Origin of the sequence: Bradyrhizobium sp. 164, assembly GCF_023073715.1 — a bacterium.
GTDB lineage: Bacteria > Pseudomonadota > Alphaproteobacteria > Rhizobiales > Xanthobacteraceae > Bradyrhizobium.
This window is the reverse complement of sequence record NZ_JADPKA010000046.1, coordinates 54,243-109,223: the sequence shown is the minus strand read 5'-3', so window position 1 is coordinate 109,223 and position 54,981 is coordinate 54,243. Positions and strand designations below refer to the sequence as shown.

Sequence of the window (54,981 nt, the reverse complement as noted above, 5' to 3'; positions counted from 1 at the left end):
CGCCGCCATCAGCCGCTCCACCACCTGCGGCGAGACGTGTTGGCCGAACAGATTGGTCACCCGGTCGCGCGCGGTCGCCGCCGCGATGCTCGCGGCAAATTGCCGCCGCAGCTGCGCGCCGACGGCGCCGGCGAGCACGCCGCAGATCAGGATGACAATGCTGCGCACCGCGTGAAAATAGATCTGGGGCTCGCCGGCTTCGCTCGCCGAATTGTAATACAGCGCGACGGCCAGAAGTCCGGCGGCGGCCACGAAACCCGTGAAGGTGGAGAGCCAGAAATCGAGCCGCAGGGTCGAGAGGATGACAAAAATGAAGTACATCAGCGGCACGGCGAAGCCGAGCGCCTGGCTCGCGCCCATGGTCCGGATTTGCAGGATGAGAATCACCGTGGGCAGCGAGGTCTCGATCAGCGTGCCGATATAGCGCCTGATCACCGGCAGGTCGCGATCGAGGCGGAGGTTCTTCCTGATCTGGGTGTGGACCCAGACTTCGAACAGGATGAAACCGACCAGAAGGCCATAGACCTCGATCAGCCCTTCCGTTCCGCGCCAGACCCGGTTCACGACAGCGGGCTCGATCAGATAGATCGCGGTGAGGAACAACACCATGACGCAGCCCGTCATGATCAGCGCGCGCACCCGCAACAGTTCGGTGCGCAGCACCTCCCGCGTCAGCTCACGCTCGAAATCGTCCGATAGCACGGCATGCTGCCGCGTCTTCCTGCTCGCAAATTTCGCCATTCCGCCCCTCGATTCCGGGGGCATCTTGCCTCAATCCAGCGTGCGGCGGAAGCGCGTCACTGCGATGGTCATGGCAAGCAGCATCAGGGCCGCCAGCGCCAGCGTGTCGAAGCGCAGGTTCTGCATGGTCGCGCCCTTCAGCATGATGGCGCGGACGATACGCAGATAATGGGTCAGCGGCAGGCCCTCGCCGAGATATTGCGCCCAGGCCGGCATCCCCGCGAACGGGAACATGAAGCCGGAGAGCAGGATGCTCGGCAGAAAGAACATCATCGACATCTGCATGGCCTGAAGTTGGTTCTGCACCAGCGTGGAGATCGTGTAGCCGATCGACAGATTCGTGGTGATGAACAGCGTCGAGAGCAGCGCCAGGAGGAACAGATTGCCAAGCAGGGGCACGCCGAACAGGCCGACACCAATGCCAATGATGAGGAAGGCCTGGAGGAAGCCGACCAGGACGTAAGGCACGATCTTGCCGAACATCACCTCGACCGGCTTGATCGGCATCGACAACAGGCTCTCCATGGTGCCGCGCTCGACCTCGCGCGTGACCGACAGCGCGGTGAAGATCAGCATGGTCATGGTGAGGATGGTGCCGACGAGGCCCGGCACGATGTTGAGGCTGGAGGCCGCGGCCGGATTGTAGCGGGCATGGGCGCGGATCTCGAACGGCATCTCCGGGGGATCGCCGATGTAGAGATCGTGCTTGAGCGCGGTCTGCACCACCATGCCGAGCGAACCGATCGCCGAGCTTGCCGCAACCGGATCGGTGGCGTCGGCCGCGACCAGCAGCGCCGGCCTGTCGCCGCGCCGCACCGCCCGCTCGAAGCCGCGCGGGATCTCGACGCCGAACAGCACCTTGCCGGATTTCAGCAGATTGTCGAAATCATCGACATCGTGCACTTCATAGAGGAAGCGGAAATAGGCGGTGTTCTCCAGCGCCTTCAGGATCGAGCGGGCGAGATCGGAGTCCTCCTGGAGCAGCACCGCGCTTGGCAGGTTACGCGGTGTGGTGTTGATGGCATAGCCGAACAGCATGAGCTGCATCACCGGCAGCATCACGATCATGGCGAACGAGACGCGGTCGCGCCTCAGCTGGATGAACTCCTTGACCAGCATCGCATAGGAGCGTTTCCAGAAGCCGAAGCGCTCCCGGATTTCGTGGGCCGGCGCGGGATGATCGACAGCGCTCATGGGAAATTGTCCTTACTGGAAATTGTCCTTTGAGCGGCTCATCAGCTCGATGAACACGTCTTCGAGCGATGGCGACGATTTCTGCCAGTGCAGGCCGCTTCTCTCGCGCCACGGCCCGATGCTGGCCTCGAGCGCAGCGACGTCGCGCCCCGAAACGTGCAGCGAGGTGCCGAACGGCGCCACCATATCGATGCCGGGCTTGCCCGTGAGCGCGGCCGCGATCTCATTGAGGTCTTCGCCCGTGACCGTGTAGGTGGTGAGCGCGGATTTGGCGATCACCTGCTCCACCGTGCCATGCGTCAGGAGATGACCATAAGCGATATAGGCGATCTCGTGACAGCGCTCGGCCTCGTCCATGTAATGGGTCGAGACCAGCACGGTGAGGCCGTCGGCGGCGAGCGCGTGGATCTCGTTCCAGAAGTCGCGCCGCGCCTTGGGATCAACGCCGGCGGTCGGCTCGTCGAGCAGCAGGAGTTGCGGATTGGGCAGCGTGCAGGCACCTAATGCCAGGCGCTGCTTCCAGCCGCCGGAGAGCTCGCCGGCCAGCTGCTCCTCGCGGCCCGACAGTCCGAGCCGCTTGATCATGTCGCGCGCAGCGCCGCGCGCGTCAGTGAGGCCATAGAGGCGCGCGACAAATTCGAGGTTCTCGCGCACCGAGAGATCCTGATACAGGCTGAAGCGCTGGGTCATGTAGCCGACCTGGCGCTTGATCTTTTCGGCATCGCGGCGGATGTCGTAGCCGAGGCAGGTGCCCTCGCCGCTGTCGGGCGTGAGCAGGCCGCAGAGGATGCGAATGGTGGTGGTCTTGCCCGAGCCGTTCGGCCCGAGGAAGCCGTAGATCGAGCCGCGCCTCACCTGCATCGACAGATCGTGCACGACCTCGCGGCCCCCGAACGACTTGGTCAGGCCCTTGACGTCGATCGCGATGCCGTTGCCGCCGCTCATCGCCTATCCGCCACCGGTGTCTTCGGATCGAGATAGACGTTGATCGGCTGTCCGACGCGCAAGGCGTCGGGGCGCGAGGGCCGCGCCTGGATCAGATAGACCAGCTTGTTCCGCTCATCGAGACTGTAGATGACGGGCGGGGTGTATTCGGCCGAGGTCGCGATGAAATAGATCTTTGCGGTGAGATCGGCCGCGCAATTGTCGCAGGCGATGCGCACTGTGTCCCCGATGGCGAGCTTCGGCAGCTCGGTCTCCGGCACGAAGAAGCGCAGCTTCATGTTGCCGGGCGGCATGATCGAGAGCACCGGCCGCTGCGCCGCCACCATCTCGCCCTCGCGGAAATAGATCTGCTGGATGGTGCCTGCGACCGGCGCAAAGCCCTTGCGACGCGCTAGCCGCGTCTCCGACGTCGCCACCCGCGCTTGCGCCACCCGTAAAGCCGAAACAGCAGAATCGAGATTGGCCTGCGTGCCGGAGCCGGTCTTGCTCAGCGAGGCCGCCCGGTCATAGGTCTGCTGCGCATTCGCCAGCGTCGCCTTCTGCTGGTTGAGATCGGCAAGCTGGAGGTCGTCATCGACGGAATAGAGGTGATCGCCTACCTTGACCTCGTCGCCCTCGCGGACATTGAGCTTGGTCACCCGGCCGGCTTCGTCCGGGCTGACGAAGATCATGTCGGCCTCGACCCAGCCCTGGAAGCCGGGATCGCGCTTCTCCTTGCAGCCGCCAAGCGAGGTTACGATCGCCAGAACCACGATCGAGCAAAGGCGCGACAGCTGTCGCCCCCTGACCCTGAGGAGCCGCCAACGGGTCCGCGCGGAGCGCGGCCCGATGACAGGCTCCGCGGCCTCTCGAAGGGCGAGGAGCCACAGCCGGGCCTGCATCCTTCGAGACGCGCGTTCCGCGCTCCTCAGGATGAGGTCAGACATGATTTGCGACGACCTCATGTCGTCCTCCGTTCGCCAAAAATCAAATCGAGATGGACGCGCAGCATCTCCTGCGCGTCGAGCGGCGCGTGCCGTGCGAACAAGCTCTGCCAAATCACCGCGATCATCGCGGGCGCAACCAGGATCTGGGGAAACCGCGCGAGATTTTTCTCGCGGATCTCGCCACGGGCGATGCCGAGCTCGATCAGCGCGCGCATGCCCGCGATTCCGCGCGAGACGACCTCGCGGTAGTAGAAATCGGCAACGGACGGAAAGCGCGGCCCCTCCGCCACGATCAGGCGCACGAGGTCGCCGCGCCTGGTGCCGATGACCTCCTTCAGAAAGTTGCTGGCGAAGGTCTCGACAAGGTCGCGGACCGTTCCGGTCGGCGGCGGCAGCGTCGTAAGGCGCGTGACCACCGGCACGATCACGGTGCGCACCAGCTCCTCGAACATCGATTCCTTGTCCTTAAAGTGCAGGTAGATCGTGCCTTTGGCGACGCCGGCTCGTTTGGCGATTTCGTCGAGCCGGGTCGCGGCAAAGCCGCGCGCGATGAACTCGTCCATCGCCGCCTCCACGATCGCGGCGCGCCGCTCCGCCGCGCGGGCGGCCCGATTTGAAACGCGGGCCTCGGCCTCAGCGCCGGCTTCGGGTGCCTGGCTTGCGGCTTGAGCCGCGGATGCGATCGTTCTGGCTGGCTTCTTCGTCATGCATAATTCATGACTGACTAGTCAGTCATCGTCAATAGGTGACGGAATCGCACTAGACGCGACGAATTAGCATTTACTAATGAATTAGTGTATGCTAATGCGTCTCTCATGATGGAAGCCACCCCCAACCCCGTAACGGCCGTGATGCGCGCCCTCGCCGATCCGACCCGCCGCGCCGTATTTGAACGCGTCTTCGACAGCCGGGAAATCAGCGTCGCCGAGCTGACACGCGGCAGCGGCGTGACCCAGGGCGCGATCTCGCAGCACCTGAAATCCCTCAAGCAGGCCGGCCTCGTCGCCGAGCGCGCCGAGGGCCGCAATGTCTACTACCGCGCCGCGCCGCAAGGGCTCGAGCCCCTGGTCACCTGGATGGACCATTACGGCGTGTTCTGGCGCGAGCGCTTCCAGAACCTGCGTGACCTCTTGAAGGAGATCGATCCGTGAGTGCAGCCGAGTTGAAAGCCGAGACCCAAGATATCGTCCGGGACATCGTCGTTGACGAAGTGCTCCCTCATGCGCCGGAGACGATCTGGAAGGCGCTGACCAGTGCCGAGTTGATCGGGCGTTGGCTGATGAAGCCGACTGGCTTCGAGCCGGTTGAAGGCAACACCTTCACATTCCAGACCACCCCGGGCGGCGCCTGGGACGGCGTCATTCATTGCCGGGTTCTCGAGGTGGTGGCCAACAGGCGTCTTGTCTACGCCTGGAAAGGCGGCGATGAGCGCAACACCGGTTACGGCGCGCCGCTCGACACCGTTGTGACCTGGTCCCTCGCTCCGGTCGAAGCCGGCACCCGGATCCGCCTGATCCATGCGGGCTTCGTCATGCCGAGGAACGAGTCGGCCTACAACGTGATGAGCGGCGGCTGGAAAAAGGTCGTCAGACAGCTCGACGAGATCAGCGGCGAGAAGTGAGGAGATATCGCGATGGACAAACCCTATACCGGTGGCTGCGCCTGCGGCGCGATCCGCTATTCGATTGCCGGCAAGCCGCTGTTCAGCAACCACTGCCAATGCCGCGACTGCCAGCGGGAAAGCGGCAGTGGGCATGGCTCGTACGCGACGTTCGCACGCGCCGGCGTCACGGTGACCGGCGAGGCTAAGCATTGGGACATGGTCGCCGACAGCGGCAACGTCAAGACGCGTGGTTTCTGCACGCAATGCGGCGTGCCTGTGTACATGACCTTCGCGGCACAGCCCGACGTCTTCACGATCCGCGCCGCAAGCCTCGACGAGCCCGCCCGCTACAAGCCGCAGGCGGTCACTTTCGCCGCGCGCGGCCATGACTGGGACCGCCTCGACCCCAGCCTGCTAAAGTTCGATGGCATGCCGCCGGGGTGAGGTGCGTTCCCTCTCCCGCTTGCAAGCGGGAGAGGTGAAACACCAGCGCTTGCAAGCGGGAGAGGTGAAACACCAGCAGCTAAATTCAACTGTGAAACTTCAGACCGTCGACGATCTTGTCGATCACCTTGCGCTCGGCACGCATCGCGATGCCGACGAGATTGAGCTCGGCGCGCGCCACGCCCCTCACCGCCTCGCGATTGGCGGCATCGTGCGTGGTCTTGAACATGTCCTCGGTATAGACCGCCGGTTTGACGTTGCGTGTCAGTGCCCGGTCGAGCGCGCGTGATAATGCCGGACCATCCGCGCCATAGATCAGGATCGGTTGGCCGATCAGCGCGTGATATTTCGTGCCCGAGGCGTCCTCATAGGCTTCGCCGATACATTCCGGAAAGGCCGCGGCGATGCCGCTGGTGAGGAAAGACGCGATGTTGAGCTTCTGCCAGGCCTGAAGATCGGTGCGGATCACGATGGCGATCTTGGTGTCGAACTGCATGTGTATTCCTAACTGTCATTCCACGCGCGATGCTACGCATCGCCCCGGAATGACGGCAAGAAGATTCAGCGCTCGAGGGATCAACCCTTGGCGTCGCAGGCCCAGGCGCGGATCACGCATTCCTTGCCGCCGTATTTGTAGCATTCGCGCGTCGCCGCATTCAGCGACGCCGAGATCTTCGGTTTGACGGCATAGCCATAGGCGCCGCACGGGTTGACGAGATCGACCGACATCGCAGCACAGGCGCGCTTCATCGTGACGGTGGTGCAATCACCCTTGCACTGCTTCTGTGCCACGGCGCGGGCCTCGTGCTCGGCGCCGTAATCATAGGCTTGGCCATAGGCGCCGCACTTGCCAACCGCAATGGCACCGGCGGCGTGAGCTTCTGTGATGTGACGGGCGCCGGAGACACAAACCGAGAGAGCAAAGAAAAACATCGCGCAACGGCGCGCGACGACGTTCGAAGCCATGGAAAAACCCCTCCCCCCAAGGCAGGCGAAGGCGACTCTAAGCGGCGGTCGTTTCCAGATGGTGAACGGGCGGTTGAAATGGGCGACTTGCGAGGGTTGCTACGACACTGTCATCCGCGCCGTGCCGCTTCCAGTGCCTGCGGGGTGTCGATGTCGAGGAAGGCGCTCTCGCCGTCGACGGGCACTTCGGCCACCGCTTCGGTGTGCTTGGCGATCAAGTGTCGCGCGCCAACGTCGCCGTCGAGCGTCATCAACTCCTTAAAGAAGCGACGCGACCATAGCACCGGGTTGCCGCGGCGGCCCTCGCTGACGGGCACGACAATGAGGTTGCCGCGGTCCGGCGCAAAGCCGTAGATGAGGCGGTCGATCAGGCCGGCGTCGATCAGCGGCATGTCGCCGAGACAAACCACGGCGCCATCGCAGGTCTCGGGCACGGCCGCGATACCGGCCTTGACCGAGCTCGCGATGCCGCCGGCGAAATCCGGGTTACGGACGAATTTGACCTTCAGGCCTTGCAGCGCCTGCTCGACCAGCTCGGCCTGGTGGCCGGTGACGACGATCACCTCGGATGCCCGGGAGGCCAGTGCCCGCTCGGTGGCGATCCGCACCAGCTTCTTGCCTTCGAACTCCGCGAGCAGCTTGTTCGGTCCGCCCATCCGGGTGGAGCGGCCCGCCGCCAGCACGATGGCGGCGACCTGACTGTTGCCCTCGGTCTCGGGTTTTGCGCGCGGCTGCGGCCGCGTCACGATCTCCATCAGGAGGCCGCCGACGCCCATGCCCATCAGCTCGGACCGCGTCACCTTGATGCCGGCGAGCAGCCGCATCAGCACCCAGTCAAAACCGTTCTCGACCGGCGAGCGCGCGCAGCCGGGCGCGCCCAGCACCGGGACGTCGCCAGCGCGGGCGATCAGCAGCAGATTGCCGGGATCGACCGGCATGCCGAAATGCTCGATCTCACCACCGATGCCGGTGACGGCTGCCGGAATCACGTCGCGGCGATCAGCGATCGCGGACGCGCCGAACACGATCACGAGCTCAGCCCCCAGCTCGAGCAACTCCTTGATCGCCGCCGACAGCGCCTGCTCCTCATGCGGGACCCGCCGCTCGGCGACGATGCCGGCGCCGGCCGGTGCAAGGCGCTCGGCAGTGACGCGCAGCGTCTTGTCGATCACCTTGGAAGACAGGCCCGGCAGCAGCGTTGAGACCACGCCGACGCGCTTGACGACGTAAGGGGCGATTCTGAGAACGTCCTTGCCGGCGGCCTTCACCGCGGCATCGCGCAAACTCTCCCCGATGCCAAACGGGATTATCTTGACGGTGCCGACCATCTCGCCCTCGACCACCGGCTTGAACGCCTGCAGCGTGGCAAAGGTGATGGCCTCGTCGACATTGTTGATGCGGTCGACTGCGGCGCGGTCGATCACCAGCACGCCCGCCCGCGCGGCGAACAAATTGGCGCGGCCGGTGAAGGCGCGCTCGACATGGATGCCCTCGCCGCCGACGGCAAGCGCGATGCTGGCGGCCGCAACGTCCTCGGAGACGTCGCCCGCCTCCATGCGTACCACGACAATCTGCTTGATGCCGGCGCGCTCCAGCGTCTCGACCTCGGTGGGGCCGATCGTCGTGCCTTTCTTGAGCACCAGCGGTCCCTGGCGCAGGGTGTGGACGGTCACCCCGCCGATCGCATCCCTCGGACTCGCCGGGCCGAACTTCATGCCGCTTCTTCTCTTTCTTTCGGAGGCAGGCGCAGCACCGCCGTGATCTCGGCCATGATCGCCACCGCGATCTCGGCCGGCGAGACCGCGCCGATCGCAAGGCCAATGGGCGCATGGATGCGCGCGATGTCGCTTTCTTTCGCGCCCTGCGCCCGCAGCCGGTCGCCCCGCTTGGCGTGCGTCTTGCGCGAGCCGAGCGCACCGATGTAGAAGCAATTGCGCTCGAAGGCGTGCAGCAGCGCGGGATCGTCGATCTTGGGATCGTGCGTTACCGCGACGAAGCCGGTGTAGGCATCGACATTGAGCGGCGGCAGCGCAGTGTCGGGCCATTCGGCGATCAGCGGAATATCGGGGAAGCGCTCAGGGCTTGCAAACGCCGTGCGTGGATCGATCACAGTGACGTCGTAGCCGAGCGAGCGCGCCAGCGGCGCCAAGGCCTGGCTGATATGCACCGCGCCGATGATGACGAGCTTGGCAGTCGGCGCATAGACGTTGAGGAACAGCTTCTTGCCGCCGGCCTCGACATTGGCGCTCTTGCCGGCGCGAAGCTGCTTTTCCAGCTCTGCGCGCAGCGGATCTTTGGCAAAGTCCTTCGCCTTCACCAGGCGCTGCTCGCCGCTTTCGGTGTCCGTCACCAGAATGACCGGCCGGCGCGCGGCGCGCTCGGCGTTGAGTTCGTGCAGGATCGCGAGCTTCACGGCTAGCCGACCTTCTCGACGAAGACGCGGATGGTGCCGCCGCAGGACAGCCCGACATTCCAGGCGGTCTCGTCGGCCACGCCAAACTCCAGCATCTTGGGCTTGCCACTCTCGATCACGTCCATGGCTTCGGTGACCACGGCGCCCTCGACGCAGCCGCCGGAGACGGAGCCCAAGAACGTGCCCTCGTCATTGATGACGAGACTCGAGCCCGCCGGACGCGGCGCCGAGCCCCAGGTCTCCACGACGGTGGCGAGCGCAACCCCACGGCCCGCCTTCTGCCAGTCCTCCGCCGCCTTCATAATATCCTCGTCGCGATCGAGCATGGGTGGCCTCTCAAGCTGCGGAGCGGATCAGGCTGCGGTGATGCGGCGGCAGCGGCTGGGAGAGCGTGGTGATCAGCTCCTGGATCGAACTCAAATTATGTACCGGGCGGAATTCGTCAACGTGGGGGAGCATCATTTTGATGCCCTGCGCCTTGGCCTCGAAACCGCCGAACCGGAGCAGCGGGTTCAGCCAGATCAGCCGCCGGCAGGATCGGTGCAGCCGGTCCATCTCGAAGGCCAGCTTGGAATCGGCCTCTCGCTCCAGCCCGTCGGAGATGAGCAGCACAATGGCACCCTGGCTCAGCACGCGCCGCGCCCACAATTTGTTGAAGTTGTGCAGCGAGGCAGAGATCCGCGTGCCACCGGCCCAATCCTCGACCGACGCCGAGCAGCTCGCCAGCGCCTCATCAGGGTCGCGCTGGCGCAGCGCGCGGGTGACGTTGGTCAGCCGGGTGCCGAACAGGAACACCGAGACGCGCTTGCGCGCATCGGTGATGGCATGGAGGAAATGCAGGAATAGGCGGGTGTATTCGTTCATCGAGCCCGAGATATCGAGCAGCGCAACGATCGGCGCGGGCTTCTCGATCCGTCCAAGGCGATGGATGTCGATGATGTCGCCGCCAGTGCGTAAAGATGCTCGGAGCGTGCGGCGCAGGTCGAGGCGTAGCCCGCGTGGATCGGGCCGGCGCCGGCGCGTCAGGAGCTCGGCTTGCGGCAGCCGCATCCGCTCGACGGCGCGAAGCGCCTCGGCGATCTCGGCCGCGCTCATCTGCGCAAAGTCCTTCTTCTGGAGGATCTCCTTGTCGGAGACCGACAGGCGCAGATCCTGCTCCTGGTGCTGCGGCGTCTCCGTCATGCGCGGCTGCGACATCGCCTCCTGCACGCGGCGGGAGCCTGCCTGCGGCTTCTTCCTGGCCTGCTCCGGCAGCGGCACCGAATCCAGCATATGCTTCCACTCTTCAGAGGCGCGGAAGAACAGGTTGAAAGCCTGCTTGAAGATCAGCGCATGCTCGTGGCGCTTGACGAAGATGGCCTCAAGCGTGGCGAAGACATCGGTGCGGCTGCCGATGTCGATCACCTGGAGCGCGCTCATCGCATCGATGACGGCGCCTGGGCCCACCGGCATCCCCGCCGCACGCAGCGCGCGGGCAAAGCCGACGATGTTGTCGGCGAACTGCTCGGTCTGCTCCGGGGCAAGATGGTTGATAGCCATGGTCTAATCCCTCTCTCCGTCATTCCGGGGTGCCGCTCAAGCGGCGAACCCGGAATCCAGAGATTGCGGCGCGAGATTCCGGGTTCGCGACTGCGTCGCGCCCCGGAACGACGGACCTACGACTCGCTCGTGGCGTCCTTCAGCACCTTCTGCAAGGCATCGCCCTGCATCCGGGTGATGTCGTCCTGGTATTTGAGCAGCGCGCCCAGCGTATCGCCGACCACTTGCGGGGTCAGCGAACGGGCGTCGAGCTCCGACAAAGCGGTGGCCCAATCGATGGTCTCGGCGACACCCGGCGACTTGTAGAAGTCCTGGTTGCGCAGCGCCTGGACGAAGCGCACGACCTGCTCCGAAAGTTTCGCCGATATGCCGGGCACGCGCGTCTTGACGATCGCGAGCTCGCGCTCGGCGGCGGGATAATCCACCCAGTGATAGAGACAGCGCCGCTTCAGCGCGTCGTGGATCTCGCGGGTGCGGTTAGAGGTGATGATGACGATCGGCGGGTGCGGCGCCCTCACGGTACCAAATTCGGGGATCGTCACCTGGAAGTCGCTGAGGATTTCGAGCAGGTACGCCTCGAACGCCTCGTCGGCGCGGTCGAGTTCATCGATCAGCAGCACCGGCGGACCGGCGACGTCGGGCTCCAGCGCCTGGAGGAGCGGCCGCTTGATCATGTAACGGTCCGCGAAGATGTCGCTCGAGAGCTGGTCGCGATCAGTGTCGCCGGCCGCTTCCGCCATCCGGATCGCGATCATCTGCGCGGCGCTGTTCCACTCATAGACCGCGGAGGAGACGTCAAGGCCCTCGTAGCACTGAAGGCGGATCAATTTCCGCCGCAGCGCCGCCGAAAGCACCTTGGCGATCTCGGTCTTGCCGACGCCGGCCTCGCCTTCCAGGAACAGCGGCCGGCCCATGCGCAGCGAGAGATAGGTCACCGTGGCCAGCGACCGCTCGGCGAGGTAGCCACACGAGGTCAGGAGTTCGAGCATCGCATCGACCGATGCCGGCAAAGCACCGGAAGAATTGGCCGCTGAAGTCATGAAAAAGCCAGTCTCGCTACGCCCTCACCGGGGACAGTTTGGGCCGCGGAATGAGGTCAGCTCATTCCTTGGCATTGGCGGCATCGACGGCGCGGCGCGTCAGCACGCCGATGAGATGCGCACGGTACTCGGCGCTGCCGTGGATGTCGCTGTTGAGGCCTTCGGCCGGCATCACGATGCCGTCAAGCGCCTTCGACGAGAAGCGCTTCTTCAGGGCCTCCTCGAACGCGGTGACGCGGAACACGCCTTCGGAGCCGGCACCGGTGACGGCGACGCGCACGTCCGACGGACGCCGCGCCACGAACACGCCGACCAGCGCGTAGCGCGAAGCCTGGTTGCGGAATTTGACATAGGCCGCCTTCTTCGGCAGCGGAAACATCACCTTGGTGATGATCTCGTCGGCTTCAAGCGCGGTCGAGAACAGGCCCTGGAAATACTCTTCCGCCTTCAGGCGGCGCTTGTTGGTGACGATGGTCGCCCCTAACGCGAGGACGGCGGCCGGATAATCCGCGGTCGGATCGTTGTTGGCGAGCGAGCCGCCGATCGTGCCCTTGTGACGCACGGCGGGATCGCCGATTCCACCCGCAAGGCTGGCGAGCGCCGGGATCGCCTCGCCGACGATCGGGGAGCTTGCGACCTCGGCATGCTTGGCGGTGGCTCCGATCACCAGCGAGCGACCCTTCATCTCGATCGTGTCGAGCCCCTCGATGTGAGAGAGGTCGACCAGATGCGGCGGGCTGGCGAGGCGCTGCTTCATGACGGGAATCAGCGTGTGGCCGCCGGCGATCACCTTGGCGTCTTCGTTCTTCACCAGGAGATTGGCCGCCTGGCGCACGGTGCCGGGGCGATGATATTTGAATTCATACATGGGTGTGTCCTGATCGCGGAATGCGCGCGCGGTCTACGCGAGATCGGATTTGGCCATCGCCTTCGCACCGGCGGTGATCGAGGCGACGATGTTCTGATAGCCGGTGCAGCGGCAGAGATTGCCTTCCAGCTCTTCGCGGATAGTGTGGTCGTCGAGCTCATGGCCCTTGCGATGCACGATGTCGATCGCGGTCATGATCATGCCGGGCGTGCAGAAGCCGCACTGCAGGCCATGATGCTCGCGGAAGGCCTCCTGCATCGGATGCAACGGCGCGCCATCCGCGGCGAGCCCCTCGATCGTCTTGACCTCGTGGCCATCGGCCATCACCGCCAGCGTGGTGCAGGACTTCACGGCCTTGCCATCGAGATGCACGACGCAGGCGCCGCACTGCGAGGTGTCGCAGCCGACATGGGTCCCGGTCAGCCGCAGATTCTCGCGCAGGAACTGCACCAGGAGGGTGCGGGGATCGACATTGGCCGTGACTGGATTGCCGTTCACGATGAGGGAGATTTTTGCCATAAGCACTCTCTATCAGCGCCCCGACGGGTCCCATCGAAGCGGTTCTTATAATTATTCCGACCCATCATATGGGCCATTATGCCCGGGAGCAACATCGCCCCGGACGCAAGGCGCCATGTCCAAAGGCGATAGCCTTTAGCCCTGTACCGCCTTGGCGAAGTTCGCGAAAAATTCGTCGGCCAGCTTCTTGGCGGCGCCGTTGATCAGGCGCTGGCCGAGCTGCGCCAACTTGCCGCCGATCTGCGCCTCGACGTCGTAGGAGAGCAGTGTGCCGCCGTCCTTCTCCGCGAGCCTGACGGCCGCGCCGCCCTTAGCGAAGCCGGCCACCCCACCCTCACCCTCACCGGAGATCTTGTAGCCGTTGGGCGGGTCGAGATCGGAGAGCATGACTTTGCCCTTGAAGCGCGCGGACACCGGGCCAACCTTCATTTTCGCCGTTGCGCGAAAGCCGCCGTCGTCGGTCTTCTCCAGCTCCTCGCAGCCGGGGATGCAGGCCTTCAGCACCTCGGGGTCGTTGAGCTTGTCCCACACGGCCTCGCGCGGCGCCGCAAGCTGAACTTCGCCGTTCATCGTCATGGCCATGGGTGCCTCCCGGATCGCACAACTATAATGCTGCTCAAGTAACGCACGGAGGCCGTAAAGGAAAGGGCGGCCCCCGGTCACGTGCAATGCATATTCGCAACTGCAAAAAGCTTGCGCCGATGGTTTGGGATTGGCACAGGCGGGCCATGGTGGTTAGGTCCCGCACAATATGAGCACATCCCTCTCCCCCCTGCTCGCGCCGATGCTGTCAAGCGCAGCCATGCGCGCGGTCTGCGACGATCGGTCGACCCTCCAGAACATGCTCGATTTCGAGGCAGCTCTGGCACGGGCCGAAGCCGCCACAGGTGTGATTCCCCCATCCGCGGTGGAGTCGATCGCGTCCGCCTGCAAGGCTGATGCCTTTGATATGGCAGCCCTGGCCGAGGCCGCGACGCGATCAGGCAATCTCGCGATTCCCCTGGTCAAGGCGCTGACCGCCAATGTCGGCAGGGCCGATGCGGAGGCCGCGCGTTACGTGCATTGGGGCGCGACCAGCCAGGACGTCATCGACACCGCGACCATGCTCACGCTGCGCGCGGGCATCGGTGCGTTGGACGCCGACCTCAGCCGCGCCATCAAGGGTCTTGCCGCATTGGCGCGCGCCCATCGCGCCACCGCGATGGTCGCGCGCACCTGGCTCCAGCACGCGCTGCCGATGCCGTTCGGGCTGAAGGCTGCCGAATACGCCGCAAGCCTTGCCCGCAGCCGCTGCCGCCTCAGGCGGCTCTCCCGCGAGGGTCTCGCGCTGCAATTCGGCGGCGCCGCCGGCACGCTCGCCGCGCTCGGCGACAAGGGACTAGCTGTTGCAGAGCGGCTGGCGCAGGAGCTGAACCTGCCATTGCCGGATGCGCCCTGGCACACCCATCGCGACCGCATCGCGGAGGCGGCGTCCTGCCTTGCGATTCTCGCCGGCAGTTGCGGCAAGATCGCCCGCGACGTCTCGCTGCTGATGCAGACCGACGTCGCCGAAGCGTTCGAACCCGCCGGCGAAGGCCGCGGCGGCTCCTCGACTATGCCGCACAAGCGCAACCCAGTCGCCGCCGCCAGCGCGCTTGGCGCTGCGACCATGGCCCCGCAACTCGCCGCGACGATTTTTGCCGCGCAAGTGCAGGACCACGAACGCAGCGCCGGCCCCTGGCACGCGGAATGGCCGACGCTGCCGCAATTGATGCTGGTCACCTCGGGCGCGCTTGCCGCCGTCGTTGACATCGCCGAGGGCCTTGACGTCGACACCGCGCGCATGCGCAGCAATCTCGATGCGACGCACGGCTTGATCATGGCGGAAGCGGTCACCTTTGCGCTGGCAGAGACGATCGGCAAGAGCGATGCGCATCATCTCGTCGAGGCCGCCAGCAAGCGCGCGGTCGCCGAGAAGAAGCATCTGCGCGAGGTACTGTCGGCTGATTCGCTTGTTACCGCTCATCTGCCGCCGGAAAAAATTGCGGCATTGTTCGAGCCGATGGCCTATCAAGGAGCTTCCCAAGCCCTGATCGACCGGCTGCTCGACAGCCTCGATCGCGAATAAGAACCGCGAATCCGACGGAGACGCCCGCATGCCCATGATCGATGCCGACGGTTGCCTGCTCAACGTCTCGGTCGAGGGCCGCGACGGCGGACCGACCTTGATGCTCTCCAATTCGCTGGGCTGCACGCTGCAAATGTGGGAGCCGCAGATGAAGGCGCTGACGCAGGTGTTCCGCGTCATCCGCTACGACCGCCGCGGCCACGGCAAGTCCAACGTTCCGCCCGGTCCCTACACGATGGAGCGCTTCGGCCGCGACGTGCTCGCGATCCTCGACGATCTCAACATCGAGAAGGTGCATTGGTGCGGCCTGTCGATGGGCGGCATGGTCGGACAATGGCTGGGCGCGAACGCGCCGGAACGCTTCGGTAAGATCATCCTCGCCAACACCTCCTGCTATTATGCCGAACCGACCAAATGGCTGGAACGCATCGACGCTGTGAAGAAGGGCGGCATCGCGGCGGTCGCCGATGCCGTGCTTGCGGGCTGGCTGACCCAGGATTTCCGCGAGCGCGAGCCCGAGATCACCGCGAAGATGAAGTCGATGCTGCTTGCCTCGCCCGTCGAGGGCTATCTCGCCTGCTGCGAGGCGCTGTCGACACTGGACCAGCGCGCGCTGCTTCCCAAGATCAAGAGCCCGACGCTGGTGATCGCCGGCCGCCATGACATGGCGACGCCGATCTCGGCGGGCGAGCTGATCCGCTCGAACATTCCCGGCGCCAGCATGACCATCATCGATGCCGCCCACATTTCTAACGTCGAGCAGCCGCACGCGTTTACAGATGCGGTGGTAGGATTTTTGACGCAGCGCTGATCTCACCACGCGTCATTGCGAGCGCAGCGAAGCAATCCAGACTGCCGTCTGCGGAAAGATTCTGGATTGCTTCGCTTCGCTCGCAATGACAGAGAGGAGGATAGATATGGACGACCAAAACCGCCGCGATGCCGGCATGAATGTACGCCGAAAAGTACTGGGCAATGCCTGGGTCGACAAGTCGATCGCGAACCGCAACGCCTTCAACACCGACTTCCAGGACCTGATCACCGGCTACGCCTGGGGCGAGATCTGGACGCGGCCGCATTTCGACGAGCGCACGCGACGGGTGCTGGTGATCGGCACCATGGTCGCGCTCGGGCAATGGGACGAATTCCGCCTGCACGTGCGCGCGGCGCTCGCCGAAGGCGGCTTCACGCCCGACGACATCAAGGAGATCCTGCTGCAGCAGGCGATCTATTGCGGCGTTCCGGCGGCGAACCACGCCGTGAAGGAAGCCTCAGCGATTGTGCAGGAGCTCGGCCTGCTCAAGACCTAGGGGAGCGGCGATCTCGACGGTCTTCGGCGCTGCCGCCGGCTTCTCGATCACCACGACGATGGCCGCGCCGAGCAGAAGCAGAAGCTCGGTCGCGTGCAGCCGGAGCGCGGCCATCTCGCCGACCTTCGAGGCCATCACCATGCTGGCAAACGAGATCAGACTGCCGATCGCCAGGGCAATGCCGAGCGCCTCGTCACTGCCGCCATTCTTCCGCGTGCGGCGGATGCAGAGCAGCGCGAGATAGATCAGAAAGAACGCCACGACGGTCAGCCGTCCCAGGGCCAGCAGCCAGGCGGCCCGCACCGTGCTCATCCCCGCCATGTCGAGATGGTCGCTGAGGAACAGGGCGACCGCGACGCTCGGCCGCTCGTAGAGGCCGTGCACCGGTGCGACCATGATGTTGAAGGCCACCAGCGTCCAGGCCGGGATGAAGTAGGCCGCCAGCAGCGCGCCGTTGACCGAGCCGATCCGCCAATTCCTGAACATGCCGCTTCCCGCTTGCTTGCCGAAAGCCCTCAACGGAAGGCAATGGCTTTGCCGGAGCTAACTCGCATCAGACTGTGGCGGCAATTTAAACCCTTTGTTTACCTTAACCGCCCGGCGGACCGGGCGCCCACAAAAAAGGCCCCGCCTTACGGCAGGGCCCCTCTTCACGTCTGGGCTCCCAAACTACTTGTCCTGACCCTGTTGCTGACCGGGCCGGTCGCCCTGGCGCATCGGATCCTGCTGCTGCTGTCCGGGTTTCTGGCCGCCGCCCTGCTGTTGCTGAGGCGTGCGCTGGTCGGGGTTCTGACTCTGCTGACCCGGATTCTGGTTCTGCTGCTTCGTCATTCGGGGGAACTCCCTTGTTGGACGTCAGAGGCGAGACAACGGCCACGCTCCATTTTGGTTGCTCAGGAACCCGATTCCTCGCGGTTCGAGGGAACCGAAGGCGAAAATGACCTCTGTACAAGCCTGGATGTCGACATCTGGCCAGTTGCAGCGTCCAGTTCCCTCCTGTTACAAAACTGGAAGAATGCTCAAGGGCTGCCGGGGCCCGAGGAGAACTTGCGACCTCTCTCTCGAAGAGCTCCCTTTGAGCCGCGTCAGGTTTGGTAACGGCAGCCCATGGATTATTTCGCCCAGCAGCTCATCAACGGTCTCGTCCTGGGCTCGATTTACGGCCTGATCGCGATCGGATACACGATGGTCTACGGCATCGTCGGCATGATCAACTTCGCCCATGGCGACGTCTTCATGATCGGCGGCTTCATTGCGCTGATTACCTTCCTGATTCTGATCTCGCTCGGCCTCACCGCAATCCCGGTGATCCTGCTCGTGGTTCTGCTGGTCTCGATGGCGATCACCGCGCTCTACGGCTGGACCATCGAGCGCATCGCCTACCGGCCGCTGCGTCATTCCTTCCGCCTCGCCCCGATGCTGTCGGCGATTGGTATGTCCTTCGTGCTGACCAACTACTCGCAGGTGGCGCAAGGCGCGCGCGTCAAGCCGATCCCGCCTTTCATCACCGGCGGCTACACGCTGCATGAGAGCCCGGACGGCTTCGTCATCCAGCTTTCCAACATCCAGATCATGGTGGTCATCACCACCATCGTGCTGTTGGCGATCTTCACCTGGCTGGTGTCACGCACCCGGCTCGGACGCGACATGCGCGCCTGCGAACAGGACCAGACCATGGCGGCGCTGCTCGGCGTCGACGTCGACCGCACCATCTCCATGACCTTCGTGATCGGCGCCGCGCTCGCCGCGGTCGCAGGCCTGATGTACCTGCTCTATTATGGCCTGGTGGATTTCTTCATGGGCTTCGTCGCCGGCATCAAGGCCTTCACCGCCGCCGTGCTCGGCGGCATCGGCTCGCTGCCCGGCGCCATGCTCGGCGGACTTGCGATCGGCCTGATCGAGACGTTCTGGTCGGCCTATTTCTCGGTGGAGTACAAGGACGTCGCCGCGTTCTCGATTCTGATTGTCGTGCTGATCTTCATGCCGACCGGCCTGCTCGGCCGTCCCGAAGTCGAAAAAGTCTGACGGACCGGCCCGCGTGACAACTCCCTCGACCATGTCCGACCATCGCCCAGCAGGCATCTCCTACATTTTGAAGAAATCCTTCCTTAGCGCGCTAATCGCGCTGGTGCTGTTCTCGCTGATGGTCGGCGTGCGCACCGAGGCAGGATCCTCCGGCCAGCTCACCTATTGGACGCGATTCGGCGAGGTCGCCTCCCTCGTCGCCGTGGTGTTCGGCGGCTCGATCGTGATGGAGCTATTGCGGCAATGGATCGGCTCGAGCGGTGCCGAGAAGCTGGTACCTCCGGCGGTGCAGAGCGGCATATCCTTCATCGGCCGCTACCTCGCGCCGGCGCTCCTGATCTTCACGCTGCTGGTGCCCGTGATCTTCTATAACCAGCGCTACATCCTCGACCTCGCGATCCTCGTGCTCACCTATGTCATGCTGGGCTGGGGGTTGAACGTCGTGGTCGGCCTCGCCGGCCTGCTCGATCTCGGCTACGTCGCCTTCTATGCCGTCGGCGCCTATTCCTACGGGCTGCTCGCCACCAATTTCGGCTGGTCGTTCTGGATCTGCCTGCCGCTCGCCGGCATCCTCGCCGCATTCTGGGGCGTGCTGCTCGGCTTCCCCGTCCTGCGCCTGCGCGGCGACTATCTCGCGATCGTGACACTCGCCTTCGGCGAGATCATCCGCCTCGTCATCATCAATTGGCAGGAGCTCACCGGCGGTCCCAACGGCGTCTCGGGCATTCCCCGGCCCTCCTTCTTCGGCATCCCGCTCGACAACAGCGACGACGGGCTAGCTGCCAAGCTCGGCATCGAATATTCGCCGACCCACCGCATCGTCTTCCTGTTCTATCTGATCCTGGCGCTGGCGCTTCTCACCAACTGGGTCACGATTCGCCTGCGCCGCCTGCCGATCGGGCGGGCCTGGGAAGCCTTGCGCGAGGACGAGGTCGCCTGCCGCGCGCTCGGCATCAACACCACGACCACCAAGCTCACGGCATTTGCGACGGGCGCCATGTTCGGCGGCTTCGCCGGCGCGTTCTTCGCCACGCGCCAGGGCTTCATCAGCCCGGAATCCTTCACCTTCCAGGAATCGGCGCTGGTGCTCGCCATCGTCGTGCTCGGTGGCATGGGGTCGCAGCTCGGCGTTGCGCTCGCGGCGCTCGCCATGATCGGCGGCTTCGAGCTGTTCCGCAGCCTTGAGACTTACCGCATGCTGGTGTTCGGCATGGCGATGGTGCTCATCATGATCTGGCGGCCGCGCGGCCTGATCGGCCATCGCGCCCCCACCGTGTATCTGACCAAGGCGCATGCGATCTCCTCCGATCTCGTCAAGGAAGGGCACGGATGAGCCGCGACCAGATTCTCAGCGTCGACCGGCTCACGATGCGCTTCGGCGGCATCGTCGCCGTGCAGGACCTGTCGCTCTCGGCGGAGCGGAAGAAGATTACCGCATTGATCGGCCCGAACGGCGCCGGCAAGACCACCGTCTTCAACTGCATCACCGGCTTCTACAAGCCGAGCGGCGGCAGCATCCGCCTGAAGCATGACGACGGCAAGCTGATCGCACTGGAGAGCCTGAACGATTTCCGCATCGCCAAGCAGGCCAAGGTGGCGCGCACCTTTCAGAACATCCGCCTGTTTCCCGGCATGACCGCGCTGGAGAACCTGATGGTGGCGCAGCACAACGCGCTGATGCGCGCCTCCGGCTTCACCCTCCTCGGTCTCCTCGGCGTGCCCGCCTACCGCGACGCCGAAAAGCGCGCGATTGATCTCGCCACCGAGTGGCTCCAACGGGTCAACCTGCTCGAGCGCGCCGACGACGCTGCCGGCAATTTCGCCTATGGCGACCAGCGCCGGCTCGAGATCGCCCGCGCGATGTGCACCGAGCCCGCGCTATTGTGCCTGGACGAGCCCGCCGCTGGCCTCAATGCACGCGAGAGCGCGGCCTTGAGCGAGCTCCTGCTCTCGATCCGCAACGAGCTCGGCACCTCGATCCTGCTGATCGAGCACGACATGTCGGTGGTGATGGAAATCTCCGACCACATCGTGGTGATGGACCATGGCGTCAAGATTGCGGAAGGCTCTCCGCGCGACGTCCGCGACGATCCCAAGGTGATCGCCGCCTATCTCGGCGCCGACGAGGACGAGGCGGTGGCCGTGATGGAGGGCGGGACGTGACGTCTGCGCCCAATCCCCTGCTCGCGATCCGCAGCCTTCGCGCCGCCTACGGCAAGATCGAGGCGCTGAAGGGCGTCGATGTCGAGATCAATGCCGGCGAGATCGTTGCCCTGATCGGCGCCAACGGCGCCGGCAAGTCGACGCTGATGATGACGATCTTCGGCAAGCCGCGCGCCCGTGCCGGCCAGATCCTGTACGAAGGCCGCGATATCACCGACGTTCCCACCCACGAGATCGCGCATTTGCGCATCGCGCAATCGCCGGAAGGCCGCCGCATCTTCCCGCGCATGAGCGTTGCGGAAAACCTTCAGATGGGAGCGGATGCCACCGAATGCACGGATGTGGAGCGCGAGGTGACGCTCCAGCGCGTGTTCACGCTGTTTCCGCGGCTAAAGGAACGCTATGCCCAGCGCGGTGGAACCCTGTCCGGTGGCGAGCAGCAGATGCTGGCAATTGGCCGCGCGCTGATGAGCCGCCCCCGCCTGCTCCTGCTCGACGAGCCCTCGCTCGGGTTGGCTCCGTTGATCGCCCGTCAGATTTTCGATGCGATCCGCACCCTGAACCGGCAGGATGGTCTGACCGTTCTGATCGTCGAGCAGAACGCCAACCATGCGCTCAAGCTCGCCCATCGCGGCTATGTCATGGTCAATGGCCTGATCACCTTGGCCGGGACCGGCGCCGAGTTGTTGCAGCGCCCCGAGATTCGCGCCGCCTACCTCGAAGGCGGCCGGCGCGGCTGACGCCCGCCGAAGCCGGACAAGGGCCGACCCACGTGCGGGCCGAATGTGGCGAGATATCTCCGCCGATGCCCGTATTTTGCCGGTGACTTCTCCTCAAATTCATTCGAGAATGGCGCCGGTTTGAACCGGGCAAGCCCGGCAACTTCCACAGGCGACCACCCGCGAGGTATCTCATGAAATCACTGAAGCTCATCGGCCTGGCATTCGGCGCATCGCTCGCGCTCTCGAGCGCGGCATTCGCGCAGGATGTCACCGTCGCAGTCGCAGGCCCGATGACCGGCGGCGAGTCCGCCTTCGGCCGCCAGATGAAGAATGGCGCCGAGATGGCCGTGGCCGACATCAACGCCGCCGGCGGTCTCAACGGCAAGAAGCTGGCCCTGTCCGTCGAGGACGACGCTTGCGATCCGAAGCAGGCGCGCTCGATCGCCGAGAAGATCGCCGGCGCGAAAATCCCGTTCGTGGCCGGGCATTATTGCTCGTCCTCGTCGATTCCCGCTTCGGAGGCCTATGCCGACGGCAACGTGCTCCAGATCACGCCGGCCTCGACCAACCCGCTGTTCACCGAGCGCAAGCTCTGGAACGTGGCGCGCGTCTGCGGCCGCGACGACCAGCAAGGCCTGATCGCGGCGCAATACATCGCCAAGAATTACAAGGGCAAGAACATCGCGATCCTCAACGACAAGACCACCTACGGCAAGGGTCTTGCCGACGAGACCAAGAAGGCGCTCAACAAGGCCGGCATCACCGAGAAGATGTACGAGTCCTACAACAAGGGTGACAAAGACTTCAACGCCATCGTCTCGCGCCTGAAGCGTGACAACATCGATCTCGTCTATGTCGGCGGCTATCATCAGGAGAGCGGCCTGATCCTGCGTCAGATGCGCGATCAGGGCCTCAAGACCGTGCTAATGGCCGGCGACGCGCTCGCCGACAAGGAGTACGCCTCCATCACCGGTCCGGCCGGCGAAGGCACGCTGTTCACCTTCGGCCCCGATCCGCGCAATAAGCCGACGGCGAAGAAGATCGTCGAGGCGTTCAAGGCCAAGGGCATCGATCCCGAGGGCTATACGCTCTACACCTACGCGGCGATGCAGGTCTGGTCGCAGGCGGCCAAGAAGGCCGGCACCACCGACGCCAAGAAGGTCATGGAGACGATCAAGGCCGGCAAGTGGGACACCGTGATCGGCCCGATCGAGTATGACGCCAAGGGCGACATCAAGCAGATCGACTACGTCGTCTACAAATGGGATGCCAAGGGCGGTTACGTCGAGATCAGGGGCAACGGCACCTAACCCCGCTAGAGTGGCCTCAGACCGACCAATCATCACCACGCCCCGGCTCGCCCCGGGGCGTTCTTCTTGCGTGAGGTCAGACCGCGGCCGGCAGCTCGCCGCTCGGCGCCGCCTCGGCCTTTCGCAGAGCTTGCAGGAGATCATTCGGTCGAAACGGCTTTTGCAGGCAGACCACATTGGCGAGGTGGGGCGATTGGTCCATGAAATCGAGCGTCGTCATTCCGGACACCGCAATGACGGGGAGCGCAGGCGCGCGCTCGCGCAGGGCCGCGATGACATCCAGGCCGTTGGTATCACCGAGGAAGATGTCGACGATCGCCCCGTCAAAGGGGCTTTCCGCGAAGGCTTTCAGCCCCGCCGCACCGCTTTTGGCCTCCACGACCTCGAAACCATTGACCCGAAGCACGATCGCGACCATCGCGCGGACGTCCTTTTGGTCGTCGATGACGAGAACGCGGGGCATGGGACAACTCTCGATATCGAAATCAGATCGCCTGATTTAAACCTGGAACCCGCCGCGGCGGAGGGGCATTATGACACCGTCCAGTAAAGCCCATCTTACCGATCCCTGCTCCGCGTTCTCACCAGAATTAAGTAAGCTGTAACCGTCGGTTGAGTCGTAAGCCGGTTCCGTTCACGATGAGCGCCAGAACCCGCTACCATGAACGGGCTCGCAGTCGAATGAGACTAGCGGAGATGCTCAAGACCCTGCTGAAGACCGACCAGCTCAAAATCGACCTGCGAGAGGTGGACGTGCCTGCAACGATCGACCGAAGCACATTTCTTTCGACCCTGCCGGCCACCTCGACCGACCGCGCTGCGGCATTGACGATTGTCGGCGTGTCCTCGATCCTGTTCGCAGCGGCTGTACCCTTCGCGGGTATCCCGCTACTGCCGGTCCCCGCCTTCGTCGCGAGTTACCAATCGGCGCTCGCCATCAGCGACATCGTCACGGCAGTGCTGCTGCTCTCGCAATTCGCAGTCTTGCGGACTCGTGCATTGCTATGGCTCGCGACCGGTTATCTCTTCACCGCCGCAGCGGCACTGGTCCATGCCCTCACCTTCCCCGGCCTGTTCACACCGACCGGGCTCTTCGGCGCGGGCCGGCAAACCACGGTCTGGCTCTACATGATCTGGCACGGCGTCTTCCCGCTATGCGTGCTGGGCTATGCCTGGCTGAAGGAAAAGGACGGAGGCTCCCGGCTCCGGGGTGCGACGAGCAGTGCGATCTATGCCTGCGTGCTCGGAATCATCGTCGCGATGGCCGTCTGCACCTGGATCGTCACCGCGCAACACGATCTGTTGCCGGTCCTGCTGCGCGACGGCCACTACACGCCGACCATGATCGGCGTCGTGTCCTTCGTGTGGTCGCTGAGTTTTGCCGCGCTTGTCTCGCTCTGGTTCCGCAGACCGCATACGGTCATCGACGTCTGGCTCATGGTCGTCATGTGCGCCTGGCTGTTCGACATCGCGCTGTCGGCGATCGTCAACGTCGCGCGCTTCGACCTCGGCTTCTATGCCGGCCGGCTCTACGGCCTCGCCGCAGCGACCTTCGTGCTCGCGGTGCTCCTCATCGAGAATGTCCGTCTTCAGGCGCACACGATGGGCCTCGTCGGCAGGTTGCGCCAGCAATCGGCTTCGGAACGCGACTATTACGGCAAGCGCCTCGCGCTATATGGCGCGGTGATCGAGTCCTCCAACGACGCCATCATCACGAAAACGCTCGACGGCATCATCACCGGCTGGAACAAGGCCGCCGAGCATCTGTTCGGCTATTCCGCTGCGGAAGCCGTCGGCCAGCCAATCGACATCATCGTGCCGCCGGACCGCAAGGGCGAAGTCAGGAGCATCCTCAACCGGGTCGCCAGCAACGAGTCGATCGCCCAGCACGAGACGGTCCGCATCCGAAAAGACGGACGCCCACTCGACGTCGTCCTGAATATCTCTCCCCTGCGCACAGATCAGGGCGAGATCATCGGCGCCTCCAAGATCGCCCACGACATTACCGAAGAGAAGCAGGCGAGAGAGAAGCTTCGCCGCGAGACTGAAGAACGCCAGCGCATCTTCGAGACATCGCAGGACCTGATCCTGGTCACCGACGGCTATGGCAATTTCGTCCAGGTCAGCCCGAGCGTGAAGAACATTCTCGGCTACAGCCCCGAGGACATGGTCGGGCACAGCGCGACCGAGTTCATCCATCCTGACGATCTGGAGAAGACGCGGAGCGAGATGCGCGCAGCCCGGCGTGGCGCGGTCAAGCGCAGCTTCGAGGCGCGCTACTACCATTACGACGGTCACGAGGTCACGCTGAACTGGATGGGCACCTGGTCGGAGCCGGTGAAACGCCATTTCTTCATCGGCCGCGATCTCACCGACAAGCAGGCGGCCGAGGCCCAGCTCCGGCAGGTCCAGAAGATGGATTCGATCGGCCAGTTGACCGGCGGCGTCGCTCACGACTTCAACAACGTGCTGACCGTCATCACGGGCACGATCGGCATTCTCAGCGACGCCGTCGCCGACAGGCCGGAGCTTGCCGCCATCACCAAGTTGATCGACGATGCGGCTGAACGCGGCGCGCAACTGACCAAGCACCTGCTCGCCTTCGCACGCAAGCAGCCGCTCCAGCCGCGCGAGATCGACGTTAATGCACTGGTGCTCGAAGCTGCCAAGCTGCTGCATCCGACCCTGGGCGAGCAGATCACGATCTTGCCGCAGCTCACCGAGGACGCCTGGCCCGCGCTGGTCGATCCGGGCCAGCTCTCCACCGCGATCCTGAATCTCGCATTGAACGCGCGCGATGCCATGCCCGACGGCGGCACCTTGGTGCTGGAGACGCGCAACATCTTCCTCGACGACGGCTATGCCAGTATGAATCCCGACGTGGTCGCCGGCAATTACGTGATGATCGCCGTCAGCGACACCGGCACCGGAATTCCGCCGGACCTGATCGACCGGGTATTCGATCCCTTCTTCACCACCAAGGAGGTTGGCAAGGGCACCGGCCTGGGCTTGAGCATGGTGTTCGGCTTCGTCAAGCAGTCGGGCGGCCACATCAAAATCTACAGCGAGCAAGGCCACGGCACGAGCGTGAAGATCTACCTGCCGCGCTCGACCGGGGTGCAGGAGACCGCGTTCGAGGCGCTCCAGAATGCGCCGATCGCCGGCGGCAATGAGAAGATCCTGATCGTCGAGGACGACGCCCTGGTGCGGCAATATGTTGTGACGCAGGTCAGGAGCCTCGGCTATACCGCGCTCGAGGCCGCCAACGGCGCCGAGGCCCTCACCATTATCGACAACGACAAGACCATCGACCTGCTTTTCACCGACATCATCATGCCAGGCAACATGAACGGCCGCCAGCTTGCCGACGAAGCGCAGAAGCGCCGCCCCGACCTGAAGACGCTATTCACCTCGGGCTACACCGAGAACGCCATCGTCCATCACGGCCGGCTCGATTCCGGCGTGCTGCTGCTGGCCAAGCCCTACCGCAAATCCGAGCTCGCCAAGATGCTCAGGGCGGCCCTCGCCAGTTGAGCCTGCGACGTCTCTGCGCTATCGCAGAGGCGAACTCCTCTCAGCTCGCGAGGCCAGTTTGAAGAATCTCCTCACCGACGTTGCCGGCGTCCGCGTCGGCCATGCCGAAGACGCAAAAGTCGCCTCTGGCGCGACCGCGGTCATCTTCGATTCTCCCGCGATCGCCGCGATCGACGTTCGCGGCGGCGGACCCGGCACACGCGAGGACGCATTGCTCGATCTTGCCAACACCGTCGAGCGCATCGACGCCATCGCGCTGTCGGGCGGTTCCGCCTTTGGCCTCGATACCGGCGGCGGCGTGCAGGCCTGGCTCGCCGAGCAGGGCCGCGGCCACCGGGTTCGCGAAGCGCTGATCCCGATCGTGCCGGGCGCGATCCTGTTCGATCTCCTCAACGGCGGCGACAAGGCCTGGGGACGCTTCTCGCCCTATCGCGAGCTCGGCTACGCCGCGGCAGCCGCCGCTGGCACGGACTTCGCGCTCGGCAGCGTCGGCGCCGGCCTCGGTGCCACCACCGCAACGTTCAAGGGCGGGCTGGGCTCGGCCTCGGCGCTGACGCCCGACGGTGTCAAGGTCGCGGCGATCGTCGCCGTCAACGCGGTGGGCAGCGTCACCGTCGGCAACGGACCGTGGTTCTGGGCGGCGCCGTTCGAGGTGGACGGCGAATTCGGCGGACGCGGCCTGCCGGACAAGTTCACCGACGACATGCTCCGCATGCGCATCAAGGGCGGTCCTGCCGCGAGCGCGCGCGAAAACACCACGATCGGCGTCGTCGTCACCGACGCGGTGCTGACCAAGCCCCAGGCCAAGCGGCTGGCGATGATCGCGCATACCGGCTTTGCCCGCGCGATCTATCCGGTGCATGCGCCGACCGACGGCGACGTGCTGTTCGCCGCCGCGACCTGCGTGAAGCCGATCGAGCCGCTGGTCGGCCTCACCGAACTCGGCACGGTCGCAGCCAACGTGGTCGCGCGTGCCATCGCCCGCGGCGTTTACGGCGCGACGGCCCTGCCGTTCGCCGGGGCGCAGCCGGCGTGGAACGATCGCTTCGGAGAGCAACGAAACGCCTGACATGGCGTTATTCCGACGGAGCCAAGGTGCACCGTCATGCCGTCGTCAGTGATCCGCTTCTTTCGCTATGCGCCCGACACGCGTGAGCTGAAGGTGACTTTCGTCAGCGGTCGCCTGTATGTCTACGAGGACGTTCCGGCCGAGGTCGCGGCCGCGTTCAGTCAGGCCCGCTCAAAGGGATCGTTCTTCAACCGCGAAATCCGCGATCGGTATGCCTATCGTGACACTACCCACGACTACGTAGGCTAAAGCGCGATGAGATCAGGATGAACGTCATTGCGCTTTGGGTTATTGGTTGAGCATGATCTATTCGGACAACCGCTGCACGCTTTCCCAGATCATGCTGTAGCCTGGATCCCGCTCACACGCTCATTGACGTCGAAGAAGCGGTGGACGCGGCCTGCGCCTGGCGCTGCATCATCTGCCCGAACCAGTCATACGGCGAATTGCCGCCACTATTCGCGGTTGACGAGCGGGACGCGCCAGGGACCGTCGTCGACATCTTGAAGCCGTCCGCATAGGTGACGGTGGTGATGGTCGAGCCATCGGCATTGGTCGTCGTCGTCGAGGTCGATCCTCTGCTTGCCTTCGAGGATTCCGATCCGCCGCCTGCCGCATCGCCCGATCCGCCGGCGCTTTGCGCCTGATGGCGGCCATGGCCGCTCGTCAGCGCCTTCGTCATTTCGCCGAGGTTGATGCTGTCATCCGAATTCGCATCCATCTTCGAGAACACGTCATCGGCCTGTGCGAGATTGGTGCCGCCGGCACTGAGCGCGTCCTCGAACTCGGCCTTCGTGATCTTGCCGTCGCCGTCCGCATCGATCTGCGAGAACAGATCTTTCAGCGCCGCCTGCCGGCCCTTCGAGGTCGAGGGCGCCGATGAGGTCGAACTGGTCGCGCCGCTCGCACCATCGGTCGACTGACTCTGCGCGGCGAGCAGCGCCGTCATGGTCGCCGGCGCGATCTGTGGCGGACTGCCTGAGCCGACCAACGAGGACGTCATGCTGCTGCTGTCGATCGCGAACGGGTTGGTCGCGCCTTGCGGAGATCCGGTCTTATGCGTCGATCCGGCCTTCTGCGTTGCCGATGACGACTTCGAGTTCGTCAACGACTGGATCGCGTCGAGCGCACTCGATACCGCGCCAAGGGCAAACAACATTGCACAACTCCAACCCGATGCGGCATGCCGCGGCCAATGTTCCGAACGACGTCAGCAAGCGTCGTGCCAGCGTCAAAAGCTCAACAAAATCCGCCTTCGCTGCGCCTTGCACAGCCCGGGAACACCGGCAATTCGTGCCGGTCGCGGCAGAAATTTCCGCCCACAGGAAGCAGCCTCCCCCTGCATTGCCCGCCGCAGAGGCCCATGTTAGGCGAGGCCATTCTTCTTCGGCCGCCACCCGGAAAACGCGCCATGACCCAAGCTTTCGCCCCCCGTCCCCTGGCCATCGCGCCCTCGATCCTCGCCTCGGACTTCTCAAGGCTCGGCGAGGAGGTGCGCGCGGTGGACGCGGCAGGCGCCGACTGGATCCATCTCGATGTGATGGATGGACACTTCGTTCCCAACATCTCCTACGGTCCCGAGGTCATCAAGGCGATGCGCCCGCATACGAAGAAGATCTTCGACGCGCACCTGATGATCTCGCCCTGCGACCCCTATCTTGAGGCTTTCGCGAAAGCCGGCTGCGACCACATCACGGTGCATGCGGAGGCAGGTCCCCATCTGCACCGTTCGCTCCAGGCCATTCGCGGCCTCGGCAAGAAGGCGGGCGTGTCGCTCAACCCGGGCACGCCGATCAGCGCGCTCGAATACGTCCTCGACCTGGTCGATCTCGTGCTGGTGATGTCGGTCAATCCCGGCTTCGGCGGCCAGGCCTTCATCCCCTCCGCGATCGGCAAGATCCGCGACATCCGCGCGATGATTGCGGGACGCCCGATCGACATCGAGGTCGATGGCGGTGTCGGTCCTGACGTTGCCGGCCCGCTTGCGGCCGCCGGCGCCAACGCCTTCGTCGCCGGCACCTCCGTGTTCAGGGGCGGCACGCAGGAGGCCTACAAGACCAACATCGCTGCCATCCGCAACGCAGCCGCAGGCGCACGCGGCGAAGCGATTTGAGCTGGATCGGGAGTCCGCAAACCTGCAGCTCCCAAGTGTTGCGGCGCGCAATGCCTAAACGGAATCTTGATCCGTACTCATCCGGACTTCCCTGATTCGCGCAAATCACCGCAAGTGACTCCTGCCTGCTTTTGACGGGAGCACATCATGACGACGACCCTGGTTTGGACTGGCGTAGCGTTGTGGTTTGGATTGAATGCTGCGATTGCAGCTCGCAGCCTCTACATGGCGCGACCGGTGAAGGCCGCATCCTCTGCCCGCATCATTCACCTTCAGCGTCGCCGGGGGTGATGCCATGCAGCTCGCACTCGTGAAACGTCAGCCGAAGCGCAGGTGCCGTATTCCACGGCGACCGCATCCGAATCTCGACTACTTCTTCGGCCGCCTCGAACGCGCCGATCGCACGCGGAACGACGATGCCGGGCCCAGCAATGCGGACGTCGACCATTCGTTTGCCTCGCAGCGCCGACACTGAGATTTCCTTTTCCGGACCGCCCCATGAGACCGCATTGCCCGAACTGCCTGAAGGAAATGACCAAGGCATCCGCGTCGCGTAACCTGTTCAATTGCGAGCCCTGCCGCGAGATCATCCAGTATTTCGGCGGCAGCGCGGATCACGGCGAGGCTGACCCGCAATTCTCCTGGCCCATCCGCCGTAAGCACGCGGCTCACACGGCCCACGCGGCCTGATCCGCCGTTTGTAGGCGCAGCCCTATCCGGCCGCCTCGCCGTCATCCGCTTCAGCCACATCCCCCGCCATCCGCGGCGGCCGCACAATGGTGACGGTGCAGCTCGCCTCCGAGGCCACCTTGGCCGAGACGCTGCCGAGCAAGGTGCGCCTGAACGAGCCTTGCCGCGCGCCGATGATGACATGGTCGACATGGTTGACCTCGGCGAACTCCAGGATGGCAGCGGCGGGATCGACGGCCTCCAGCACATGGACCGACAACCGGCTCTCGTCCAGCTTGAGCGGCGCCGCCCAATGCCGGAGCGCCACCAGGCGGTCGATATGCTTGTTGGAGCCCTGCTCGTCGAGCGTCCGGTCGATCGCGATGCGATTGAGCTTGAGCACGTTGAGGCAGGCCAGCCGCGCCGAGGGCAGCGTGGCGAGAATGCGCTCGGTCGTCACGCGCAGTGCCTCGTTCAGCTCCGGTGCGCCCTCCACAGTGTCGAGCGCGATCGCAAGAATTGGGCTCGACGCGATCTGCGCCGCGACATCCGATTTCGCTCGTGGCTGCATGACGCCCTGATTGAAGCGGCGCCGCCACGCCACGCCGAGGGAATCACGCTTCAGCCGTTCCGCGCGCGCGGTGAGCTTGACCTGGTCCGGATGGGTGAGATCGAAGGCGAGCTGGGACGCCGTCGGATAACGCCACACCGGCTCGATCTCGAGGCAGCGCAGCACCACCTCCTGCAGCCAGGGCGGATAGCCGGCGCGCAATGCGCGCGGCGGATAGGGATCGCGCCACAGCCGGCGCCGCATCGCGCGCAACGTTTCACCCTCGCCGAAGGGACGCTCGCCCGTGGTGAAGAAATAGAGCAGCACGCCGAGCGAGAAGAGGTCACTGCGCGGATCGTCGCGCACGCCTAACAGCCGCTCCGGGGCCATGTAGGGCGCGGTCCCGTAAGGCAGACGAAATTCTTCCTGCAACAGGTCAGGCAGATGGTTGTGGTGCGACAAGCCGTAGTCGATCAGCACGGCCTCGCCACTGCCGCGGAACATGATGCTGCTCGGCTTGATGTCGTGATGAATCACGTTCTGCCGATGCAGGTCGGCGAGCGCGGTCGCGATCTTCGCCACGAGCTGCCGCGCCTCGTCATAAGGCAGCGGCAAGTCCGGCAGTCGCTTGTAGAGCGTCGCCCCGGGGATACGCTCGATCACGACATAGGCCTGATGCGCGAAATCCCCGGTGCCGAAGCAGGCCGGCACGTGCGGGCCTGCAACCCGCGGCAGGATCATCATCTCCATCTCGAACGAGACGATCGCCGCGGGATCCTCACCCTCCGACACCCGCGGGATCTTCATCAGCAAAGGCATGTCGATGCCGGGATGGGTGACGGTCCACAACGTCGCCATGCCGCCAGCATGAACGCATTCACCGATGGTGAAACCGTCGATTTCCGCACCTGCTTTGACCAGGGATTTCGGCATCACCGTCAGCGCCCCTGCGACAGCCGGTCGGCCAGCCAATGCGGCAGGCCGTTGTCGCGGATCCTGCCGGCCGCGGTCGCGACGTCATAGGGCGCGCGGCAATAGGTGATCTGGCACGAGACCGTGTCGAACAGCACGAAGGACGCGGACGGATCGCCGTCGCGGGGCTGGCCGACCGAGCCGAGCACGGCAAGCCATTGCCGCCCACGCAGGAGCTGCACGGAGACATCGGTCTTCGGCACGAAGCTCGTCATCTTCGCCGTCACCGACATCGAATAGAGCGCAGGTCTGTGGATGTGGCCGCAGAAGGTGATATGCGCGGGTGTCGCGATCAGGCTCTTGGCCGCATCCGCCGTCGACCGGACATAGTGCCAGCGCTGCGGGCTGGAGGCTTCCGAATGCACGAACAGGCGACCGTCGTCCTCCATCAGCATCGGCAATTCGGCCAAAAACCGACGCTGCGCCCTGTCGAGCCGGCCGCGAGTCCATTCGATCGCAACCTGCGCCTCGGCGTTCATGGTCTCAGCCGAGGAATTGACCGCCTGGTCGTGATTGCCGCGCACGGCGATGGCGCCGCGGGCAACGAGCTCCATCGCAGTGTCCACGACCCATTCCGGATCGGCGCCATAGCCGACGAAATCACCGAGCAGGATGAAGCGCTCCGCGCCTTTCGCGCGGGCCATCTTCAGGCACGCCTCGAACGCCTGCCGGTTGCCGTGGATATCCGAGAAGACAGCTAGGAGCACGCACCCTCCACCCTCAAAATCTTATCTGAAGCCGATAAGGCCAAATTGAGGGACGTCAAGAACATGCGCCGGCGCGTGCCGGTTTTCCAGCGGGCCGCTGCCGCGATGGTGAAGGGCTATTGCTCGTCCTTTGGCGGCATCCGCGGCGGCGGCAGCGGCGTGAACACGACGCCCTGCGCGCCGGCCGGCGGGGCGTTGAACTCGCCGGTCGAAGAATCGCCGCCGCTGGTCTCCAAGATCGTCTTCGGCGTCACATATTCCCGCACCATGTCGATCAGGCTGCCGTCACCGCCGCCGAAATCGGCGGCGCGCCCGCCCTGCGGATGCCCAGCCGCGATCTCGTTCTGCGCCGCATGGGTCTTGTCGGCCAGCCTGTCGTCATAGGGCACCCGGAAGGCGCGCGGAATGCCGCTCGGCCGATTGTCCTCATCGAGCGCCTCGACCCAGAGATAGATCGAGCCGGGATCGCCCTCCAACGAATGCGGCTCGACGATGCGGGCCTGGAGCAGCTTGAAGGCGGTCGGCATCCGGTCGGAGCTGGCCCAGCCGAGCAGTCCGCGCATTTCGGTAAAGCTGACGACATAGAAGGCGCTGGTGATGACGACGGCCGTCGCCTTCAGGACCCAGTGCAGCCGCGCATAGACCAGCACGACCAGCAGCAGCGCACCGATCACCGCATAGGCGACCGACAAAGTGAGGATGACCGTTTGCAGATTACTCACGGCGCACCCTCACCCGGGTCTTCGGATCGACATCGGCGCCGTTGCGCCAGCTGCTGCGGAACGTCTCCAATAGCGATTTCGGCCGCTGGTCGACATTGACGACCTTGCCTTCGGCATCGAGCCGGAACCGGACCGCGGTCTTCTCGTCGCCGGTGTGATCGAGCGTGAACTTGTTGTCGAAGACCACCTGCGCAGTCGGATTGAGCTTCTGCACCTTCACGTTGGCCGTCACGGGCTCGCCGGTCGTCGCCACGAAATGCGAGACGTTGACGGTGTATTCGCCGGCGACGATGCCCCGCACCGTGACAATCTCCTCGCGGATGGGCGAGGCGATCTTCTTGCCGGCGACGATGATGAAGTCGTTGGCCCCGCCGCGGTCGTCGCGATCAAGCGTGAGAAAGCCGGCCTCGCGGTGGCGATACCAGGCGATGTTGCCGGCGGGGTCCTGCACGAACAGGTCGAGATCATCGGGGTGGTTGTCCGGCCAGTCCAGCGTGATCATGAACTCGGCCTTGGAGTCGATCTTGCCCTCCTTGGCGTCCGGGGAGACCGCGAGCAGCGCCAGAAAGAACAGGAAGGCGATCACCTGGAGCGCCTTGAACAGCATCACGCCGAGCGGATCGAACGGCTCCTCGCGCGGATAGAGACCGAAATCATCCATCATGACGGCGTTCCAGCACCCTTGCGCTCCAGGACCGGCGTCACATAGGTCTCGGTCAGCACCACCGCGTCCGAGAACACCCGCTGGGTGGCGGCATCCAGCATGTAGTACTGGATGCGGACCAGGATCGAGCCGACGAGGCCGGCCAGCGTCGTGTACATCGCCACTGCCATGCCGTCGCTCATCAGCCCCATCGAGGACCGCATCGCGGCCTTGTCGGCGGCATCCAGGCCCGCGATCGGCGCCAGCATGATGATGAAGCCGATGATGGTGCCGAGCAGGCCGAGCTTCATCAGCGTGTCCGAGACGAAGGCGCCAAAACCGTTGGAGCCGCGCAGCCGGTCGGCGAGCGTCCGCAGCAGCAGCGTCTGGTCGACCGGCCGGTAGCCTTGCGCAGCGGCCTTGGTCACGAGGCTCTCGATGTGGTCGCGCACCAGGCCGCGCGGTAGCGCTGTTGCGCTAGCGTCGAGCGCCTTGCTGCCGCCGGCGGCCGACAGCACCGCCCGGCAGCGCCGTGCCGCTGCTCCCTCCCGCGCGATCGCCCGCGTCCGCAGGAAGCAGTGGCCGCAGGTAACGACGTAAAGCAGCGCGATCACGCTCGAAATGTAGGTGCGGTCCGAGGTCAGCATCAGGTGGATCAGGCCGAAGCGCCACAACAGCACGACGGCGAAGATCGAGAGCCCGGTGAAGATCATCCAGAACAGCAGCGCGCTGCGCTCGGTCGGGTCGGCAGCGTGGCCCGCGATCGGCCCAATCGTCATCGAACTCATGCTGCACTGCTCCTGGCTTGCGACGATTGGCCGAGAAAGATTGGCCTAGAAGGATTCTTTGGCCGATTAGATCAAAGCCGCCGCGCCAGGTCCAAAGAGCCATGCCCAATCCGGCTTGGGAAATTTGCCCGAGCTGCCATCCTGCCGTTCCCCGCAATTGGCAAGGCGCGGCGGCGTTGTTAGGCTGAGCTTACCAAAGGTTGGGGGTGATCGCATGCGCCTCGTGCTTCAGCTCGTCGCCCGTCTGCTGCTCATCGTGGCGCTGTGCCTGGGAGCAGCGACGGTATGGGCGACGTTCGACGCCTATCGCAGCGTCGACCGAGCGACCGCGGCTTCCGCACAAAGGGTCGCGCAGGCGCTTCAGGCGCTATATTGGCGCGAGCTCTTGTTGCGCAGCAGCAGAGCACGCGAACATCTGTTGCCGGTTCCGGACTGGCGTTCGCTGGAGACAATGAAGCTGATCTCGCCCGGCGTCTGCGTCGAGTTCCAGCCGGCCGCGGCGTTCGAGAAGCCGCTCTGCGGCCAGAGCCAAGGCATCGGCAAGACGCCGCCGCACTGGTTCGCATCGATCGTGCCGACCTTCCTCGGCAGCCATGCCGAGGTGGTGCGGCCCGTCAGTCCGCGCGCAGCGGCCGCCGGCACGGTGGTTGCAACCCCGGACGCCGCCGCCGCGATCTCGCTCGCCTGGGAGTACATCCTCAACGTGATCGACGTCGCGCTCTTGATGGCGGCGGCAATCGCGCTGCTGGCTTCGCTCGCCATCGCGCACGCGCTGGCGCCGGCACGCACCATCGTCACCGCGTTGCAGCGTATGGCGCGCGGCCAGTATCGCACGAAGCTGCCGCGCTTCCGTTCGATGGAGCTTGCGATGATCGGCAGCGCCGTCGATGCGCTCGGCGGCCGGCTGGAGGAAGCGACCGAGCAGCGCGCGGCGCTGACCCGGCGGCTGATCGAGATCCGCGACGACGAACGCCGCGCGCTCGCCCGGGAGCTGCACGACGAATTCGGACAAAATCTCTCCGCCATCCTCGCCTTCGCCAACACCATCGAGACGGCGAGCGCGAAGCATGACAGGGATAAAGGCATCGCGCAGGATGCGCGGATGATCTCACAGGCCACCCATCATCTGATGGCCTCGCTGCGCGATGCGCTGAAGCGGCTGCGCAATCCCCTGCCCGAGGAGCTCGGGCTCGAGGCAAGTCTCGTGAATTTGGTAGATAGCTGGCGTTCGCAGAGCGCGGCGCGACCGACAATCCAGCTCGACCTCAGGGGCGATCTTACCGATATCAGCGGCCCGGCGGCCATCACCGCCTATCGCGTGGCGCAGGAATGCCTGACCAACGCCCTGCGCCACAGCTCCGCGCGCGAGATCTCGCTACGCGTTGAGCGGCGCGCGGGCGAGCACGACGCGCTCCTGATCCGGGTCGAAGACGACGGCGGCGGCGATGCCAAGCGCGTCGCGCAATCGGCCGGATTCGGCCTCACCGGCATCCGCGAACGCCTTTCAGCCGCCGGTGGATCGCTGTCGATCCTGCCTGCGAACCGCGGCCTCAGCGTGGCCGCCACCATCCCGCTCGCCGCATGAGGCCGACGTGAATGATATCGCGGCAACAGGCATCTCCGTGCTATTGGTCGACGACCACCCGATCGTGCGGCAGGGCTACCGGCGTGTGCTGGAAAGCCAGGGCGATCTTCGTGTCGTCGCGGAAGCCGACAATGCTGCGGACGCCTATGGCGCCTTCAAGGCGCATGACCCCGACGTGGTCGTGCTGGATATCTCGATGCCCGGCGCGAGCGGGCTGGAAGCGATCCGCAACATCCGCGCGCGCAGCCCGCGGGCGCGCATTCTCATCTTCACGATGCACAACGAAGCCGTGCTGGTGAAAGCCGCCTTCGGCGCCGGCGCCTCTGGCTTCGTCACCAAGAGCAGCGAGCCGTCCGCCATCGTGAATGCGATCCGCAGCGTGGCGCGCGGCGAGCGCGCCATGAGCGACGACATCGCGCATATTCTCGCCGAGGACAGCCTATCGCCGACGGGTTCAGCGCTGGATCAGCTGGGCGAGCGGGAGATCGAGATCCTGCGCCAATTCGCCGGCGGCGCTACCACCGAGCAGATTGCAACGCATCTCAATCTCAGTGTGAAAACAGTCCAGAACTACCATTATTTGATCAAATCAAAGACCGGCGCACGCACGGATGCACAGCTCGTGCGGCTCGCAGCAACGTGCGGGCTGACGAGGATCTAGCAGCAAAGCTGCCGCACTCCGTCTTGAAGCTCGCCAATCTGCCGAACGAAATTGGAACGGAGCCCATCCGGCTCCGGTTAGTACGGCAGAAGGAGTAAACGGTCATGAGTAAGGGTCATCACAACGCAGTCGACCATCCCCCGATCATCACAGTAGGCGAGCTCATCGACGAACTCTGCCGTCTGCCGGACACCGCCGTCGTCCACTTCCGCTGCCCCATGCTCGATCAGGAGCTAACCTTCTACCGCCTGCGCAAGCGGTCAAAGGATGCTGTCGAAATCGCGGTCAATGCATACCCTGAAAGTCCCCCGGTGGTGCCATCGTCCGAGCCGAACTTCCATGCGCGGAAACGCTCGGCTTCGGCGCCCCCGGCCCGCAATGGTAGCTTTCTTCACAAGGCGAGAGGTTGATGGCCCTCGCGCCAAGTGGGCAGGTGGCGTGGCCTAACCCGCCTTCAATCCGCGCAGCAGTAGCGCCAGCGTTGCATCGACCCGCGCGGAAAGATCGGCGTCCTTCCACTCGTCGGCATGGGCCGGATGGTGGAAGCGGACGGTGGCATCGAAAATGGCGCGCGCGGTCGTCTTGACGTCGTCCACCTCGAATACGCCCTGCTTGATGCCGTCGGCCAGGATCGCCGCGATCTGGTCGATCATGGTGTCCTTGTGACATTTGACGGCTGCGCAGGCCTCGCGCGCCAGCGTCAGATAAGTCTGGAACATCTCGGGGTCGTCGAGGACGCGCGAACGCTTGGCGGCGAACAGCGTGCGCAGCCAGCGGCCGAGCCTATCAGGCGCGGGGCCCTGCTCCTCGGCAATCGCGCGCAACGGCGCGTCGATGCGGTCGAGCCAGCGTTTGGCAACGGCTTCGCGCAGCGAGGCCTTGCTCGGGAAATGGCGGTAGACGCTGCCGTGGCTCACATCGAGCGCACGGGCAACGTCGACCACGGTGGCCTTGGCAAGTCCGAAGCGCCTGAGCACGTCCTCGGTGACTTCGAGGATCCGCTCCGGCGTCAAGACAACAGCTTCATTCATGCCAGCACCATTGTTCCCGTTCAGGGCTCAGTTACCCGGCAGTAGGGCTGTTTCCGAAGCGCCCTCGCCGGTCGTTTCGGAAAGCCTATGCCTTAATGAGGCAGTTTTGCAGCCTGCGCCGCGATCTGGCGCGCCACCAGCAAATTGAGCCAATGCCCAATCATGCCGGTGAAATTGAGGATTTCGGTCGTCATGTCTTAAGTCTCCATTCGTCCGCTTTCCCCGTTCTTCAATCGGCCCTCCGATCCGAGCTTGCTTCGGATGTCGGGCTCCCCGGGGCTTGTCGCGGGACGCCCAATCGGAGCGTCCGGAGACGGATATACACATCTCGCTGACAGATTTCAATATCTGTCAGTCAATGATCCGTGATTGATAGCTGATCTTTGGTCCAGCGCGTGGCTGGCTCCGCCCACCGGTGGATAGTTACCCCGCACCCCCGGCCGCGGGCCCGGATCGTTTGTTTCGCCCTCCCCGCTCTGCTAAATCGCGGCGTAAAAAGCATTTTGGCCGGTGCCCACGCCCCCAGCATCCCCAGGGGCGTCCCGCCCACCTCTTGGAGCCGTCAGATGATCCCCCGCTATACCCGCCCGGAAATGGCCTCGATCTGGGAGCCGCAAACCCGGTTCAAGATCTGGTTTGAGATCGAGGCGCATGCGGCGGACGCGCTCGCCGAGCTCGGCACCATCCCGAAGGAAGCTGCCAAGACGGTCTGGGCCAAGGCCAAGGATGCTATTTTCGACGTCGGCCGCATCGACGAGATCGAGCGCGAGACCAAGCACGACGTCATCGCCTTTCTCACCCACCTTGCCGAGATCGTCGGTCCCGAGGCGCGCTTCGTGCACCAGGGCATGACCTCCTCCGACGTGCTCGACACCTGCCTCAACGTCCAGCTCACTCGCGCCGCCGACCTGCTGCTCGCCGACATCGACAAGGTGCTGGCCGCCCTGAAGAAGCGCGCCTTCGAGCATAAGATGACGCCGACCATCGGCCGCAGCCATGGCATCCACGCCGAGCCCGTCACCTTCGGCCTCAAGCTCGCTTATGCCTATGCCGAATTTACGCGCGCGAAGGAACGTCTGGTCTCGGCGCGAAAGGAGGTCGCGACCTGCGCCATCTCCGGCGCCGTCGGCACATTTGCGCAAATCGATCCCCGCGTCGAAGAGCATGTGGCCAAGGCCATGGGCCTCGTGCCGGAGCCGATCTCGACCCAGGTGATCCCGCGCGATCGCCACGCGATGTATTTCTCGACCCTCGGCGTGATCGCCTCTTCCATCGAGCGCATCGCCGTGGAGATCCGCCACATGCAGCGTACCGAGGTGCTGGAGGCCGAAGAGTTCTTCTCGGAGGGGCAGAAGGGCTCGTCCGCGATGCCCCACAAGCGCAATCCGGTGCTGTCGGAAAACCTCACTGGCCTGTCGCGCATGGTGCGAGCCTATGTGACGCCGGCACTGGAGAACGTCGTGCTCTGGCACGAGCGCGACATCTCGCACTCTTCCGCCGAGCGCATGATGGGCCCGGACGCGACGGTGACCCTCGACTTCGCGCTGGTGCGCCTCGCCGGCCTGATCGACAAGCTCTTGGTGTACCCCGCCAACATGCAGAAGAATCTCGACCGCCTCGGCGGCCTCGTGCACTCCCAGCGCGTGCTGCTGGCCTTGACGCAGAAGGGCGCCAGCCGCGAGGATTCCTACAAGCTCGTGCAGCGCAACGCGATGCCGGTATGGCGCGGTGAAGGCGACTTCCTTCAGCTGCTGAAGAAGGACACTGAGGTGAAGAAGTATCTTACCGACGCCGAGATCGAGGAGCAGTTCGACCTCGGCTATCACCTCAAGCACGTCGACACGATCTTCAAGCGCGTGTTCGGGCAGAGCTGAATTTTCTTCGTCATTCCGGGGCACACGAAGCGTGAGCCCGGAATCTCGCGCTACAATCTCCAGATTCTCTGGTGCACAAATGCGCACCATAGCTCGATGCTTCGCATCCCCCCGGAAAGACAAGAACCCACAAGAAACGGATCCCCCATGCCCATCGTCAACCGCATCGCCGCCCTGTCCGACGAAATGGCCGCCTGGCGCCATGACTTCCACGAGAATCCGGAGCTGCTCTACGAAGTCCACCGCACCGCCGGCATCGTCGCCGACAAGCTGCGCGAATTCGGCTGCGACGAGGTGGTGACGGGCATCGGCCGCACCGGCGTGGTCGGCGTGATCCGCGGCCGCAAGTCGGCATCCGGCAAGACCATCGGCCTGCGCGCCGACATGGACGCGCTGCCGATCATGGAGACCTCCGGCGTGCCCTACGCCTCCAAGGTCCCGGGCAAGATGCACGCCTGCGGACATGACGGCCACACCGCCATGCTTCTCGGCGCTGCCAAATATCTCGCCGAGGCGCGCAATTTCGACGGCACGGCCGTGTTGATCTTCCAGCCGGCCGAGGAAGGCGGCGGCGGTGGCAGGGCCATGGTCGAGGACGGGCTGATGACGCGCTGGAACATCCAGGAGGTCTACGGCATGCACAACATGCCGAACCTGCCCGAAGGTCATTTCGCAACCACCCCTGGCGCGATGCTCGCCTCGTCCGACAACATCCAGATCACCGTCCACGGCAAGGGCGGCCACGCCGGCGCGGGTCCGCACAAATCGATCGACAGCGTGCTGATCGGCTCGCAGATCGTGGGTGCGCTACAATCGATCGTCGCGCGCAACGTCGATCCGCTGAAATCGGCCGTCATCTCGATCACGCAATTCCACGCCGGCACGGCCTTCAACATCATCCCGGAGGTCGCCGAGCTCGCGGGCACCGTGCGCACGCTCGATCCTGAAGTGCGCGATCTCGTCGAGCGCCGCATCGGCGAAGTCGCCGACAGCGTCGCCCGCGCCTATGGCGGCTCGGCCGAGACGAAGTACACGCGGATGTATCCGGTGACGATGAACCACGCACGCGAGGCCGGCATTGCCGCCGACGTCGCCCGCGACATCGTCGGCACCGAGCGCGTCAACGACAAGTTCGTTCCGATGATGGGCGCCGAAGATTTCTCGTTCATGCTGGAAGCCCGCCCCGGCGCGATGATCCTGGTCGGCATGGGCGACGGCAACGAGTGCCACCACCCGGCCTATGTCTTCAACGACAACATTTTGGGCCACGGCGCCTCGTTCTGGGCCCGGCTGATCGAGACGCGGATGCCGGCGTAGAGTCTGTAGTGGACTAGCCGAAGGCGTAACCCACCATTTTTCTGTCGACGCGGACGTAAAGTGGTCGGCTACACTTGCTAACTCACCCGACTCAATCGCAGACGTCTCTCGTCCGGCCAACCATCACTGAACTCGCATCAGCGGTGCTAGCGCGCTCCATTCTGCATCCGTTCCCGACAAGCCGGCAGCATTGCAAAAGATCTGGCCAGATGTATGCGGCTTGGACGGTGTCGCCTCAACCTGGGCGCGCTCGGCAACGAGCCTCACCTTCTCCTGCTTGGCCGCCTTCGCCTTTTGCTCGGCTGCGGCACGCGTGTCTTCCGGCAGTGCTCTTCAGCACATCATCGCGCACGAAGCCAAACGCTTTGCGCAGGTCCAGGCCGAGAGCTCTAAGCGCGACGAGTACGCTCGAAATGAACGCTTGATCATCAGTTGCATATTTCGGCAGGTATTTTAGACGCCGGATTGGAAGGATGATTGGCCGTCCCGAGCCGGCACCCTTTGGCAATCGGCCTGCACCCGGCCGCGTTGCAGATCACCTGACCAGATGCCTGCGGCGCTGAGGGCGCGGCTTCCGTTTGTTTTCGGTCCCGATCCCGCCTCTTCGAATCCTCGCGCGTCGCAACCGGCTTCTTCTCCGGGATCTTCTCGCACTCATTGTCGTCACCGACGCGATAGCCGGCACGGCAGGTGATCTTCACGCATTGGTCGCCGTCGGCCTTGAAGCCGAAATTGCACACCAGCGGGCAGACGCGCCCCGGCTTCGCCTTCAACGCATCGAGTGCGTCGCTGCTTGCGAGCTTCACGTCGAACTGGGTGCCGGCATATTTGTTGAACAGCGTCAGCGAGCGCTGCGCGGCCGAAGTCCACTCGCCCTCTGCAGCCGAGGTGAGGCAGCCGACGCGGCGCAGTTCGCTCTGAACCGATTTGGCGAGCTCAGCTGCGGATAACGTCGAGGTCGGTGCAGGCGAGAGCGCGGCCACCTTCTGGTTCTCAACTTCGGGAATCTGCCGGTCGGTCGCCGGCTTTGCGGCCTGCTCCGCTTTCTCTGCCGCCTGCTTTGCAGCGAGTTCGGCCCTAGCTTTCTCCGCTGCTTGCTTCTCGGCCAATGCCTTCGCCGCCGCCGCTTCGGCCACCTTGCGCTGCTGCTCGGCGGCCTCGGCCCTCGCCTGCTCGATCTGCTTCTGCTTCTCGGCCGCGATCCGCGCCTCTTCGGCGGCCTTGGCCGCCGCGGCCGCCTTCTCCTGCTCGGCCTTCTGGGCGCGCTCGGCAACGAGCCTCGCCTTCTCCTGCTCGGCGGCCTTTGCCTTCTGTTCGGCCCCCGCGCGCGTCTCCTCGGCGGCGATCTTGTTCAACTGCCCCTTGGCCAGGTTGGCGTAGAAGCCCTCCGGATACGCCGCCAGAAACGCTTCCCAGCCGTCCCGCGTGCCGAGTTGGAGCGCCAGCTCGTAATCCCTGCGAACGGCCTCCTGCGGGTTGGCCTGCGGACCAGTCGCGGCCGGCTTGACCGCGACCAACGGCACGTCGTCGCCGCCGAGCGAGCCGTAGACATAGGGCTCCTGCTTGTAGCCGGTCGCTTTCAAAACGTCGTCGCGCACGAAGCCGAAGGCCTTGCGCAGATCAAGACCCGGCTTCGGCAGGTGCTCGACCAGCGCGGCGGCGAACGGGCTGTTTCGGGAATCGCCATCCGATGCCGTCGATCCTGCCTTGGCGGCGAATGCAATCATCGTATTCGGGCTGGTGGGCTCGACCTTGGCGAGGCCGCGCCCGACCGCGCGCGAGGCCAGCGTGCGCTTCATCGTCTTCGCAAACGGATTGTCCCGGCACGCGTCCAGGATGATCAGCCGCAGCTGCTTGGCCGGTTCGACCGCGAACAATGCCCGCTCGACCGGAATGGTCTCATCGAGAACGTCACCATCCGTCTCCAGCGTGGCGTCGGTCGGGATGAGATAGTTGTTGCCGTCGAGCTCGATACCATGGCCGGCGTAATAGATCACCGCCATCTCCGCATCACGCGACCTGCCGGCAAATTCGCGCAGCATGCGCCGCATCTCGCTGGCGCTGAGATCGAGCCTGACGTCGACAGAATCGAAGCCGGCCTTCTTGAACATGCCGCCGACCAGGGTGGCGTCGTTCACGGGATTGCCGAGCTTCGGAGCGCTCTTGTAGGCGGAATTGCCGATGACGAGCGCGACCCGCCGGTCGGCGTGTGCCGGTCCGCACGCAAGGCTCATCGCCAATATCAACAATGCAAATAGCCGAAACGGAATCACTTGCGTCCCCCCGGATGCAATTCCCTGAGACTATTCGGTAGCGTCGCCGATTGCTAATTCTTCCTATGTGATACCGGTCACATAGAGGTCCTCAAACAGGGGTATGGATAATGCGGCGAAGCGTCGCCCTGCTGCCCCAGCTGACGCCACGGTCCTTCGGGGCTGCTACGCTTGCACCACCTCGTGGCGCATCACGAACGGTGCCAGCAGCGCGTGCACCTCGCCCTCGACCGCTTCGCGCTGACCCGCCGGCAAGCCGGTCAGCGTCACGGTGGCGATGGAGCCGTGGCTGCCGTGCGGACCGACCTTGACCTTGCAATCGATGCCGCGCTCGACCAGCGGTGCCAGCACCTTGGTGAACACACGCTGCGCTGCGTCCCAGCGCAGCTGCGGCTTGAACACCTTGCCGACGCCCGTCAGTGGCATCGGATCGATCGGAATGACCTGCACCGGCACGGCGGCGCGCTCCGGGGTGCGCTCGCGCACCCACGCTTCGAGCTCGCCCTGCTCGACGCTCGCGCCGGGCTTCAACTGCACATACCCCACCGGCAATTCGCCGGCATAGGCGTCGGGCTGGCCGACCACGGCGGCGAAGCCGACGGCGGGATGTCTGAACATGATCTCCTCGATCGGCGCCGGATCGATGTTGTGGCCGCCGCGGATCACGAGGTCCTTGGCGCGGCCTGTGATCCAGAGATAGCCGTCGGCATCGAGGCGACCGAGATCGCCGGAATTGACCCAGACCTCATCGATGAAGGCGCCCTTGTTGTGCTCGTCGTTGAGATAGCCGCCGAACACGCCGGGCCCGGCCATGATGACGACGCCGATCTCGTCGGGCGCGCAATCGCGGATCAGGCGTCCCTCGGCATCGAGCTGCACGATGCGCACACGCGCGTAAGGCATGGGAAGGCCGACCGAGCCGAGCCGGATGGGCCGCGACGGATAGGCCAGCGTGTGCACGCTCGAGGTCTCCGTCATGCCGTAGACCTCGATCACCGGCAGCTTCAGTTTCTTCTGAATCGCCGAGCCGACCGCGACCGGAATCGCCGAGCCGCCACCTGCCGCATATTTCAGGCTCGAAATATCCGCCTTGCCCGGCGGCACCGCCAGCGCGGCAGCGAGCACCGTCGGCACGCTCGACAGCGCCTCGGGCTTGAAGCGCTCGACCAGCCCCCAGATGTTCTTCACCGCATTCGGATTGCGCCAGCCGCTCGGCGACAGCACGACCAGCGAGCCGCCGCTTGACAGCGTCAGCAACGCCTGTGTCAGCGAGCCCCCGACGTGGAACAGAGGCATGCCGAACAGCAGGTTTGCGCCCGGCTTGGCCTTCAGCAGCAGATTGAGCGCCCAGGCCTGATAGACCTGGTTGGCATGGGTGTGCCGCACCAGCTTCGGCGTGCCGGTGGTGCCGCCGGTGTGGAAATAGGCGGCGATGTCGCTGCCCAAGATCTTGCGGCCGCTGATAAGCCGGTCCGCCGGTTGCAGCTTGATCAGGTCGCTGAAGGCAAAGATGCCGTTCGCCGGATCGCCGCCGCCGAACACCTGGACCGTTGCCTTGAGATGCTTGAGTTGCGGCCGGATCTGCTCGACCTTCTGCCAGATGTCGGTGCCCGGCATCGGCCCAAGCGCCACCAGGATTTTCGTGTTCGCAGCCTCCAGAATCTCCGCGATCTGGTGCGGCTCGAGCAGCGGATTAACGGGATTGGCGATGCCGGCGGCTTCGGCGCCGAACAATGTCACGAAAGCATCCGGCACCAGCGGCAGCATGAAGCTGATGACGTCGCCCTTCTCCGCGCCCAGCGCGTGAAACATGTTGGCGGCCTGCGTGACGCGCGCCATGAAATCGCGATACGTGACCACGACCGGCGTGTCGGCGGGATCGGCGTTTTGCAGGAACTGGATCGCCGCCCCGTCGGGGTTGCGCGTTGCACCCAGCCGGATCGCGTCATACGTGCTCTCGGCCGCGACGCGATCGGCGTAAGGAACCTGCTCGAAGGCCCGGACCTCCGCGTCTGTCAACAAATCCGGATAGTCGTTGCCGATGAGCCGATCGAGCGCGTGGATGCCCGCCATGGATTTCCGTCCTCCCTCAGATGCATGTCCCCACCCCTTCTTTTGACATTTGGTTCGGCGGGGCCTCGACCGATGGCCCGTCGAGCGCGGACAGAATGATGGATGATTTGGCGTTCGTCCATGGCCGTGGACAGCGGCGGTTAGGCTCGATCTAGACCGAATTTGAACCTCCGCGCCCGATCCCGGGACCAAGAACTGGCGTCGGATTCGCCTACCAGCGTCCTGCCGCAAGACTTGAGGTGATTATGCCTACGCATCTGCGGAACCGCATCACAAGCCTGCTCGTCGTGCTCGCGATGGCATCGACGATCGTGCTGCCTCGCGCGGCGTTCGCCGACACTCAATTCGACAAGATGCGCGCCAAGGTCGCGGCTTTCGTCGCCGACAAGATGGAGAAGCTGGGCGGGTCCCGCATCATCTACAAGGTCGACACCGACGCCCTGCGCGAGGCGGTTGTCACGGACCTGCGCGACCACATTTACAAGATCCTGCGCGAGGGCCGGATCGCCTTCTCCGGGCTTGCGATCCGTGACGGCGGCGTCGACGTTAAAATCCCGGACGCGAAGGGCCGCGAACAGCTCACGCACATGCTCACCTCGGCGGCGGAGGGGCTGGCCACGCAAGCGCTCAGCGTGACCGATGCCGGAGATGGACTGATCAGGCTCGCGCCGACCGACGCCGCATCTGCCGCACGGCTGCACGACCTAGTCGAAGATTCCATCGCCATGATCGAGCAGCGCCTCAAGGACGCCGGCATCACGCTCGCCAGCGTCCAGGTTGAGGGAACAGACCGCATCCGCATCTTGCTGCCGGGCACGATGCAGCCCGAGCGCATCACCGCGATCTTCGCCAAGAAGGTGCGGGTTAGCTTCCGCCTGATCGATCTCTCGATGTCGCCGGAGCAGGCGCAATCCGGCACGCCGCCCGCTGGCACGGAAGTCCTGCTCGGCTTCAAGGACAAGCTCCCCTATCTGGTGAAGGCCAGCGTGCTCGACGGCGACGACATCAGCTATGCGGGACCGGGATTTGCGAGCAGCACGAAAGAGCCGATCGCCTCGTTCCGTTTCAACGGCCGCGGCACGCGGCGTTTCGCCCACATCACCGCAGAGAACATCGGCAAGCCCTTCGCCATCGTGCTCGAAGACAGGGTGCTCTCCACCCCCGTGATCCGCGAGCCCATCACCGGCGGCTCCGGCCAGATCTCCGGCAACTTCAGCCTGGAAGAGGCCAACAGCATCGCCATGCTGTTGCGCGCGGGCTCACTGCCCGGACGCCTTGGCCTCGTCGAGCAGCAGGTCGTGCAGCCCGCCGCCAGGCCCTGAGGCGGAGATCGGGCGGCCCCGCGTTGTTGCGGCGCCCGGGTCCATCCCCGGCACCAAAGCCCGCGCCGAGGCCTCGAATCATCAGCGCGCCGCGGCCAGACGCGCAAACCAACGGGCAATTGCCGAAACGCCCGATCGAGCTAAAATTTGCCTCTTGCGGCATGACGGCCAAAGGCTTCATTTCAGCCAGCCGTCATTCGATTTGGGCTACACGTGTCGAGCATACCGACCAGGACTGAAGGCCTTACGCGGGGTTAGTATCATGCCGTCCGGCAGCGCAGACGTTTCGTCGATCCTCGACCGCATTCTCGACGCGGCAACGGACAACCTCAGGATCGCGAAGATCCTGGTCCAGATGGGCCTCGATCCCAACAACGTCACCTACGACGCCATCTTCAATCGGCTGCTGGAGATCTTTGTCCAGAACATCACGCTGGCCAATCTGTTTGCCGCGGTCGGCGCCGGCTTCTTCGTCGCCACCCTCTTGATGCGGACGATGGTGCCGCTGCGCGTCGCGAACATGGTCGGCTGCGCGTTGTTCGCCGTTTTCGGCGCGCTCTCCGCCAACGTCGCGACGTTCCTGCTGTATCTTCTGTTGCTTCCGATCAACGCCCTGCGCCTGCGGCAGATGCTCAAGCTGGTCAAGAAGGCGCGCCATGCCGCCGAAGGCGACATGTCGATCGAATGGCTCAAGCCGTTCATGACCGAGCGCAAATACCGCCGCGGCGACATCCTCTTCAAGCTGCGCGACCCCGCTAACGAAATGTTCCTCACGGTCACGGGCAAGTTTCTGGTCAAGGAGATCAACGTCGAAATTTTGCCCGGAGCTCTGATGGGTGAACTGGGCTTCCTCACGCCGGACAACCGGCGTACCGGAACGGTCGAATGCATCGAAGACGGACACGTGCTGACGATCACCTATGACCGGCTGCTCGAGATTTATTTCCAGGATCCGCAGTTCGGCTATTACTTCCTGGTGCTAACCAGCCAGCGCCTCTTGCAAAACATCGAGCGTCTGCAGAGCCAGCTCGCGGCCGAGCGAGCGGCAACGACGAACAGGATCGCGTGACCGCTGCGGCCGGCGCCGATACGGAATGGCGGGGACACATCTGCTCCGTCGTTGCGCGTGCCACATTTCCTCCTGCGCCGGACGCAGCGCAGCGCTTCAGCGGTGCCCCCCGGGAATTTTGCGGATGTGTCGCCCTCCGCAGGGCATTCAGCCGATCCAGATCCGCCCCAAGCGGCCCCGCCGCAAAACCGCCCTAAAAACAGATTGGTAACCATGGCGCCTTAGGATAATGACGTGACCAATTCTCCGACGATCCTGGTGTTCGATTCCGGCCTTGGCGGACTCACGGTGCTCCGTGAGGTCGTCGCCGCACGCCCGGACGCGCATTACGTCTATGTCGCCGACGACGCCTTCTTCCCCTATGGCCACCATGGCGAGGACGAGATCATCGCCCGCGTGGTGCCATTGATGGGGGAATTGATCGGCACGCATGATCCCGACCTCGTCGTTATCGCCTGCAACACGGCATCCACCCTGGTACTGTCTCACTTGCGCGCCGCTTACTCCCTGCCCTTCGTCGGCACGGTGCCGGCGATCAAGCCGGCCTGCGCGCAGTCGAAGACCCGCCGCGTCTCGGTGCTCGGCACCAAGGGCACGGTGAAGCGGGAATATACGAAAGCTTTGATCCGCGAGTTCGCGCAGGGCTGCGAGGTGACGCTGGTCGGCTCGCCCCAGCTTGCCTCGCTGGCTGAAGCCGAGCTGAGCGGCGCTCCGATCAGCGATGAGGCCATCCTTGCCGAACTCGCTCCCTGCTTCGTGGGCGACGCCGGGGATGCGACATCGCGCACCGACACGGTGGTGCTCGCATGCACGCATTATCCGCTGCTGCTCGGCCGGCTCAAGCGGCTGGCGCCCTGGCCGGTTGACTGGATCGACCCGGCGCCCGCGATCGCCCGCCGCGTCTCGGATCTGCTTGGCCGGCGGATCGTCGGCATCGCGCAGTCCGGCGCCGAGATGATCTTTACTTCGAACCGCGTGCATAGCCTTTCGGCGATGCTGACGCCGTTCTTCGGCGGCCGCGCCCTCGCCTGACTTTGCGCGGCAACGGCGCGCTGCTAGGCTTTGCCGTCGTCACCTTGCCGCAGGCCTTCCCATGTCGGTCCCCTCCACACCACTCAACCGTCTTCGCCAGCTCTGGCGCGAGGGGCGCCCCGCCTTTGGCGCGATCGCGACGATCCCGAGTGTGCAGATGGTGCAGATCATGGCGCGCTCGCTCGACTGGATCATCGTCGATCTCGAACATGGCCCGATTGGATTGACCGAAGCACATGCGATGATCGCCGCGACCACAGGCACGCCGTGCACGCCGCTGGTTCGGATCGCCGCGAACGAGCCATGGCTTGCGAAAGCACCGATGGACATCGGTGCCTTCGGCATCAACTTCCCGATGATCACCAACCGCGACGATGCCGAGAAAGCGGTGCGCAGCGTGCGCTACCCGCCGCGCGGCGATCGACTCTGGGGTCCCTTCCACGCGCCATTCCGCTGGGGCCAGTCGATGCCGGAATATATGGCTACAGCCGACGACGAGATGATCTGCATGATCACCATCGAGCATGTCGACGCCGTCAATCGCATCGACGAGATCATGGCGACGCCGGGCGTCGACGTCGCGGTCATCGGTCCGGGCGATCTCGCCACCTCCATCAACAAGCGCGGTCAGATGGACGATCCGGAGCTGCTCGAGCTGGTCGCCCGTGCGGAAGTCGGCATCCTCAGAAGCGGCGTGCCGATCGGCGGCGTGGCCCGCACCGCCGACCAGGCCAACGCTCTGATTGACCGTGGCTACCGCGCGATCGCGCTCGGCTTCGACTGGTCGCTGTTCCAGCGCGGCATCATGGCGGCGTTCGAAGGGGTCAGGCGCTGAATCGCCGATACGGCCTTGCTGGGAACCGCGGCGCTGCTAGGGTCGTCGGCTCCAGGGAGGAAAAACCATGCTCAGAAAGACTTTGCTTGCGCTCGCTTTCACTGGCATCGCCGTCGCGGCCTCTGCCCAGCAATCCGGCATCAAGCGCACCCCGCTCCAGAAGATCGACTTTCCGGAGGGCTACACGACCGTGACCGCCATCGCCGAGGTGCCGGCCGGCGGCGCCGCCGGCCGGCATACCCATCCGGGGATCGAGACGGGTTATGTCCTGGAGGGCGAGCTCGACCTCCTCATCGACGCCCAGCCGGACAAGCGCCTGAAAGCCGGCGATTCCTACCAGATCCCGGCGGGTTCCGTGCACGACGCCAAGACCCATGGTGACAAATCATTGAAAGTGCTTGGAATTTACGTCGTCGACAAAACCAAGCCGCTGGCGTCGCCGGCACCCTGATGCGGCGAACCGACCGGGTCCAAACCCGTTGGTTCGTGCTAGAGCACGCGGCGAGCGGACGACCCACTCGCTGCACATACTTTCATCTTTGATCCCCAGGACCCGGAGACCAATGCGCGGGACGCCCAAGACCATCTCCCTGCGGCGCCGTCTGATCTGCGACCTCATGCACGCTTCGATGGGCGTGCCCTTCGTTTCGCTATCCCGTTCGCTCAACGTCCGCCCTCTGCTGGAAGCTCGCGCGGGCGCAACGGCGCGCGCCGGCTGGGCAGCGATGTTCGTGAAGGCTTTCGCCCTGGTTGCAAGTGAGGAGCCGATCCTCCGCACGCTCTACGCCAAATGGCCCCGGCCAGCCCTCTATGAACTGCCCAGGAGCGTGGCACTGGTGGCGGTCGCCCGCGTCGAGGATGGCGAGGAATGCGTGATGCCACAGCGAATTGCGGCCCCCGAGGCCATGACGCTGGCGGCGGTCGACGCCGAGATCCGGCGCGCCAAGACGGCACCGGTTGAGGAGGTTCCCATGTACCGCAAGATCATGCGGGCGACCCGCCTCCCGTTGCCGCTGCGACGCCTGTCTTGGGCGGTGGGGCTGAATTTCGGCCGGCAGCGCGGCAATTGGTTCGGCAGCTTCGCGGTGAGCTCGGTGGCCGCTTATGGCGGCGGCGAGCTCCACCCCATCACGCCGGGACCCTTCATCGTCAGCTATGGGGTGGTTGAGGCGGACCAGACCATCCATGTCGTGATCCGCTGGGACCATCGGGTGACGGATGCCGCCCCGATCGCCCGGGTCCTGACCCGGCTGGAACAGGTCCTGAACACTGAAATCGCTGGCGAATTGCGTGCGGCCGGGCCAAAGCCGATCCGGGCGGTGGGTACCTGATTCCGGGTCCATTCGCATTGACAGCGAACCCCAAACTCCCCTAAAAGCCGCCTGCTCGCGGGCCGATTTCGGCCCGCGAAGCGTTTCGCGACCCGTGGTTCTGTCCCTTAAGCTTTGGGGATCGGACCTGTCGGTGCCGGGATTTCCCCGTCACACAGGAGGGCGCGTTTCCTCAAACCATGTACCTGAAGAGGACGCGATGACTAAGCGCAGTGAGGCGAAGTACAAGATCGATCGTCGTATGGGCCAGAACATCTGGGGCCGCCCGAAGAGCCCCGTGAACCGCCGCGAATACGGCCCCGGCCAGCACGGCCAGCGTCGCAAGGGCAAGCTCTCCGACTTCGGCGTGCAGCTGCGCGCCAAGCAGAAGCTGAAGGGCTACTACGCCAACATCAGCGAGCGCCAGTTCCACGGCATCTACGTGGAAGCCAGCCGCCTCAAGGGTGACACCGGCGAGAACCTGATCGGCCTTTTGGAGCGCCGTCTCGACGCGGTCGTGTACCGCGCCAAGTTCGTTTCCACCATCTTCGCCGCGCGCCAATTCATCAACCACGGCCACATCAAGGTGAACGGCCGCAAGGTCAACATCTCGAGCTACCAGCTCAAGGTCGGCGACGTCGTCGAGGTCAAGGAAGCCTCCAAGCAGCTCACCCACGTGCTCGAAGCCAGCCAGCTCCCCGAGCGTGACGTGCCCGACTATCTCGATGTCGACCATGGCAAGATGACCGCGAAATACACGCGCATCCCCAACCTCTCCGACGTGCCGTTCCCGGTGCAGATGGAGCCGCATCTGGTCGTCGAATTCTATTCGCGCTAATCGTTTCGGCAGATCGAAGTTTAAAGGCCCCGGTTTCCGGGGCCTTTTTCGTTCAGGCAGCCACTCCGATGTCTCAGCCCATCCGCATCCTTATGCAGGGCGGCAGACCACGCGTGCATACGTCCGTCGCTTGCCGGTCAACGCTTATCCTTATCTGATCGATTATCGTGTGACCGAGACAGAAATCGCTATTATGCGGTTTCGTCACGCCGCTCGGCGTCCACCTAGAACTCGCTGACCGCGAGTGAATGCCAATCCCTCAGGGAGCAAGTTGATGCTCTACACCCCTCCCCCCATCGACCCCAAGGCACCGCCGGTGCGCATCAATCTGCTCTCGGACACGCAGACCAAGCCGACGGCTGCGATGCGCGAGGCGATGGCGCGGGCGGAGGTCGGCGACGAGCAGGTCGGCGACGATCCGACGGTGAACGCGCTGTGCGAGCGCGTGGCGGATCTGCTCGGCAAGGAAGCGGCGGTCTACATGCCCTCGGGCACGATGTGCAACGTCACCGCGACGCTTGTGCATTGCCGTCCCGGCGACGAGATCCTTGCGCACGAGACCGCGCACATCATCGCCCGCGAAGGCGGCGCGCATGCCGCGATCGGCGGCTTCCAGGTGACGCAGCTCAAGGGCGCCAACGGCCAGTTCACGCCGGAGACTCTCCGTAAGGCGCTGCATCCACGCACGCGCTATCAGCCGCCGCAGACCGTCGTCAGCGTCGAGCAGACCGCCAATATCGGCGGCGGCACGATCTGGAAGAAGGCGGCGCTCGACGAGATCGTCGCGATCGCCAAGCAGCACGGCCTCATCACGCACATGGATGGCGCGCGCCTGCTCAACGCCACCGTGGCGAGCGGAATCTCGCCGCGTGACATGACCGCGGGATGGGATTCGGCCTGGATCGACTTCTCCAAGGGCCTCGGCGCGCCGATTGGCGGCGTGCTTGCAGGCTCACGCGTCTTCATCGACGCGGTGTGGCAATGGAAGCAGCGCCTCGGCGGCTCGATGCGGCAGGCCGGCATCTGTGCGGCCGCCTGCATCTACGCGCTCGACCATCACGTTGAGCGCCTTGCCGACGATCACGCCAATGCGCGCGCGCTCGCCCGCGGGCTGTCGCAGATCGCAGGCATCGAGGTGCAGGAGCCCGAAACCAATCTGGTGTTCTTCAAGCCCGACGGCGCCGGCATTCCCGGCGACAAGATGGTCGCAGCGTTGCGCCAGCGCGGCGTGACGCTTGCGATGATGGACGGCCGCATCCGCGCCTGCACCCATCTCGACGTCAATGCGAGCCAGATCGAGGAGACGATCGGATACGTGCGCGAGATCGTGCGCGGGGCGTAAAGTCGCGTAGATGGAGTAACGGGCCGACCAACCAACCGCTCGCGATCACCGCCCCATCGCTTGATAAATCAGCGTCTTCAGCGCCAGTTGGATCCGGCCACGCTGCGAGGGGGTCTGCACCATGAAGATCCCGAACAGGTCGTCTTCGGGATCGATGAAGAAGAATGTGCCGCCGACGCCGTCCCAGCGATATTCGCCAAGCGGCCAGGAAGTCCCCGGCGGCACCGCGGTACGTACGGCGAAGCCGAGGCCGAATCCGCTGGTGGCGCCCGGGTAATAGTTCTGGTCGCGCGCGATCTTCGTCTCAGGTCCGATGTGATCGGATGCCATCAGCGCGATCGTCTCGGGCTTGAGATAACGCCGTCCCTCATAGATGCCGCCACTGAGCAGCATCTGCGCGAAACGGGCGTAGTCGCCGACCGTGCCGACCATGCCGCCGCCGCCCGATTCCCATTTCGACGGCCGCCTGATGTCGCGAACCGGCGTGGTCGGGTTGATGTTGCGATCCTCGGGCATCGGCTCGGCAATGCGCGGGAATTTGGCGGGATCGGCGACGAAGAACGCGGTCTCGGTCATGCCGAGCGGATCGAGCAGCCGCTCTTTCTCGAACTGAAGCAGGGTCTTTCCCGCGACCACCTCGATGACGCGGCCGAGCACGTCGGTGGAAAAGCCGTAATCCCACGCGGTGCCCGGCTGCTCGACCAGCGGCAGCGTGGTGATCTTCGCGACGAAGTCGGCATTGCTGAGATTGCTTTGGAACAGATTGGCCTCGGCATAGAGCTCCCGCACCATGCCGCCACCATAATAGCCATAGGGCAGACCCGACGTGTGGCGAAGCAGGTCCTTGATCGTGACGGGACGATTCTGCGCTTCCAACGCCAGCGCGACCTTGCCGTCCTCGGCCTTCTTCTCGACGCCGACCTTCATCTTGGCGAAGGCCGGAATGTATTTCGAGACGGGATCGTCGAGCGAAAGCTTGCCCTCTTCGACCAGCATCATCGCCATGACAGAGGTGATCGGCTTCGACATCGAATAGAGCCGGAAGATCGTGTCCGCGCTCATCGAGATCTCGGTCGCGACGTCGCGGACGCCGAAATTTTCGTAATAGACCGGCTTGCCGTGCTGCTGGAGGAGCAGGATGGCGCCGGGGATCTTGCCGGTGGCGATCTCGTTTCGGATGTAGTCGGAAACCTTCGCCAACCCCTCGGGCGAGAAGCTGCGCGCGGCCCGTCCCTCAGAGCCGGCCTTCGCACCGAAGGCACCGACCAGAACAACGAGCCCCGCGATCAGCGCGCGGCGCCCGCGCACTTCACTTCTCCATGGCTTCATAGACCAACTGCTTCAATGTCCGTTGCACGCGCTGGCGCTCGGTCGGGGTCTGTTCCAGGAGGACGAAGAACATGTCCTGCTTGGGGTCGATCACGAAATAGCAGCCGGAGGCGCCGTCCCACTTCAATTCGCCGAGATTGCCCGGGGGCGGCGGCTTGGCATTGCCGGGATCAGTGCGGACGGCAAGGCCGAGGCCGAAGCCAAAACCGTCACCGGGAAAGTAGAAGTAGTCGCGCTCGACGCCGGAGCCTGGTCCGACCTGATCGGTCACCATCAGCTTGAAGGTCTCGGGTTTGAGAATGGTCTTGCCGTGGAGGCTGCCGCCGTTGAGTAGCATCTGCGCAAAGCGCTCATAGTCGGCCATGGTCGTGACCATGCCGCCGCTGGCGAATTGGATCTTCTTGACGACTGTTGGATCGTTGATCCGGCCGACCCGGAAATCGCCGTCGTTCGGCACCGGCTTCGCCAGCAGCTTCTGCTTCTCCGGG

General features: G+C 64.6%; 59 protein-coding genes (2 of these 59 running past the window's edge). 29 read left to right on the top strand and 30 right to left on the bottom strand.

Going from position 1 to position 54,981, the window contains the following annotated elements:
* The 5 genes in view from IVB01_RS16735 to IVB01_RS16715 are tightly spaced (at most 30 nt apart) and all read right to left on the bottom strand, a layout consistent with a single transcriptional unit that may run on beyond the window.
* Positions 1 to 741, bottom strand: the 5' portion of a protein-coding gene (locus tag IVB01_RS16735; protein WP_247451544.1) for an adenylate/guanylate cyclase domain-containing protein. It extends 567 nt beyond the left edge of the window; 741 of the gene's 1,308 nt are visible here — the first part of the coding sequence; its start codon is at positions 739 to 741; its stop codon lies off the left edge, out of view.
* A 30-nt stretch (positions 742 to 771) separates the two neighbouring features.
* A complete protein-coding gene (locus tag IVB01_RS16730) occupies positions 772 to 1,935 on the bottom strand; it encodes an ABC transporter permease (protein WP_247280746.1) in 1,164 nt (387 codons plus the stop codon).
* A 12-nt stretch (positions 1,936 to 1,947) separates the two neighbouring features.
* A complete protein-coding gene (locus tag IVB01_RS16725; protein ID WP_247280745.1) occupies positions 1,948 to 2,880 on the bottom strand; it encodes an ABC transporter ATP-binding protein in 933 nt (310 codons plus the stop codon).
* Entirely contained in the window at positions 2,877 to 3,824 is a 948-nt protein-coding gene (locus tag IVB01_RS16720) for an efflux RND transporter periplasmic adaptor subunit (RefSeq protein ID WP_247280744.1), read from the bottom strand. The genes IVB01_RS16725 and IVB01_RS16720 overlap by 4 nt, the downstream gene beginning before the upstream one ends.
* Entirely contained in the window at positions 3,821 to 4,513 is a 693-nt protein-coding gene (locus IVB01_RS16715) for a TetR/AcrR family transcriptional regulator (protein WP_247280743.1), read from the bottom strand. The genes IVB01_RS16720 and IVB01_RS16715 overlap by 4 nt, the downstream gene beginning before the upstream one ends.
* Before the next feature lie 108 nt (positions 4,514 to 4,621).
* On the opposite strand from IVB01_RS16715, the gene IVB01_RS16710 reads away from it, so the two are divergent.
* The 3 genes from IVB01_RS16710 to IVB01_RS16700 are packed head-to-tail and all read left to right on the top strand — an operon-like array spanning position 4,622 to position 5,853.
* Complete coding sequence (locus IVB01_RS16710; protein WP_247280742.1) at positions 4,622 to 4,957, top strand: metalloregulator ArsR/SmtB family transcription factor; 336 nt, start codon at positions 4,622 to 4,624, stop codon at positions 4,955 to 4,957.
* Positions 4,954 to 5,427: an SRPBCC domain-containing protein gene (locus IVB01_RS16705; RefSeq protein WP_247280741.1), complete on the top strand. Its 474-nt coding sequence runs from the start codon at positions 4,954 to 4,956 to the stop codon at positions 5,425 to 5,427. Before IVB01_RS16710 ends, IVB01_RS16705 begins: the two co-directional genes overlap by 4 nt.
* A gap of 12 nt (positions 5,428 to 5,439) precedes the next feature.
* Positions 5,440 to 5,853 (top strand): GFA family protein, encoded by a 414-nt coding sequence (locus IVB01_RS16700; protein WP_247280740.1) that lies wholly within the window; start codon positions 5,440 to 5,442, stop codon positions 5,851 to 5,853.
* 85 nt (positions 5,854 to 5,938) lie between these two features.
* Here the strand turns inward: IVB01_RS16700 and IVB01_RS16695 are convergent, their stop codons facing one another.
* The 10 genes from IVB01_RS16695 to IVB01_RS16650 all read right to left on the bottom strand — a co-directional run bounded on the left by IVB01_RS16695 (position 5,939) and on the right by IVB01_RS16650 (position 13,780).
* The gene (locus IVB01_RS16695; protein WP_247280739.1) at positions 5,939 to 6,349 is read right to left on the bottom strand and encodes a DUF2000 family protein; all 411 of its coding nucleotides are present in this window, start codon (positions 6,347 to 6,349) and stop codon (positions 5,939 to 5,941) included.
* An 80-nt stretch (positions 6,350 to 6,429) separates the two neighbouring features.
* Positions 6,430 to 6,819: a DUF4189 domain-containing protein gene (locus tag IVB01_RS16690; protein WP_247280738.1), complete on the bottom strand. Its 390-nt coding sequence runs from the start codon at positions 6,817 to 6,819 to the stop codon at positions 6,430 to 6,432.
* A 110-nt stretch (positions 6,820 to 6,929) separates the two neighbouring features.
* The gene (locus IVB01_RS16685) at positions 6,930 to 8,534 is read right to left on the bottom strand and encodes a molybdopterin-binding/glycosyltransferase family 2 protein (protein ID WP_247280737.1); all 1,605 of its coding nucleotides are present in this window, start codon (positions 8,532 to 8,534) and stop codon (positions 6,930 to 6,932) included.
* Positions 8,531 to 9,232 (bottom strand): XdhC family protein, encoded by a 702-nt coding sequence (locus tag IVB01_RS16680; protein WP_247494696.1) that lies wholly within the window; start codon positions 9,230 to 9,232, stop codon positions 8,531 to 8,533. The genes IVB01_RS16685 and IVB01_RS16680 overlap by 4 nt, the downstream gene beginning before the upstream one ends.
* Before the next feature lie 2 nt (positions 9,233 to 9,234).
* Positions 9,235 to 9,558, bottom strand: coding sequence for an XdhC family protein (locus IVB01_RS16675; RefSeq protein ID WP_247280735.1), 324 nt, complete (start codon positions 9,556 to 9,558; stop codon positions 9,235 to 9,237).
* 10 nt (positions 9,559 to 9,568) lie between these two features.
* Positions 9,569 to 10,771, bottom strand: coding sequence for a VWA domain-containing protein (locus IVB01_RS16670; RefSeq protein WP_247280734.1), 1,203 nt, complete (start codon positions 10,769 to 10,771; stop codon positions 9,569 to 9,571).
* Between the two features lie 116 nt (positions 10,772 to 10,887).
* Positions 10,888 to 11,811, bottom strand: a complete 924-nt coding sequence (locus IVB01_RS16665; RefSeq protein WP_247280733.1) for a MoxR family ATPase — start codon at positions 11,809 to 11,811, stop codon at positions 10,888 to 10,890.
* A gap of 61 nt (positions 11,812 to 11,872) precedes the next feature.
* Positions 11,873 to 12,679 (bottom strand): xanthine dehydrogenase family protein subunit M, encoded by an 807-nt coding sequence (locus IVB01_RS16660; RefSeq protein WP_247280732.1) that lies wholly within the window; start codon positions 12,677 to 12,679, stop codon positions 11,873 to 11,875.
* A gap of 33 nt (positions 12,680 to 12,712) precedes the next feature.
* On the bottom strand, positions 12,713 to 13,198 hold the full coding sequence (locus IVB01_RS16655) for a (2Fe-2S)-binding protein (protein ID WP_247280731.1): 486 nt from the start codon (positions 13,196 to 13,198) through the stop codon (positions 12,713 to 12,715).
* Positions 13,199 to 13,333: 135 nt separating this feature from the next.
* Positions 13,334 to 13,780, bottom strand: a complete 447-nt coding sequence (locus IVB01_RS16650; protein ID WP_247280730.1) for a carbon monoxide dehydrogenase subunit G — start codon at positions 13,778 to 13,780, stop codon at positions 13,334 to 13,336.
* Positions 13,781 to 13,949: 169 nt separating this feature from the next.
* Between IVB01_RS16650 and IVB01_RS16645 the strand changes: the two genes are divergently transcribed.
* The 3 genes from IVB01_RS16645 (at position 13,950) to IVB01_RS16635 (ending at position 16,615) form a co-directional block, all read left to right on the top strand.
* Positions 13,950 to 15,305, top strand: a complete 1,356-nt coding sequence (locus IVB01_RS16645) for a 3-carboxy-cis,cis-muconate cycloisomerase (protein WP_247280729.1) — start codon at positions 13,950 to 13,952, stop codon at positions 15,303 to 15,305.
* 28 nt (positions 15,306 to 15,333) lie between these two features.
* On the top strand, positions 15,334 to 16,116 hold the full coding sequence (gene pcaD, locus IVB01_RS16640; protein WP_247280728.1) for a 3-oxoadipate enol-lactonase: 783 nt from the start codon (positions 15,334 to 15,336) through the stop codon (positions 16,114 to 16,116).
* Between the two features lie 106 nt (positions 16,117 to 16,222).
* Positions 16,223 to 16,615 (top strand): carboxymuconolactone decarboxylase family protein, encoded by a 393-nt coding sequence (locus IVB01_RS16635; protein ID WP_247280727.1) that lies wholly within the window; start codon positions 16,223 to 16,225, stop codon positions 16,613 to 16,615.
* On the opposite strand, the gene IVB01_RS16630 is transcribed toward IVB01_RS16635, so the two are convergent.
* A complete protein-coding gene (locus IVB01_RS16630) occupies positions 16,577 to 17,101 on the bottom strand; it encodes a hypothetical protein (protein ID WP_247280726.1) in 525 nt (174 codons plus the stop codon). The two genes, IVB01_RS16635 and IVB01_RS16630, sit on opposite strands and share 39 nt — an antisense overlap.
* Positions 17,102 to 17,284: 183 nt before the next feature.
* Positions 17,285 to 17,446 (bottom strand): hypothetical protein, encoded by a 162-nt coding sequence (locus IVB01_RS16625; RefSeq protein WP_247494695.1) that lies wholly within the window; start codon positions 17,444 to 17,446, stop codon positions 17,285 to 17,287.
* A gap of 276 nt (positions 17,447 to 17,722) precedes the next feature.
* Between IVB01_RS16625 and IVB01_RS16620 the strand changes: the two genes are divergently transcribed.
* The 5 genes from IVB01_RS16620 (at position 17,723) to IVB01_RS16600 (ending at position 22,835) form a co-directional block, all read left to right on the top strand.
* On the top strand, positions 17,723 to 18,640 hold the full coding sequence (locus IVB01_RS16620) for a branched-chain amino acid ABC transporter permease LivH (protein ID WP_247280725.1): 918 nt from the start codon (positions 17,723 to 17,725) through the stop codon (positions 18,638 to 18,640).
* 31 nt (positions 18,641 to 18,671) lie between these two features.
* The gene (livM, locus tag IVB01_RS16615; protein ID WP_247280767.1) at positions 18,672 to 19,973 is read left to right on the top strand and encodes a high-affinity branched-chain amino acid ABC transporter permease LivM; all 1,302 of its coding nucleotides are present in this window, start codon (positions 18,672 to 18,674) and stop codon (positions 19,971 to 19,973) included.
* Entirely contained in the window at positions 19,970 to 20,803 is an 834-nt protein-coding gene (locus tag IVB01_RS16610; protein ID WP_247280724.1) for an ATP-binding cassette domain-containing protein, read from the top strand. The genes livM and IVB01_RS16610 overlap by 4 nt, the downstream gene beginning before the upstream one ends.
* The gene (locus IVB01_RS16605; RefSeq protein ID WP_247280723.1) at positions 20,800 to 21,543 is read left to right on the top strand and encodes an ABC transporter ATP-binding protein; all 744 of its coding nucleotides are present in this window, start codon (positions 20,800 to 20,802) and stop codon (positions 21,541 to 21,543) included. Before IVB01_RS16610 ends, IVB01_RS16605 begins: the two co-directional genes overlap by 4 nt.
* A 173-nt stretch (positions 21,544 to 21,716) precedes the next feature.
* Positions 21,717 to 22,835: a branched-chain amino acid ABC transporter substrate-binding protein gene (locus IVB01_RS16600; RefSeq protein ID WP_247280722.1), complete on the top strand. Its 1,119-nt coding sequence runs from the start codon at positions 21,717 to 21,719 to the stop codon at positions 22,833 to 22,835.
* 76 nt (positions 22,836 to 22,911) lie between these two features.
* On the opposite strand, the gene IVB01_RS16595 is transcribed toward IVB01_RS16600, so the two are convergent.
* Positions 22,912 to 23,298 carry a response regulator gene (locus tag IVB01_RS16595; RefSeq protein ID WP_247280721.1) on the bottom strand — a complete coding sequence of 129 codons (387 nt, stop codon included), beginning with the start codon at positions 23,296 to 23,298 and terminating at the stop codon, positions 22,912 to 22,914.
* A gap of 233 nt (positions 23,299 to 23,531) precedes the next feature.
* On the opposite strand from IVB01_RS16595, the gene IVB01_RS16590 reads away from it, so the two are divergent.
* The 3 genes from IVB01_RS16590 to IVB01_RS16580 are packed head-to-tail and all read left to right on the top strand — an operon-like array spanning position 23,532 to position 27,687.
* The gene (locus IVB01_RS16590; RefSeq protein WP_247280720.1) at positions 23,532 to 26,369 is read left to right on the top strand and encodes a PAS domain S-box protein; all 2,838 of its coding nucleotides are present in this window, start codon (positions 23,532 to 23,534) and stop codon (positions 26,367 to 26,369) included.
* 58 nt (positions 26,370 to 26,427) lie between these two features.
* Complete coding sequence (locus IVB01_RS16585; protein WP_247280719.1) at positions 26,428 to 27,438, top strand: P1 family peptidase; 1,011 nt, start codon at positions 26,428 to 26,430, stop codon at positions 27,436 to 27,438.
* A gap of 36 nt (positions 27,439 to 27,474) precedes the next feature.
* Positions 27,475 to 27,687 (top strand): KTSC domain-containing protein, encoded by a 213-nt coding sequence (locus IVB01_RS16580; RefSeq protein ID WP_247280718.1) that lies wholly within the window; start codon positions 27,475 to 27,477, stop codon positions 27,685 to 27,687.
* Positions 27,688 to 27,799: 112 nt separating this feature from the next.
* Here the strand turns inward: IVB01_RS16580 and IVB01_RS16575 are convergent, their stop codons facing one another.
* Positions 27,800 to 28,597: an EF-hand domain-containing protein gene (locus IVB01_RS16575; RefSeq protein WP_247280717.1), complete on the bottom strand. Its 798-nt coding sequence runs from the start codon at positions 28,595 to 28,597 to the stop codon at positions 27,800 to 27,802.
* 252 nt (positions 28,598 to 28,849) lie between these two features.
* On the opposite strand from IVB01_RS16575, the gene rpe reads away from it, so the two are divergent.
* The gene (gene rpe / locus IVB01_RS16570) at positions 28,850 to 29,551 is read left to right on the top strand and encodes a ribulose-phosphate 3-epimerase (protein ID WP_247280716.1); all 702 of its coding nucleotides are present in this window, start codon (positions 28,850 to 28,852) and stop codon (positions 29,549 to 29,551) included.
* Positions 29,552 to 29,813: 262 nt separating this feature from the next.
* On the opposite strand, the gene IVB01_RS16565 is transcribed toward rpe, so the two are convergent.
* Complete coding sequence (locus IVB01_RS16565) at positions 29,814 to 29,999, bottom strand: hypothetical protein (RefSeq protein ID WP_247280715.1); 186 nt, start codon at positions 29,997 to 29,999, stop codon at positions 29,814 to 29,816.
* Between the two features lie 50 nt (positions 30,000 to 30,049).
* On the opposite strand from IVB01_RS16565, the gene IVB01_RS16560 reads away from it, so the two are divergent.
* Positions 30,050 to 30,241 carry a hypothetical protein gene (locus IVB01_RS16560; RefSeq protein ID WP_247280714.1) on the top strand — a complete coding sequence of 64 codons (192 nt, stop codon included), beginning with the start codon at positions 30,050 to 30,052 and terminating at the stop codon, positions 30,239 to 30,241.
* 22 nt (positions 30,242 to 30,263) lie between these two features.
* Here IVB01_RS16560 and IVB01_RS16555 read toward each other — a convergent pair whose 3' ends face one another.
* The 5 genes from IVB01_RS16555 to IVB01_RS16535 all read right to left on the bottom strand — a co-directional run bounded on the left by IVB01_RS16555 (position 30,264) and on the right by IVB01_RS16535 (position 34,602).
* Complete coding sequence (locus IVB01_RS16555; RefSeq protein WP_247280713.1) at positions 30,264 to 31,703, bottom strand: bifunctional serine/threonine-protein kinase/universal stress protein; 1,440 nt, start codon at positions 31,701 to 31,703, stop codon at positions 30,264 to 30,266.
* A 5-nt stretch (positions 31,704 to 31,708) separates the two neighbouring features.
* Complete coding sequence (locus tag IVB01_RS16550) at positions 31,709 to 32,449, bottom strand: metallophosphoesterase family protein (RefSeq protein WP_247280712.1); 741 nt, start codon at positions 32,447 to 32,449, stop codon at positions 31,709 to 31,711.
* Between the two features lie 116 nt (positions 32,450 to 32,565).
* Complete coding sequence (locus IVB01_RS16545; protein ID WP_247280711.1) at positions 32,566 to 33,171, bottom strand: hypothetical protein; 606 nt, start codon at positions 33,169 to 33,171, stop codon at positions 32,566 to 32,568.
* Complete coding sequence (locus IVB01_RS16540) at positions 33,164 to 33,835, bottom strand: hypothetical protein (RefSeq protein WP_247280710.1); 672 nt, start codon at positions 33,833 to 33,835, stop codon at positions 33,164 to 33,166. Before IVB01_RS16540 ends, IVB01_RS16545 begins: the two co-directional genes overlap by 8 nt.
* On the bottom strand, positions 33,832 to 34,602 hold the full coding sequence (locus tag IVB01_RS16535) for a MotA/TolQ/ExbB proton channel family protein (RefSeq protein ID WP_247280709.1): 771 nt from the start codon (positions 34,600 to 34,602) through the stop codon (positions 33,832 to 33,834). The genes IVB01_RS16540 and IVB01_RS16535 overlap by 4 nt, the downstream gene beginning before the upstream one ends.
* 214 nt (positions 34,603 to 34,816) lie before the next feature.
* On the opposite strand from IVB01_RS16535, the gene IVB01_RS16530 reads away from it, so the two are divergent.
* From IVB01_RS16530 to IVB01_RS16520, 3 genes are all read left to right on the top strand, one after another.
* A complete protein-coding gene (locus IVB01_RS16530; RefSeq protein WP_247280708.1) occupies positions 34,817 to 36,187 on the top strand; it encodes a histidine kinase in 1,371 nt (456 codons plus the stop codon).
* 7 nt (positions 36,188 to 36,194) lie between these two features.
* A complete protein-coding gene (locus IVB01_RS16525; protein ID WP_247280707.1) occupies positions 36,195 to 36,848 on the top strand; it encodes a response regulator transcription factor in 654 nt (217 codons plus the stop codon).
* A gap of 104 nt (positions 36,849 to 36,952) precedes the next feature.
* Positions 36,953 to 37,258, top strand: a complete 306-nt coding sequence (locus IVB01_RS16520; protein ID WP_247280706.1) for a hypothetical protein — start codon at positions 36,953 to 36,955, stop codon at positions 37,256 to 37,258.
* A gap of 33 nt (positions 37,259 to 37,291) precedes the next feature.
* Here the strand turns inward: IVB01_RS16520 and IVB01_RS16515 are convergent, their stop codons facing one another.
* The gene (locus tag IVB01_RS16515) at positions 37,292 to 37,879 is read right to left on the bottom strand and encodes a TetR family transcriptional regulator (protein ID WP_247280705.1); all 588 of its coding nucleotides are present in this window, start codon (positions 37,877 to 37,879) and stop codon (positions 37,292 to 37,294) included.
* Positions 37,880 to 38,445: 566 nt separating this feature from the next.
* Between IVB01_RS16515 and purB the strand changes: the two genes are divergently transcribed.
* Together purB and IVB01_RS16505 are read left to right on the top strand one after the other, a co-directional pair.
* A complete protein-coding gene (purB, locus tag IVB01_RS16510; RefSeq protein ID WP_247280704.1) occupies positions 38,446 to 39,753 on the top strand; it encodes an adenylosuccinate lyase in 1,308 nt (435 codons plus the stop codon).
* 147 nt (positions 39,754 to 39,900) lie between these two features.
* Positions 39,901 to 41,070, top strand: a complete 1,170-nt coding sequence (locus IVB01_RS16505) for a M20 aminoacylase family protein (RefSeq protein WP_247494694.1) — start codon at positions 39,901 to 39,903, stop codon at positions 41,068 to 41,070.
* 428 nt (positions 41,071 to 41,498) lie between these two features.
* On the opposite strand, the gene IVB01_RS16500 is transcribed toward IVB01_RS16505, so the two are convergent.
* Complete coding sequence (locus tag IVB01_RS16500; RefSeq protein ID WP_247280702.1) at positions 41,499 to 43,304, bottom strand: caspase family protein; 1,806 nt, start codon at positions 43,302 to 43,304, stop codon at positions 41,499 to 41,501.
* 204 nt (positions 43,305 to 43,508) lie between these two features.
* Positions 43,509 to 45,416 (bottom strand): acyl-CoA synthetase, encoded by a 1,908-nt coding sequence (locus tag IVB01_RS16495; protein ID WP_247280701.1) that lies wholly within the window; start codon positions 45,414 to 45,416, stop codon positions 43,509 to 43,511.
* Between the two features lie 245 nt (positions 45,417 to 45,661).
* On the opposite strand from IVB01_RS16495, the gene IVB01_RS16490 reads away from it, so the two are divergent.
* The 8 genes from IVB01_RS16490 (at position 45,662) to IVB01_RS16455 (ending at position 53,164) form a co-directional block, all read left to right on the top strand.
* A complete protein-coding gene (locus IVB01_RS16490) occupies positions 45,662 to 46,738 on the top strand; it encodes a preprotein translocase subunit SecD (RefSeq protein WP_247418786.1) in 1,077 nt (358 codons plus the stop codon).
* Positions 46,739 to 47,000: 262 nt separating this feature from the next.
* Positions 47,001 to 47,807 (top strand): cyclic nucleotide-binding domain-containing protein, encoded by an 807-nt coding sequence (locus IVB01_RS16485; RefSeq protein WP_247280699.1) that lies wholly within the window; start codon positions 47,001 to 47,003, stop codon positions 47,805 to 47,807.
* Between the two features lie 234 nt (positions 47,808 to 48,041).
* A complete protein-coding gene (murI, locus tag IVB01_RS16480) occupies positions 48,042 to 48,839 on the top strand; it encodes a glutamate racemase (protein WP_247280698.1) in 798 nt (265 codons plus the stop codon).
* A 61-nt stretch (positions 48,840 to 48,900) separates the two neighbouring features.
* On the top strand, positions 48,901 to 49,674 hold the full coding sequence (locus IVB01_RS16475; RefSeq protein ID WP_247280697.1) for an aldolase/citrate lyase family protein: 774 nt from the start codon (positions 48,901 to 48,903) through the stop codon (positions 49,672 to 49,674).
* Between the two features lie 67 nt (positions 49,675 to 49,741).
* Entirely contained in the window at positions 49,742 to 50,125 is a 384-nt protein-coding gene (locus tag IVB01_RS16470; RefSeq protein WP_247280696.1) for a cupin domain-containing protein, read from the top strand.
* Positions 50,126 to 50,237: 112 nt separating this feature from the next.
* Positions 50,238 to 51,005: an acyltransferase gene (locus tag IVB01_RS16465; protein ID WP_247280695.1), complete on the top strand. Its 768-nt coding sequence runs from the start codon at positions 50,238 to 50,240 to the stop codon at positions 51,003 to 51,005.
* A 199-nt stretch (positions 51,006 to 51,204) separates the two neighbouring features.
* Complete coding sequence (gene rpsD, locus IVB01_RS16460) at positions 51,205 to 51,822, top strand: 30S ribosomal protein S4 (protein WP_247280694.1); 618 nt, start codon at positions 51,205 to 51,207, stop codon at positions 51,820 to 51,822.
* Positions 51,823 to 52,096: 274 nt separating this feature from the next.
* Positions 52,097 to 53,164, top strand: a complete 1,068-nt coding sequence (locus IVB01_RS16455) for a threonine aldolase family protein (protein WP_247280693.1) — start codon at positions 52,097 to 52,099, stop codon at positions 53,162 to 53,164.
* Positions 53,165 to 53,209: 45 nt separating this feature from the next.
* Here the strand turns inward: IVB01_RS16455 and IVB01_RS16450 are convergent, their stop codons facing one another.
* Positions 53,210 to 54,472 (bottom strand): serine hydrolase domain-containing protein, encoded by a 1,263-nt coding sequence (locus tag IVB01_RS16450; RefSeq protein WP_247280692.1) that lies wholly within the window; start codon positions 54,470 to 54,472, stop codon positions 53,210 to 53,212.
* 1 nt (position 54,473) lies between these two features.
* Positions 54,474 to 54,981 carry the 3' portion of a serine hydrolase domain-containing protein gene (locus IVB01_RS16445; RefSeq protein ID WP_247280691.1) on the bottom strand. Its footprint extends 779 nt past the window's final position, so only the last 508 of its 1,287 coding nucleotides appear in the window; the start codon falls outside the window, past its right edge; it ends in the stop codon at positions 54,474 to 54,476.

Excerpts from the sequence above, each read along its gene's own strand:
- IVB01_RS16620 (WP_247280725.1), top strand. The coding sequence starts at position 17,723 with ATGGATTATTTCGCCCAGCAGCTCATCAACGGTCTCGTCCTGGGCTCG.
- IVB01_RS16710 (WP_247280742.1), top strand. The coding sequence starts at position 4,622 with ATGATGGAAGCCACCCCCAACCCCGTAACGGCCGTGATGCGCGCCCTC.
- purB (WP_247280704.1), top strand. The coding sequence starts at position 38,446 with ATGATCCCCCGCTATACCCGCCCGGAAATGGCCTCGATCTGGGAGCCG.
- IVB01_RS16515 (WP_247280705.1), bottom strand. The coding sequence starts at position 37,879 with ATGAATGAAGCTGTTGTCTTGACGCCGGAGCGGATCCTCGAAGTCACC.
- IVB01_RS16630 (WP_247280726.1), bottom strand. The coding sequence starts at position 17,101 with ATGTTCAGGAATTGGCGGATCGGCTCGGTCAACGGCGCGCTGCTGGCG.
- IVB01_RS16715 (WP_247280743.1), bottom strand. The coding sequence starts at position 4,513 with ATGACGAAGAAGCCAGCCAGAACGATCGCATCCGCGGCTCAAGCCGCA.
- IVB01_RS16665 (WP_247280733.1), bottom strand. The coding sequence starts at position 11,811 with ATGACTTCAGCGGCCAATTCTTCCGGTGCTTTGCCGGCATCGGTCGAT.
- rpe (WP_247280716.1), top strand. The coding sequence starts at position 28,850 with ATGACCCAAGCTTTCGCCCCCCGTCCCCTGGCCATCGCGCCCTCGATC.
- IVB01_RS16475 (WP_247280697.1), top strand. The coding sequence starts at position 48,901 with ATGTCGGTCCCCTCCACACCACTCAACCGTCTTCGCCAGCTCTGGCGC.
- IVB01_RS16465 (WP_247280695.1), top strand. The coding sequence starts at position 50,238 with ATGCGCGGGACGCCCAAGACCATCTCCCTGCGGCGCCGTCTGATCTGC.
- IVB01_RS16695 (WP_247280739.1), bottom strand. The coding sequence starts at position 6,349 with ATGCAGTTCGACACCAAGATCGCCATCGTGATCCGCACCGATCTTCAG.
- IVB01_RS16635 (WP_247280727.1), top strand. The coding sequence starts at position 16,223 with ATGGACGACCAAAACCGCCGCGATGCCGGCATGAATGTACGCCGAAAA.
- IVB01_RS16660 (WP_247280732.1), bottom strand. The coding sequence starts at position 12,679 with ATGTATGAATTCAAATATCATCGCCCCGGCACCGTGCGCCAGGCGGCC.
- IVB01_RS16485 (WP_247280699.1), top strand. The coding sequence starts at position 47,001 with ATGCCGTCCGGCAGCGCAGACGTTTCGTCGATCCTCGACCGCATTCTC.
- IVB01_RS16565 (WP_247280715.1), bottom strand. The coding sequence starts at position 29,999 with ATGGTCGACGTCCGCATTGCTGGGCCCGGCATCGTCGTTCCGCGTGCG.
- IVB01_RS16650 (WP_247280730.1), bottom strand. The coding sequence starts at position 13,780 with ATGGCCATGACGATGAACGGCGAAGTTCAGCTTGCGGCGCCGCGCGAG.
- IVB01_RS16505 (WP_247494694.1), top strand. The coding sequence starts at position 39,901 with ATGCCCATCGTCAACCGCATCGCCGCCCTGTCCGACGAAATGGCCGCC.
- IVB01_RS16575 (WP_247280717.1), bottom strand. The coding sequence starts at position 28,597 with ATGTTGTTTGCCCTTGGCGCGGTATCGAGTGCGCTCGACGCGATCCAG.
- IVB01_RS16530 (WP_247280708.1), top strand. The coding sequence starts at position 34,817 with ATGCGCCTCGTGCTTCAGCTCGTCGCCCGTCTGCTGCTCATCGTGGCG.
- pcaD (WP_247280728.1), top strand. The coding sequence starts at position 15,334 with ATGCCCATGATCGATGCCGACGGTTGCCTGCTCAACGTCTCGGTCGAG.
- IVB01_RS16675 (WP_247280735.1), bottom strand. The coding sequence starts at position 9,558 with ATGCTCGATCGCGACGAGGATATTATGAAGGCGGCGGAGGACTGGCAG.
- IVB01_RS16520 (WP_247280706.1), top strand. The coding sequence starts at position 36,953 with ATGAGTAAGGGTCATCACAACGCAGTCGACCATCCCCCGATCATCACA.
- IVB01_RS16470 (WP_247280696.1), top strand. The coding sequence starts at position 49,742 with ATGCTCAGAAAGACTTTGCTTGCGCTCGCTTTCACTGGCATCGCCGTC.
- IVB01_RS16725 (WP_247280745.1), bottom strand. The coding sequence starts at position 2,880 with ATGAGCGGCGGCAACGGCATCGCGATCGACGTCAAGGGCCTGACCAAG.
- IVB01_RS16495 (WP_247280701.1), bottom strand. The coding sequence starts at position 45,416 with ATGGCGGGCATCCACGCGCTCGATCGGCTCATCGGCAACGACTATCCG.
- IVB01_RS16580 (WP_247280718.1), top strand. The coding sequence starts at position 27,475 with ATGCCGTCGTCAGTGATCCGCTTCTTTCGCTATGCGCCCGACACGCGT.
- IVB01_RS16560 (WP_247280714.1), top strand. The coding sequence starts at position 30,050 with ATGAGACCGCATTGCCCGAACTGCCTGAAGGAAATGACCAAGGCATCC.
- IVB01_RS16690 (WP_247280738.1), bottom strand. The coding sequence starts at position 6,819 with ATGGCTTCGAACGTCGTCGCGCGCCGTTGCGCGATGTTTTTCTTTGCT.
- IVB01_RS16535 (WP_247280709.1), bottom strand. The coding sequence starts at position 34,602 with ATGAGTTCGATGACGATTGGGCCGATCGCGGGCCACGCTGCCGACCCG.
- IVB01_RS16490 (WP_247418786.1), top strand. The coding sequence starts at position 45,662 with ATGCCTACGCATCTGCGGAACCGCATCACAAGCCTGCTCGTCGTGCTC.
- IVB01_RS16685 (WP_247280737.1), bottom strand. The coding sequence starts at position 8,534 with ATGAAGTTCGGCCCGGCGAGTCCGAGGGATGCGATCGGCGGGGTGACC.
- IVB01_RS16500 (WP_247280702.1), bottom strand. The coding sequence starts at position 43,304 with ATGAGCCTTGCGTGCGGACCGGCACACGCCGACCGGCGGGTCGCGCTC.
- IVB01_RS16595 (WP_247280721.1), bottom strand. The coding sequence starts at position 23,298 with ATGCCCCGCGTTCTCGTCATCGACGACCAAAAGGACGTCCGCGCGATG.
- IVB01_RS16625 (WP_247494695.1), bottom strand. The coding sequence starts at position 17,446 with ATGACGAAGCAGCAGAACCAGAATCCGGGTCAGCAGAGTCAGAACCCC.
- IVB01_RS16455 (WP_247280693.1), top strand. The coding sequence starts at position 52,097 with ATGCTCTACACCCCTCCCCCCATCGACCCCAAGGCACCGCCGGTGCGC.
- IVB01_RS16700 (WP_247280740.1), top strand. The coding sequence starts at position 5,440 with ATGGACAAACCCTATACCGGTGGCTGCGCCTGCGGCGCGATCCGCTAT.
- IVB01_RS16540 (WP_247280710.1), bottom strand. The coding sequence starts at position 33,835 with ATGATGGATGATTTCGGTCTCTATCCGCGCGAGGAGCCGTTCGATCCG.
- IVB01_RS16600 (WP_247280722.1), top strand. The coding sequence starts at position 21,717 with ATGAAATCACTGAAGCTCATCGGCCTGGCATTCGGCGCATCGCTCGCG.
- IVB01_RS16655 (WP_247280731.1), bottom strand. The coding sequence starts at position 13,198 with ATGGCAAAAATCTCCCTCATCGTGAACGGCAATCCAGTCACGGCCAAT.
- IVB01_RS16645 (WP_247280729.1), top strand. The coding sequence starts at position 13,950 with ATGAGCACATCCCTCTCCCCCCTGCTCGCGCCGATGCTGTCAAGCGCA.
- IVB01_RS16610 (WP_247280724.1), top strand. The coding sequence starts at position 19,970 with ATGAGCCGCGACCAGATTCTCAGCGTCGACCGGCTCACGATGCGCTTC.
- IVB01_RS16670 (WP_247280734.1), bottom strand. The coding sequence starts at position 10,771 with ATGGCTATCAACCATCTTGCCCCGGAGCAGACCGAGCAGTTCGCCGAC.
- IVB01_RS16730 (WP_247280746.1), bottom strand. The coding sequence starts at position 1,935 with ATGAGCGCTGTCGATCATCCCGCGCCGGCCCACGAAATCCGGGAGCGC.
- IVB01_RS16590 (WP_247280720.1), top strand. The coding sequence starts at position 23,532 with ATGCTCAAGACCCTGCTGAAGACCGACCAGCTCAAAATCGACCTGCGA.
- rpsD (WP_247280694.1), top strand. The coding sequence starts at position 51,205 with ATGACTAAGCGCAGTGAGGCGAAGTACAAGATCGATCGTCGTATGGGC.
- IVB01_RS16720 (WP_247280744.1), bottom strand. The coding sequence starts at position 3,824 with ATGAGGTCGTCGCAAATCATGTCTGACCTCATCCTGAGGAGCGCGGAA.
- IVB01_RS16555 (WP_247280713.1), bottom strand. The coding sequence starts at position 31,703 with ATGCCGAAATCCCTGGTCAAAGCAGGTGCGGAAATCGACGGTTTCACC.
- livM (WP_247280767.1), top strand. The coding sequence starts at position 18,672 with ATGTCCGACCATCGCCCAGCAGGCATCTCCTACATTTTGAAGAAATCC.